This window comes from Phenylobacterium koreense (assembly GCF_040545335.1).
GTDB lineage: Bacteria > Pseudomonadota > Alphaproteobacteria > Caulobacterales > Caulobacteraceae > Phenylobacterium > Phenylobacterium koreense.
The window spans coordinates 501,101-556,460 of record NZ_JBEPLU010000002.1 but is presented as its reverse complement, the minus strand read 5'-3'; the positions used below and the strand labels follow the sequence as shown (position 1 = coordinate 556,460).

At 68.2% G+C, this 55,360-nt stretch carries 54 protein-coding genes and 1 pseudogene (2 of these 55 cut by a window edge); 14 read left to right on the top strand and 41 right to left on the bottom strand.

The annotated features are described in order from the left end of the window. Window positions 1–16, bottom strand: the 5' portion of a protein-coding gene (locus tag ABID41_RS14500) for a DNA polymerase IV (protein WP_331931459.1). It extends 1,253 nt beyond the left edge of the window; 16 of the gene's 1,269 nt are visible here — the first part of the coding sequence; its start codon is at window positions 14–16; its stop codon lies beyond the left edge, outside the window. Further along, entirely contained in the window at window positions 13–906 is an 894-nt protein-coding gene (locus ABID41_RS14495; RefSeq protein WP_354297900.1) for an ROK family protein, read from the bottom strand. Before ABID41_RS14495 ends, ABID41_RS14500 begins: the two co-directional genes overlap by 4 nt. 118 nt (window positions 907–1,024) lie before the next feature. Between ABID41_RS14495 and ABID41_RS14490 the strand changes: the two genes are divergently transcribed. Next, complete coding sequence (locus tag ABID41_RS14490; RefSeq protein ID WP_331931311.1) at window positions 1,025–1,738, top strand: YceI family protein; 714 nt, start codon at window positions 1,025–1,027, stop codon at window positions 1,736–1,738. On the opposite strand, the gene ABID41_RS14485 is transcribed toward ABID41_RS14490, so the two are convergent. Further along, complete coding sequence (locus ABID41_RS14485) at window positions 1,735–2,400, bottom strand: hypothetical protein (protein ID WP_331931313.1); 666 nt, start codon at window positions 2,398–2,400, stop codon at window positions 1,735–1,737. The genes ABID41_RS14490 and ABID41_RS14485 overlap by 4 nt on opposite strands. Window positions 2,401–2,512: 112 nt before the next feature. Here ABID41_RS14485 and ABID41_RS14480 point away from each other — a divergent pair, with 112 nt between their 5' ends. Together ABID41_RS14480 and ABID41_RS14475 are read left to right on the top strand one after the other, a co-directional pair. Further along, the gene (locus ABID41_RS14480; protein WP_331931315.1) at window positions 2,513–2,878 is read left to right on the top strand and encodes a response regulator; all 366 of its coding nucleotides are present in this window, start codon (window positions 2,513–2,515) and stop codon (window positions 2,876–2,878) included. A 9-nt stretch (window positions 2,879–2,887) separates the two neighbouring features. Further along, on the top strand, window positions 2,888–4,252 hold the full coding sequence (locus tag ABID41_RS14475) for a PleD family two-component system response regulator (RefSeq protein ID WP_331931317.1): 1,365 nt from the start codon (window positions 2,888–2,890) through the stop codon (window positions 4,250–4,252). Window positions 4,253–4,258: 6 nt separating this feature from the next. Here ABID41_RS14475 and ABID41_RS14470 read toward each other — a convergent pair whose 3' ends face one another. The 3 genes and pseudogenes from ABID41_RS14470 to ABID41_RS19355 form a co-directional block, all read right to left on the bottom strand. Continuing rightward, on the bottom strand, window positions 4,259–6,160 hold the full coding sequence (locus ABID41_RS14470; protein WP_331931319.1) for a tetratricopeptide repeat protein: 1,902 nt from the start codon (window positions 6,158–6,160) through the stop codon (window positions 4,259–4,261). Continuing rightward, window positions 6,136–6,252: pseudogene (locus tag ABID41_RS19360) on the bottom strand (PEPxxWA-CTERM sorting domain-containing protein); the annotation flags it as partial. The gene ABID41_RS14470 and the pseudogene ABID41_RS19360, both read right to left, overlap by 25 nt. Before the next feature lie 1,147 nt (window positions 6,253–7,399). Continuing rightward, the gene (locus ABID41_RS19355) at window positions 7,400–8,119 is read right to left on the bottom strand and encodes a DUF1428 domain-containing protein (RefSeq protein WP_414695960.1); all 720 of its coding nucleotides are present in this window, start codon (window positions 8,117–8,119) and stop codon (window positions 7,400–7,402) included. A gap of 115 nt (window positions 8,120–8,234) precedes the next feature. On the opposite strand from ABID41_RS19355, the gene ABID41_RS14450 reads away from it, so the two are divergent. Next, a complete protein-coding gene (locus ABID41_RS14450; protein WP_331931323.1) occupies window positions 8,235–8,669 on the top strand; it encodes a MarR family winged helix-turn-helix transcriptional regulator in 435 nt (144 codons plus the stop codon). A gap of 162 nt (window positions 8,670–8,831) precedes the next feature. On the opposite strand, the gene rpmG is transcribed toward ABID41_RS14450, so the two are convergent. From rpmG to ABID41_RS14425, 5 genes are all read right to left on the bottom strand, one after another. Then, window positions 8,832–8,999, bottom strand: a complete 168-nt coding sequence (gene rpmG / locus ABID41_RS14445; RefSeq protein WP_056018215.1) for a 50S ribosomal protein L33 — start codon at window positions 8,997–8,999, stop codon at window positions 8,832–8,834. A 114-nt stretch (window positions 9,000–9,113) separates the two neighbouring features. Beyond that, window positions 9,114–10,106, bottom strand: coding sequence for an FAD:protein FMN transferase (locus ABID41_RS14440; protein WP_331931348.1), 993 nt, complete (start codon window positions 10,104–10,106; stop codon window positions 9,114–9,116). A gap of 2 nt (window positions 10,107–10,108) precedes the next feature. Continuing rightward, window positions 10,109–10,927, bottom strand: a complete 819-nt coding sequence (locus ABID41_RS14435) for a DUF4198 domain-containing protein (protein WP_331931331.1) — start codon at window positions 10,925–10,927, stop codon at window positions 10,109–10,111. Between the two features lie 16 nt (window positions 10,928–10,943). Next, a complete protein-coding gene (locus ABID41_RS14430) occupies window positions 10,944–11,462 on the bottom strand; it encodes a DUF2271 domain-containing protein (protein ID WP_331931332.1) in 519 nt (172 codons plus the stop codon). Window positions 11,463–11,473: 11 nt separating this feature from the next. Further along, window positions 11,474–12,151, bottom strand: a complete 678-nt coding sequence (locus tag ABID41_RS14425; protein WP_331931334.1) for a PepSY-associated TM helix domain-containing protein — start codon at window positions 12,149–12,151, stop codon at window positions 11,474–11,476. Window positions 12,152–12,306: 155 nt separating this feature from the next. Here ABID41_RS14425 and ABID41_RS14420 point away from each other — a divergent pair, with 155 nt between their 5' ends. Beyond that, the gene (locus ABID41_RS14420) at window positions 12,307–13,596 is read left to right on the top strand and encodes an acetyl-CoA C-acyltransferase (RefSeq protein WP_331931336.1); all 1,290 of its coding nucleotides are present in this window, start codon (window positions 12,307–12,309) and stop codon (window positions 13,594–13,596) included. Window positions 13,597–13,599: 3 nt separating this feature from the next. On the opposite strand, the gene ABID41_RS14415 is transcribed toward ABID41_RS14420, so the two are convergent. Continuing rightward, a complete protein-coding gene (locus ABID41_RS14415; RefSeq protein WP_331931338.1) occupies window positions 13,600–14,268 on the bottom strand; it encodes an NUDIX hydrolase in 669 nt (222 codons plus the stop codon). A 116-nt stretch (window positions 14,269–14,384) separates the two neighbouring features. Between ABID41_RS14415 and ABID41_RS14410 the strand changes: the two genes are divergently transcribed. Further along, the gene (locus ABID41_RS14410; protein WP_331931340.1) at window positions 14,385–15,083 is read left to right on the top strand and encodes a phosphatase PAP2 family protein; all 699 of its coding nucleotides are present in this window, start codon (window positions 14,385–14,387) and stop codon (window positions 15,081–15,083) included. Window positions 15,084–15,187: 104 nt separating this feature from the next. Then, window positions 15,188–17,143, top strand: coding sequence for a YbaL family putative K(+) efflux transporter (gene ybaL / locus ABID41_RS14405; protein WP_354297899.1), 1,956 nt, complete (start codon window positions 15,188–15,190; stop codon window positions 17,141–17,143). Between the two features lie 5 nt (window positions 17,144–17,148). On the opposite strand, the gene ABID41_RS14400 is transcribed toward ybaL, so the two are convergent. From ABID41_RS14400 to ruvX, 12 genes are all read right to left on the bottom strand, one after another. Continuing rightward, a complete protein-coding gene (locus ABID41_RS14400; protein ID WP_331928915.1) occupies window positions 17,149–18,351 on the bottom strand; it encodes an MFS transporter in 1,203 nt (400 codons plus the stop codon). An 83-nt stretch (window positions 18,352–18,434) separates the two neighbouring features. Then, on the bottom strand, window positions 18,435–19,748 hold the full coding sequence (locus tag ABID41_RS14395) for a metal-dependent hydrolase family protein (protein ID WP_331928914.1): 1,314 nt from the start codon (window positions 19,746–19,748) through the stop codon (window positions 18,435–18,437). 191 nt (window positions 19,749–19,939) lie between these two features. Next, window positions 19,940–20,143, bottom strand: a complete 204-nt coding sequence (locus ABID41_RS14390; protein WP_331928912.1) for a hypothetical protein — start codon at window positions 20,141–20,143, stop codon at window positions 19,940–19,942. Between the two features lie 70 nt (window positions 20,144–20,213). Beyond that, window positions 20,214–22,526, bottom strand: coding sequence for a ribonuclease R (gene rnr / locus ABID41_RS14385; RefSeq protein ID WP_354297898.1), 2,313 nt, complete (start codon window positions 22,524–22,526; stop codon window positions 20,214–20,216). Between the two features lie 55 nt (window positions 22,527–22,581). After that, window positions 22,582–25,260, bottom strand: coding sequence for a type I DNA topoisomerase (gene topA, locus ABID41_RS14380; RefSeq protein ID WP_354297897.1), 2,679 nt, complete (start codon window positions 25,258–25,260; stop codon window positions 22,582–22,584). Window positions 25,261–25,352: 92 nt separating this feature from the next. Continuing rightward, complete coding sequence (gene dprA / locus ABID41_RS14375) at window positions 25,353–26,447, bottom strand: DNA-processing protein DprA (RefSeq protein WP_354297896.1); 1,095 nt, start codon at window positions 26,445–26,447, stop codon at window positions 25,353–25,355. Further along, window positions 26,444–27,085, bottom strand: a complete 642-nt coding sequence (gene plsY / locus ABID41_RS14370; RefSeq protein WP_331929289.1) for a glycerol-3-phosphate 1-O-acyltransferase PlsY — start codon at window positions 27,083–27,085, stop codon at window positions 26,444–26,446. Before plsY ends, dprA begins: the two co-directional genes overlap by 4 nt. Before the next feature lie 73 nt (window positions 27,086–27,158). Then, complete coding sequence (locus tag ABID41_RS14365) at window positions 27,159–27,491, bottom strand: GFA family protein (RefSeq protein ID WP_331929287.1); 333 nt, start codon at window positions 27,489–27,491, stop codon at window positions 27,159–27,161. Window positions 27,492–27,565: 74 nt separating this feature from the next. Continuing rightward, complete coding sequence (gene pyrC, locus ABID41_RS14360) at window positions 27,566–28,852, bottom strand: dihydroorotase (protein ID WP_331929285.1); 1,287 nt, start codon at window positions 28,850–28,852, stop codon at window positions 27,566–27,568. Next, window positions 28,849–29,439 carry an LOG family protein gene (locus ABID41_RS14355; protein ID WP_331929283.1) on the bottom strand — a complete coding sequence of 197 codons (591 nt, stop codon included), beginning with the start codon at window positions 29,437–29,439 and terminating at the stop codon, window positions 28,849–28,851. Before ABID41_RS14355 ends, pyrC begins: the two co-directional genes overlap by 4 nt. Beyond that, window positions 29,439–30,410, bottom strand: a complete 972-nt coding sequence (locus ABID41_RS14350; protein WP_331929281.1) for an aspartate carbamoyltransferase catalytic subunit — start codon at window positions 30,408–30,410, stop codon at window positions 29,439–29,441. The genes ABID41_RS14355 and ABID41_RS14350 overlap by 1 nt, the downstream gene beginning before the upstream one ends. 164 nt (window positions 30,411–30,574) lie before the next feature. Then, on the bottom strand, window positions 30,575–31,048 hold the full coding sequence (gene ruvX / locus ABID41_RS14345; RefSeq protein WP_331929279.1) for a Holliday junction resolvase RuvX: 474 nt from the start codon (window positions 31,046–31,048) through the stop codon (window positions 30,575–30,577). Window positions 31,049–31,127: 79 nt separating this feature from the next. On the opposite strand from ruvX, the gene gatC reads away from it, so the two are divergent. Together gatC and gatA are read left to right on the top strand one after the other, a co-directional pair. Further along, window positions 31,128–31,415, top strand: a complete 288-nt coding sequence (gatC, locus tag ABID41_RS14340) for an Asp-tRNA(Asn)/Glu-tRNA(Gln) amidotransferase subunit GatC (protein ID WP_331929277.1) — start codon at window positions 31,128–31,130, stop codon at window positions 31,413–31,415. Beyond that, window positions 31,415–32,887, top strand: coding sequence for an Asp-tRNA(Asn)/Glu-tRNA(Gln) amidotransferase subunit GatA (gene gatA / locus ABID41_RS14335; protein ID WP_331929275.1), 1,473 nt, complete (start codon window positions 31,415–31,417; stop codon window positions 32,885–32,887). The genes gatC and gatA overlap by 1 nt, the downstream gene beginning before the upstream one ends. 37 nt (window positions 32,888–32,924) lie before the next feature. Here the strand turns inward: gatA and ABID41_RS14330 are convergent, their stop codons facing one another. Together ABID41_RS14330 and ABID41_RS14325 are read right to left on the bottom strand one after the other, a co-directional pair. Further along, a complete protein-coding gene (locus ABID41_RS14330; protein ID WP_331929273.1) occupies window positions 32,925–33,869 on the bottom strand; it encodes a slipin family protein in 945 nt (314 codons plus the stop codon). A 107-nt stretch (window positions 33,870–33,976) separates the two neighbouring features. Then, window positions 33,977–34,264, bottom strand: a complete 288-nt coding sequence (locus ABID41_RS14325; RefSeq protein WP_331929271.1) for a hypothetical protein — start codon at window positions 34,262–34,264, stop codon at window positions 33,977–33,979. 125 nt (window positions 34,265–34,389) lie between these two features. Between ABID41_RS14325 and gatB the strand changes: the two genes are divergently transcribed. Next, window positions 34,390–35,853 carry an Asp-tRNA(Asn)/Glu-tRNA(Gln) amidotransferase subunit GatB gene (gatB, locus tag ABID41_RS14320; RefSeq protein WP_331929270.1) on the top strand — a complete coding sequence of 488 codons (1,464 nt, stop codon included), beginning with the start codon at window positions 34,390–34,392 and terminating at the stop codon, window positions 35,851–35,853. A gap of 48 nt (window positions 35,854–35,901) precedes the next feature. Here the strand turns inward: gatB and ABID41_RS14315 are convergent, their stop codons facing one another. Further along, window positions 35,902–36,420 (bottom strand): RcnB family protein, encoded by a 519-nt coding sequence (locus ABID41_RS14315; RefSeq protein WP_331929268.1) that lies wholly within the window; start codon window positions 36,418–36,420, stop codon window positions 35,902–35,904. A 147-nt stretch (window positions 36,421–36,567) separates the two neighbouring features. On the opposite strand from ABID41_RS14315, the gene ABID41_RS14310 reads away from it, so the two are divergent. Together ABID41_RS14310 and ABID41_RS14305 are read left to right on the top strand one after the other, a co-directional pair. Next, window positions 36,568–37,293, top strand: a complete 726-nt coding sequence (locus ABID41_RS14310; protein WP_331929266.1) for a glutathione S-transferase N-terminal domain-containing protein — start codon at window positions 36,568–36,570, stop codon at window positions 37,291–37,293. A gap of 173 nt (window positions 37,294–37,466) precedes the next feature. Then, window positions 37,467–37,742, top strand: coding sequence for a sel1 repeat family protein (locus ABID41_RS14305; protein WP_331929264.1), 276 nt, complete (start codon window positions 37,467–37,469; stop codon window positions 37,740–37,742). A 13-nt stretch (window positions 37,743–37,755) separates the two neighbouring features. On the opposite strand, the gene hfsE is transcribed toward ABID41_RS14305, so the two are convergent. From hfsE to hemN, 5 genes are all read right to left on the bottom strand, one after another. Further along, window positions 37,756–39,270, bottom strand: coding sequence for a polysaccharide biosynthesis protein HfsE (gene hfsE, locus ABID41_RS14300; protein WP_331929262.1), 1,515 nt, complete (start codon window positions 39,268–39,270; stop codon window positions 37,756–37,758). A gap of 160 nt (window positions 39,271–39,430) precedes the next feature. Continuing rightward, the gene (locus tag ABID41_RS14295) at window positions 39,431–40,414 is read right to left on the bottom strand and encodes an alpha/beta fold hydrolase (protein ID WP_331929260.1); all 984 of its coding nucleotides are present in this window, start codon (window positions 40,412–40,414) and stop codon (window positions 39,431–39,433) included. A gap of 226 nt (window positions 40,415–40,640) precedes the next feature. Further along, the gene (locus tag ABID41_RS14290; protein WP_331929258.1) at window positions 40,641–41,309 is read right to left on the bottom strand and encodes a NifU family protein; all 669 of its coding nucleotides are present in this window, start codon (window positions 41,307–41,309) and stop codon (window positions 40,641–40,643) included. A 153-nt stretch (window positions 41,310–41,462) separates the two neighbouring features. Further along, window positions 41,463–43,733 (bottom strand): nitric-oxide reductase large subunit, encoded by a 2,271-nt coding sequence (locus ABID41_RS14285; RefSeq protein WP_331929256.1) that lies wholly within the window; start codon window positions 43,731–43,733, stop codon window positions 41,463–41,465. A 142-nt stretch (window positions 43,734–43,875) separates the two neighbouring features. Beyond that, entirely contained in the window at window positions 43,876–45,285 is a 1,410-nt protein-coding gene (hemN, locus tag ABID41_RS14280; RefSeq protein WP_354297895.1) for an oxygen-independent coproporphyrinogen III oxidase, read from the bottom strand. Window positions 45,286–45,471: 186 nt separating this feature from the next. On the opposite strand from hemN, the gene ABID41_RS14275 reads away from it, so the two are divergent. Beyond that, window positions 45,472–46,122, top strand: coding sequence for a Crp/Fnr family transcriptional regulator (locus ABID41_RS14275; RefSeq protein WP_354297894.1), 651 nt, complete (start codon window positions 45,472–45,474; stop codon window positions 46,120–46,122). A gap of 31 nt (window positions 46,123–46,153) precedes the next feature. Here ABID41_RS14275 and ABID41_RS14270 read toward each other — a convergent pair whose 3' ends face one another. From ABID41_RS14270 to ABID41_RS14230, 9 genes are all read right to left on the bottom strand, one after another. After that, a complete protein-coding gene (locus tag ABID41_RS14270; protein ID WP_331932473.1) occupies window positions 46,154–46,660 on the bottom strand; it encodes a hemerythrin domain-containing protein in 507 nt (168 codons plus the stop codon). A gap of 126 nt (window positions 46,661–46,786) precedes the next feature. Beyond that, complete coding sequence (virB11, locus tag ABID41_RS14265) at window positions 46,787–47,767, bottom strand: P-type DNA transfer ATPase VirB11 (RefSeq protein ID WP_331932474.1); 981 nt, start codon at window positions 47,765–47,767, stop codon at window positions 46,787–46,789. Next, window positions 47,764–48,849 carry a type IV secretion system protein VirB10 gene (gene virB10, locus ABID41_RS14260; RefSeq protein WP_354297893.1) on the bottom strand — a complete coding sequence of 362 codons (1,086 nt, stop codon included), beginning with the start codon at window positions 48,847–48,849 and terminating at the stop codon, window positions 47,764–47,766. Before virB10 ends, virB11 begins: the two co-directional genes overlap by 4 nt. Beyond that, entirely contained in the window at window positions 48,846–49,622 is a 777-nt protein-coding gene (locus tag ABID41_RS14255; protein WP_354297892.1) for a TrbG/VirB9 family P-type conjugative transfer protein, read from the bottom strand. The genes virB10 and ABID41_RS14255 overlap by 4 nt, the downstream gene beginning before the upstream one ends. After that, a complete protein-coding gene (locus ABID41_RS14250) occupies window positions 49,619–50,779 on the bottom strand; it encodes a TrbL/VirB6 family protein (RefSeq protein ID WP_354297891.1) in 1,161 nt (386 codons plus the stop codon). Before ABID41_RS14250 ends, ABID41_RS14255 begins: the two co-directional genes overlap by 4 nt. Then, window positions 50,776–53,178, bottom strand: a complete 2,403-nt coding sequence (locus tag ABID41_RS14245) for a VirB4 family type IV secretion/conjugal transfer ATPase (protein ID WP_354297890.1) — start codon at window positions 53,176–53,178, stop codon at window positions 50,776–50,778. The genes ABID41_RS14250 and ABID41_RS14245 overlap by 4 nt, the downstream gene beginning before the upstream one ends. Then, window positions 53,175–53,459: a VirB3 family type IV secretion system protein gene (locus ABID41_RS14240; RefSeq protein WP_331930327.1), complete on the bottom strand. Its 285-nt coding sequence runs from the start codon at window positions 53,457–53,459 to the stop codon at window positions 53,175–53,177. Before ABID41_RS14240 ends, ABID41_RS14245 begins: the two co-directional genes overlap by 4 nt. Before the next feature lie 3 nt (window positions 53,460–53,462). Continuing rightward, complete coding sequence (locus ABID41_RS14235; protein WP_354297889.1) at window positions 53,463–53,765, bottom strand: TrbC/VirB2 family protein; 303 nt, start codon at window positions 53,763–53,765, stop codon at window positions 53,463–53,465. Window positions 53,766–53,770: 5 nt separating this feature from the next. Further along, complete coding sequence (locus tag ABID41_RS14230) at window positions 53,771–54,439, bottom strand: lytic transglycosylase domain-containing protein (protein WP_331930403.1); 669 nt, start codon at window positions 54,437–54,439, stop codon at window positions 53,771–53,773. 202 nt (window positions 54,440–54,641) lie between these two features. On the opposite strand from ABID41_RS14230, the gene ABID41_RS14225 reads away from it, so the two are divergent. Beyond that, window positions 54,642–55,360 carry the 5' portion of a hypothetical protein gene (locus ABID41_RS14225; RefSeq protein ID WP_331930405.1) on the top strand. It continues 844 nt past the right edge of the window, so only the first 719 of its 1,563 coding nucleotides appear in the window; the start codon lies at window positions 54,642–54,644; its stop codon lies beyond the right edge, outside the window.

Here is a 55,360-nt window from a genome sequence, read left to right as displayed (position 1 = left end):
GGCAGAGCGCGCTCATGGCTCCAGCGGCCAGAGCCAGGCCGCGCCGCGCACCCCCGAGGAGTCGCCATGCTCGGCGCGGCGGATCGGGGTTTCGAAGACGTCAGAGAAGACCCGGCCGGCGATCAGGCCGGGCAGGCCTTCGTAGAGTTCGCCCACATTCGACATCCCCCCGCCCAGCACGATGACGTCAGGATCCAGCACGTTGCAGATCACGGCCAGTCCGCGCCCCAGCCGGTCGACGTAACGGTCCAGGCTGGCGACCGCCGCGGGATCTCCGGCCTGGGCCGCCGCCACGATGGCCTCCGCCGAGCGTCGGTCGCCATGGGCGCGCGCCAGGCCGGTTCCGGAAACCCACAGCTCCATGCAGCCGCTCTGGCCGCACCAGCAGGCCGGGGCCGGATACTCCTCGCCCTCCGGCCAGGGCAGGGGCATGTGGCCCCATTCGCCGGTCAGGCCGTTGTGGCCCTCGACGATGCGGCCATCGACCGTCAGGCCTGCGCCGCAACCAGTGCCGATGATCACCGCGAACACGGTCCTGGCGCCCGCGCCGGCTCCGTCCGTGGCCTCGGACAGCGCCAGGCAGTTGGCGTCGTTGGCGTAGCGCACCGGCCGCTCCAGCACCCGCGCCAGGTCCTGGGGGAACGGGCGGCCGTTGAGCTCCGTGGAATTGGCGTTGCGCATCAAGCCGTTGGCCGGCGAGGCCGAGCCCGGCCCTCCCACCCCGACGGTCGCGCCGCGGACACCGGCCTGGCGCTCGGCCTCGGCCACCAGTTCGCGCACGGTCTCCAGGCCCGCCTCGTACTGGCGAGGGGAGGGTGCGCGCACCCGCGCGCGGAACCGCCCGTCGGCGTCCAGCGCCGCGGCCTCGATCTTCGTGCCGCCGAAATCCACCCCGATCCGGATCATGGGTCATGGTTTGTTCCGTTTCGCGCCGGAGTTCAACGGCTCAGATCGCGCTGCACATCAGGGTTGTCGAACGCCGCTATCTGATGCGAGGCTCCGCGGCCCAAAGGGAGGAACGCCGATGAACAAGCTCGCCGGGGCGCTGGCCGCTCTGACGCTCGCCGCCTGCTCGCCGCAAACCGCCGAAAAGAAAGAGGCGGCGGCCCCGCCGGTCGAGAAGGCCGCCGCGTCTGGCGTCCGGAACACCGCGCCCGCCGGGGCCTACGCCATCGACCTGGCCCACACCAGCGTCACCTTCCGCGTCAGCCACTTGGGTTTGTCGCGCTACACCGCGCGCTTCACCGGCGTCGATGCCAAGCTGAACTTCGATCCCGCCAACCCCTCGGCCATGAGTGTCGAGGCGACGATCGATCCCAAGTCCATCGAGACCGACTACCCCCTGGACGAACCCGACTTCGACAAGCAGTTGACCGGCCCGGACTGGCTGGACGCCGCGCGGTTCCCGCAGATCACCTTCAGGTCCACCGCGGTCGAGACCACCGGCCCGAACACCGCCAAGGTGACAGGCGACTTCACCCTGCGTGGCGTGACCAAGCCAGTGACCCTGGATGTCACCTTCAACGGCGGCTATGCGGCCACCGATATGGACCCGGCCGGCTCACGCATCGGCTTCTCGGCGCAGGGCGCGATCAAGCGCTCCGACTTCGGCCTCACCGCGGGCATTCCCGCCCCGGGGACCAACTTCGGCGTCGGCGACGAGGTCGAGATCTTCATCGAGACTGAGTTCACCCAGCCTCGGGCAGGCGCGGCCCCGCCCGCCAAGCCGGCGGCCTAGAACACCGACGCCTCGATCGCCTCGCGCAGTTCGCGCCAGTCGTCGATGCGCCGGTGGCGGTCCGGCGCGCTCGGCGCCAGGGGGCGCAGGCGAGGGTCGGCCACCATCTGGAAGCGGCTGACCGCCGGCGCCGTCTCGGCCACCGAATCGAGGTTGGAGATGAGGTCGTCGATGAAGGCCGCCTGCGCACGCATCTGCCCCGCCATCGCCGCCGCGGAAGGGCCCTTCGGCCCGGTGTTCAGCACCAGCGGGTAGTCCATGCCGTGGCGGGCCAGCCACCGCGCCCTCGCCATCCGCGCCGGGCCCGGCGCATTGGTCAGGATCACCACATTGGCCCGCTGCGAGAGCGTGCGCAGCGCTTGCGTCGCGCCTGGAGCCGGTTCCATGTCCCCGCAACCCAGGCGGAAGAAGTCGTCGAAGTGCGAGCGCCCTTCGTCGATCGGCAGGTGCTGCGTTTCGCCCGGTCGGTAGATGTTCTGGAACAGGGCGAACCGGTCGACCCGGAACTCCAGTCCCCGATCCTCCAGGAAACGGCCGAAGCCCTGCATGAACAGGCCCAGCACCTCGTCCACATCCACCAGCAGCAGCGGCCGATCGGGATCGACGCCCATCTCCGCCAGGTTCGGCGGCCTTTGCGGAAACTCTCGGGGCGTTTGCGCCAACGGGGTTCTCCAATCTCGGCTAACGCGAGTTTAAGGATATCCGTGTGATCAAGGATCAACAGGTAGGGCCAGAGCGGCGTAGTCGTGGGCTCGAAACATCGTCGAGATCAAGATGGCCAAGAGAGTCCTCATCGTCGAGGACAACGAGCTGAACATGAAACTCTTTCATGATCTGCTCGATGCCCAAGGCTACGAGACCCTGCAGACGCGCGAGGGGCTGCAGGCGCTCGCGCTGGCGCGGGAGCACCGCCCCGACCTCATCCTCATGGACATCCAGCTCCCCGAGATTTCCGGCCTGGAGGTCACCAAGTGGCTGAAGGAGGACGACGAACTGGCCTCTATCCCGGTCGTCGCGGTGACCGCCTTCGCCATGAAGGGTGACGAGGAACGGATTCGGGAGGGCGGCTGCGAGGCCTATATCTCCAAGCCGATCTCGGTGTCGCATTTCCTCGACACCATACGGCGGTTGCTGAACTGACGCCGCCGCATGACCGCACGCATCCTTGTCGTCGACGATATCGAGGCCAACGTCCGTCTGCTGGAAGCCAAGCTGACGGCCGAGTACTACGAGGTCCTCACCGCGCATGACGGGCCGACGGCGCTCGCCCTTGCCGCCAAGGAGAAGCCGGACATCGTCCTGCTCGACGTGATGATGCCGGGCATGGACGGCTTCCAGGTTTGCCGTCGCCTGAAGAACGATCCCGAGACGCGCCACCTGCCGGTGGTCCTGGTCACCGCCCTCGACGGACGCGGCGACCGCATCGCCGGCCTGGAGGCGGGCGCCGACGAGTTTCTGACCAAGCCGATCGACGACATGATGCTGTTCGCTCGCGTGCGCAGCCTCACCCGCCTGAAGATGGTCATCGACGAGCTGCGCGACCGCGAGGCGTCCGGCCGCCGCATGGGCGTCATCGCCGGTTCCGCCTCGCGCCTGGGCGGGGCAGGGGGGCGCGTCCTCATCGTCGACGACCACGAGCGCCAGGCCCAGCGCGTCGCCGCCGAACTCGCCATAGAGCATCGGCCCGTGATCGAGGGGGACGTCGAGAAGGCCCTGCTCAGCGCCAGGGGCATGGCCGACCTCATCATCGTCAACGCCACCGCCCGTTCGTTCGACGGCCTGCGGTTCGCGGCCCAGATCCGTTCGGACGAGGCCACTCGCCACCTGCCGATCCTCGCGGTGGTGGATTACGACGAGCGTTCGCGGGTCGTGAAGGCGCTGGAGATCGGCGTCAACGACATCCTGCCCAAGCCGATCGACCCGCAAGAGCTGGCCGCCCGCGCCCGCACCCAGATCCGGCGCAAGCGCTATACTGACTATCTGCGCGACAACCTCGACCATTCGCTGGAGCTCGCCGTCACCGACCAGCTCACCGGCCTGCACAACCGGCGCTACATGGTCAGCCAGCTCGAGGCCCTGGTCCGCCGAGCCGGCCACGGCGGCGACCCGGTCGCCAGCCTGCTGATCGACATCGACCACTTCAAGAAGATCAACGACGGCTACGGCCACGACGTCGGCGACGAGGTGCTGCGCGAGTTCGCCGTGCGGCTGGCCTCCAACGTCCGGGCCGTGGACCTGCCTTGCCGCTACGGCGGCGAGGAGTTCGTGGTGGTCATGCCCGACACCAGCATCGTCGACGCCCAGCGCATCGCCGAGCGTATCCGCCTGCACGTGGCCGGTTCGCCGTTCCGGGTGATGGGCGGCGCTGAACTGCTCAGCGTCACCATCTCAATCGGCGTCGCCGCCACCAATGGCGGCGCCGACAAGCCCGAGGCCTTGCTCAAGCGCGCCGACGAGGCCGTCTACGAGGCCAAGGCCACCGGTCGCAACCGGGTCGTGGCGCGGGCGGCCTGATCGCCCTCACAGTTTCGCGCAAACCTCGCCGAGCTGCTTGGTGAAGGCGGCCTCGGCCCCAAGCGTCTGCCCCAGGATCTTCATGCCCTTGGCGCAGTCGGCCAGGGCCTCCGGGCGCCGCCCGGCCCGGGCCAGGATCGTCGCCCGGTTGACCAGCAGGTCGCCATGGTTGGCGTGCAGGCCGCCATAGCTGGCGTCGTAGTTCGTCTTGGCGTCGTCCAGGATGGCCAGGGCCTTGGCCGTCCGCCCCCGCTCGGACTCCACCAGCGCCAGATAGATTTCCGCGATCCCGATCAGATAGTGCGGCCCGCCGAACGCCTTCCGATAGATCGCGATCGCCTCCTCCAGCGACTTCTCCGCCTGCGGTAGCCGCCCCTGGCCCTGAAGGATCTGGCCCTGCATCGACAGCGAGTCCGCAATGATCGGATTGTCGTCGTCGAGCATCTGGCGCTCGATCGTCAGGGCCGTGTTGATCCGCGCCTCGGCGATCGGCAGGTTGCCCTCCAGGAAGGCGTTCTGCGCCAGCATGAACCAGGTCTGGCCGGTCGACAGGTGCTGCTGCCCCAGCACGCGCTGGTGGATTTCCAGGGCCTCGATCAGCGCCGTCTCGGCCTTCTCGAACTGACCGCTGTCGGAGAGCACGCTGCCTTGCGACACCAGCACCGCGGCGATCTTGCGATCGTCGGGCCGCGGCATGGAGCGGTAGAGCTTCAGGCTGCGGGCGAAGGCGTCGAGGCTTTCGGTCAGCTCGCCATTGGCCGTGTAGATCATCCCGCGGGTGAACTCGGCGCTGGCGCGAATGTCCGCAAACTGGTCGGCGTCCGAGCCGAGCAGGGCCTCGGCCTTGCGGACGCTGGCGGCGGACTTGTCCAGCAAGCCGAGCTGCAGATAGGTCATGGCCAGCGCCAGCTCGGCGTTGGCGCCTTCCGGCCCGGCCCGACCTATGGCGCCGGACGAGGTCTCCAGCAGTCGGCGCGCCTCGCTGAACAGGCCAAGATTGTTGTAGGCCCGCCCGATCGTCCCGATCAGCCTGGCCTGGATCTGCGGCTGCTCGGCCAATTCTTCCCGTGCGCGTTCTGCGCCTCGTTCGAGCACTGTGAGCGCGGTGATCTCCCGTGGGTTTTCCGTGGCCGGATTGGTCAGGACGAAGGTGCCGATCAGAAAGTCCGACGCCGTCTTGGCTGCGCGGGCTTCGCGCTCGGCGATCTCGCGCTGCTCGTTCGCCTCGATCCGGCGGGCGTTCGCATAGGCCGCGAGCGCACCGGCGGCCAGCATGCCGACGCTGGCGGCTCCGGCGACCAGTCCGGCGTTCCGCAGCCGCCGTTGGGTCTCGCGCTGGATGAGATCGTCCAGGCGCAGTCCCGTCAGGCCGGCGACCAGCTTGAGCTTGGCCAGGCGCTTGCCGTCCGCCTCGGGGCGAATGTCGGCCGCCACCGGCTCGGCGGGGCGTTCGGACAGCCGGCCGTCGGGGGCGATCTGGTAGCGAAGGCTGGCCGGGAAGCACTCCTCGTCGGCCTTGGCGGGCGGTGAAAACGGCTCGCCGCCGGCGATCAGGGCCAGCACGCGATGCTCGCCGTGCATCTGCTTGAAGTTCAGGATCTCCTGGTTCACCCACTTCGAAGCGGCCGCTGCAGGGGAGCAGATGACGATCAGGAACTCCGACGCCGCCAGTGCCGCGCTGATCTCGCTTCCCAGGTCATGGGAGGCGGACAATTCCTCCCGGTCGCGGAAGATCGGCCTGATACGCGCCGGAACCTTCCCGATCCCGGTGGCCGAGCCGACCAGCTTCGAGGGCAGGCGATAGGATTCCAGCGCGCGATGCAGCCACACTGCCGTCGCCTTGTCCCGATGACTATAGCTCAGGAAGGCCTTGTAGCGCGGCGTTACAGTATGCGGGGAACCATCCATCGCCGTTGCCGTCGGAAGGCGGCGCCCAGAGCACCGAAGCCGACGATCATCAGCGCCCAGCTATCGGGTTCGGGGACCGCCGAAGCGGAGACGGGCTTGAAGGTCAGCACGCCCTTGCTGAAGGTCGGATAGGCGAAGTCGAACTGATCGACCTGGAAGCTGGAGCTCTCGTTCGACGCGACCTTCAACAGTGATGGCTTGATGCCTCCGCCGCGCCCGATCGGGTCGCCGAACGAGGAATAGGCGACCAGGCACGAACCGGTCTGCAGCTTGAAGCAGTCGGCGTAGCTGTAGCTCTCGACGATCGTCTCGTAGGTCAGGGTCGAGGATTCGCCGGGCAGCAGCAGGGAGCCCTTGGGGAAGGCGACCTCGATGTCCGTGGCGTCCCAGACGAAGCCGAACTCCTTCTGGCTGCCGTCGTCGGCGACCGGACGGAAGCCCGCCAAGGCCGCCTGGGCGGCGTTCATGTCGCTGACGATAACGTTCGAATTGGACGCGGCGTCGTACAGCAGGGCGATATTGCCCTTCAGCTCATAGACAACCTCATCGCCGCCGGTGATCCGGAAGGTGAAGGACGCGCCGGCCAGTCGGCCGGCCGGATCGTTCGTCGTGAAGTCCTGAAAATCGTGGAAATCGCCGGGATAGGTCGCGCCGGCGGTGCATCCGGTAATGACGTTGAGGCACTCGCGGGCGGCGAAGAAGCCCATGCCCGCCGGGGTGATCGTGGAGTGCAGGGTCGGGATGACGGCCGTGTCCCCGTCGTTGGTGAAGCTGATGTCGACCACCGTCCGCGAGGTGAGGTGGGCCAGCGCTCCGCCGGCGATGTTGCCGTTCTGGAACTCGACGACCTGGTCGCTGATGTCCGAGGTGGAGGTGAAGCTGCCCGCCGATCCGAAGGCGTTGCCGCCAGCCATCAGGTTGAGCTGCTCCCCCTGGAAGATTGCGATGCCGGTGTCGTCGGGGTCCGCACCCGGCTGGAACTGTGTCTTTCCACTGGTGTGCGTCACCACGCCGGTGACTTGCGCGTGGGCGACGCCGCCCATCAGCGCGATCGCGCCCGCCAAGCAGGCCACCGCCCGTCGCATGATCGCCTCCCAATCAGCGGCTTGTCCGCATGATTAACGAAAAACGACGTTACGCGATTTTACGATCAAGCAAAGCGAAAGCTTCACGCTTGCAACCAGTCGCTGCTTTTCACAGCGGAGGCGGGCGGCGCCCGGGTCGCCCGCGCTACGCCTTCTACATGTCGACCAAGGGCGAGAAGCCGCCATAGATCTGGCGCTTGCCGTCATAGGGCGCATGGCTCATGGCCTCGTTCATCCGCGGATCGGCCATGATCTTGGCCCAGCCCTCGTCGCGCGCGGCCTTGGAGGCCCACTCGATCCAACTGAAGACCACCACCTCGTCGCCGCCGGCCTTGACCGCGCCCTGGAAGTCCGTGACCTTGCCCTCGGGAACGTCATCGCCCCAGGCCTCGACCACCCGAGTCGCGCCATGCTCCTTGATGACCGCATTGGTCTTTGCGGTCAGCTCGCGGTAGGCGTCGCGCGCATTGGCCGGAACCGCCAGGACCATGCCGTCCACATAGCCGGCCTTGGCGCCGGTCTTCTCGTCGCTCAGCACCTCGAAGCCGCCATAGATCATTCGCTGGCCGTCGAAGGGCATGTCGGCCCCCATCGCCTCCATCCGCGGGTCGCTGCGCATCTTCTCGTTGGCGGCCTGGCGCGTCGCCTTGTCCGGGAACTCGAACCACGAGAACACCACCACTTCGTCCGGCTTGGCTTTCACCGCGCCCTTGAAGTCGGTGACCCTGCCATCCGGCACATCGTCGCCCCAGGTCTCGACCATCCGGGCGACGCCGAGTTCGTGGAAGAGCGGCGCCGCATCGGCCGCATGTTTGCGATAGGCGTCCTTCTTGTCGGCGGGGACGGCGCAGACGAAGCCTTCGATATAGGCCATGGTTTCCTCCGTTGATCGGTTTGCGCTGTTGCGCTCAGCGCCGCTTCGGGCGCGTGCGGCCCTAAGAGGGAGAGGCCGTCTTGACGTTATAGGTTGATATCAACACAATTGTGTCATGTCAAAAGCCGCTTCCTTCGACATGACCGTGCATGTTCGCGACCATTGCTTGTGCCTGGCGGCCCAGCGCGCCGCCCGCAGCCTGGCTCGGCGCTTCGACGAAGCCCTGCGCCCGGTCGGCCTGACCAGCGGCCAATTCTCTCTGCTGACCTCCCTGAACCGGCCGGAGCCGCCGTCGGTGGGGGAGGTGGCGGATGTGCTCGGGATGGACCGGACCACGCTCACAGCCAACCTCAAGCCGCTGGAGCGGCGCGGGCTGGTCGAGATCCTGGTCGATCCGGTCGACCGCCGCAGCCGCCTGGTGAAGCTCTCCGCCGCCGGGTTGGAGGCGCTGGAGGCGGCGACGCCGATCTGGGTGCAGATCCATGCTGAGGTGGAAGGCCTGCTAGATCGTCCTGAAGACATCCGCGGCGGCCTTCGCGCCCTGGCTTAGGAGGGCGGGGCTCACCGCCCTGCTGCGCAGACCCCGTCCAGATCGGACTCCCGGTCTTGCTTCGCAAACCAGGGATGACACTCGCCTTTGCAGGGACCCCGAAACGCAAAACGCCCGACCTTGCGGCCGGGCGTTTTCACAGACTGGAGATCTGTGGGAGGCTTATTTGATCTTGCCTTCCTTGAACTCGACATGCTTCCGCACGACGGGGTCGTACTTCATCATGACCAGCTTTTCGGTCTTGGTGCGAGCGTTCTTCTTCGTGACGTAGAAGTAGCCGGTGTCCGCAGACGAGTTCAGGCGGATCTTGATGGAGGCGGGCTTCGCCATGGTCGGTCCTCGCGGGGCCGGCGAGGCCGGCAGATGTTCGAAAGAGCCGCGGACAATACGAATCTCGAACCCAAAGTCAATGCGACTGGGGGAAATTCCTGTGCGGCTGCCTCATCAGCCTAGCATTGCCGTGAGGGCAGGCGACGAAAACTCTTCCAGTCGGCCCGCCCGCTCCACAAGAAAGTGCGCGGCGACGTCGTTTCGGGTCGCGAAATCCAGGCCCTCCTGCGCGCCCAGCACGGTCAGGGCGGTGCACAGGGCGTCGGCGTCGATGCAATCGGGCGCGATCACGCTGACCGAGCGCAGCCCGTTCACCACCGGCCGTCCGGTCCGCGGGTCGATGCTGTGGGAATAGATTCGGCCCGCATGCTCGAATCGGCGCCGGTAGTCGCCGGATGTGGCGACGGACAGGCCATGCAGCGCCACCAGAATTCGGCCGCCGGGCAGGGCGGCGCCTGGCGGCGGCGCGATCTCCACCCACCAGGGCGAGCCGTCAGTCTTCACGCCGGCGCCGCGCAACTCGCCGCCGATCTCCACCAGATGATCGGTCAGGCCCATGAGGCTGAGCGCGCGCGACACTTCGTCCACGCCGAAACCCTTGGCGATTCCGGAGAAATCGAGCTGCAGCCCCCCAGGCTGGTGGACCCGCGCGCCATCGACCGCCAGCCGGTCCCAACCGCTTGCGGCCAGCGCCGCCTTGATCTGCGCATCATTGGGCGGCGCGTCCACGGCCCCGGCCGCGCCAAATCCCCAGAGATCGACAAGCGCCCCCGCGGTCGGGTCGAACGCTCCGCCGCTCTCCTGAGCCCAATACAGCCCACGCTCCAGCACATGCCGGAAGGCGGCGGGCGCCTCCATCCACCCGCCCGCGGGCAGGCGGTTGAAGCGGCTGATGTCCGCCTCCGGCTCCCAGGTGCTCATCTGCCGGACGATACGGTCGAGCAAGCCCTGGATCTGCGACTGCGCGCCGGACGCGTCGAGCTCGGCCGGGGCCAGCGCCCTGACCGACCAGGAAACGCCCATGGTCGGTCCGCCGAACTCGACGGCCGTCCCGCCTCGCGGCTGGATCGCCCGCGGCGAAAGCCCGAGCGGTACGGCGACCCGCACCGTCAATCGGGCAGAACTTCCAGGGTCGCCACGTAGGAAGCGTTGCGCTCGCTGTTCGGCAGCGAGCCCGGGCCGCCGCGAGCCGAAGCCTCGAGCCAGTACATGCCCGCTTCCGGCCACTTCACGGTGAAGGCGCCGTCGGCGCCCGTCTTCACCTTCAGTTCGGCGCTGGAGGCGCGGTAGCGGCCGTCGCCCTCGATGATGTCCACCTCGACGCCGGAGGCCGGCTTGCCGTCCAGCATCAGCCGGAAGGTGGCTTCTTCGCTCGCGACTAGATCGTTCGGGTGCGTGACCGGCTCGAGCTCCAGGCCCTTGCCGGTGAGCTTCAGGGCCTCCATGGTCGGCGCCCCACGCGTCGCGAAGACTTCGGCCCGGCGCTGGTTCTCGATGATGCGCACCTCGGTGGCGTCCTTCGGGATCGCCGTCGCCAGCCCCTCGGCCGAGCCGCGCCAGCGCTTGGTCTCGCCGCCCTGCTTGTAGGACGCCATCAGCCCTTCGCCGGCGTTGACGATCTTGTAGGTGCCAGGCTTGTCGAGTTGGACGTCGAAGGTGCTGCGGTACTTGCCGGTCGCGCCATTCTTGATCTCGGCCTTGGACCCGTCCGGCGCGATCACCGCAATGCCGTCCAGCCGCATCGGCACGTGGTCGAAATAGAAGAGGTCGTTGGAGACCGCTGCGTCGACTGTGATCCAGGGATCGGAACCGGAGAGCACCGTCGCCGACGGCAGCATCCATTGGCGGTGCGCGCTAGCCGCGGCGGGAACCGCCAGGGCGGCGGCGATGGAGAGGGCGGCCAGGGCGCCGCGGCGGGCGGAGATCATCGAGGTCCTCACTGTCTTAGGGCTTCACGGTCACGGTCAGGGCGCCCAGTTCGCTTGCGCCCTTGGCCGAAGAGGTCGCGGCTGCTTTCGGTGGCCACTGGAATGGCGCGCGCAGCACTTCGACGCCGCCGACTTCACGGGCCGCCTCGACCACCAGGTTGTATTGTCCGGCCGGCAGGTTCCCCAGCGGCGCTGCGCCGCCCTTGAACACCACCTGATGCTTGCCCGGCGCACGGGTTGCGGCGCTGACCCCGTCTGCGGGCAGGGTCATGGCGCGGCCCGCCTTGCGCCACCACTGGCGCATGTCCTTCAGCCACTTCTGGCCTTCCTGGTTCTTCAGCTTGACGTCGTACCAGACCGCCAGGGTCTTCACGGCGGTCTTGTCCGGGGTCTCGACCCAGATCGCCACATAGGGGCGATGATACTCGGCCACCGTCAGGCGCGGGATTTCCAGCCCGACCTGCAGGTCGGCGGCCAGGGCCGGGCCGGCCATCAGGCCCGAGGCGGCGGCTGTATAGATCGGCAGACGGCGCATGCGCACTCCGGTCAGTGGATGAAGATGAGGGCGAGGATCAGCGGAACGGCCAGGCCCAGCCCGACCAGCGGCCAGGTGATCTTCCGGCCATGCGCGTGCAGTTGCAGCAGGATGAGGCCCGTCACGCAGAACACCACGCAACCCACGGCGAAGATGTCGATGAACAGGCTCCAGGCCAGGCCGGTATTGCGGCCCTTGTGCAGGTCGTTGAGATAGGCCAGCGCCCCGCGATTGGTGTTCTCGTGCGCCACCTCGCCGGTCGCCGCATCGAAGGTCACCCAGCCGTCACCGCCGGGCCGGGGCAGGGCGACATAGGCCTCATCGTCGCTCCACTCGATCGGCGCGCCCTTGGGCGCGCGGACGTCCATCTCCTTGGCCAGCCAGGCGCGGATCGGCTCGGGCAGCGCGCGTTGCGAGGTCTGGGCCGTCTTGGCGGCGGCGATCAACGGCTCAGGCATTTGGCCCCGGCGTTCGACGGTCTTCGGGCTCGCCTCGATGGCGCCCGCATGGTTCAGGGTGATCCCGGTCACCGCGAACAGCAGCATCCCGATCAGGCAGACGGCCGCGCTGATCCAGTGCCACTTGAGCATCAGGCGCAGGAAGCCGGCGCGGCGCTGGGCCTTGCGCTTGGCCTGGGCCTTGGCCTCATCGACCGCAGGCTTGCCCCCGGCGAGCTCGGTAACCGCCAACTCTTCGTCCCCTGCCAACGCTGATATCAATTCGCACTAGCAAGCGTTGTGGTTGGGCGCAAGTTAGTTGAGAGTGGTTCGCATTTTTAGGTGTCGTGACTTATCCCCCGCCGATCACCATGTCCCAACCTCAACCAGGGAAATGAGGGACGACGATGAACGACACGGCGGCGAAACAGGCGCCTCGGGACATCTGGCTCGTGGCTGGCAAGCGGACGCCCTTCGCGCGGGTGAACGGGGCGCTCGCCCGCTACGACGCGCTCGAGCTGTCCGTGCCCGTGGTGAGGGCGATGCTGGCGGACGGCGTCAGGCCTGACCTCGCCATATGGGGCGCCGTGGTTCCGACCCTGATGTGGAGCAACATCGCCCGCGAGGTGCTGCTGGACGCCGGCGCGGATGCTTCGATCCCGGCCTTTTCGACGGTCATGGCCTGTTCCACCAGCATGGCGGCGGCCTTCCAGGCGGCGGGCATGCTGGATGATCGCGGCCGCAGTCTCGCCCTGGTCGGCGGCGCCGAGAGCATGAGCCGGGTGCAGGTCGGCCTGACCCCCGCGCTTTCGGATGACCTGCGTGCGGTCATGGCCGCCAAGGGCTTGAAAGCGCAGTTGGCGGCGATCGCCGCCACCAAGCCCTCCGACATCCGCCTGCACATTCCCCGCGTCGCCAACCGCGTGACCGGCAAGAGCATGGGCGAGCACACCGAGGAGATGGCCAAGGGCTGGTCGATCAGCCGCGCCGAGCAGGACGAACTGGCGCTGGCCAGCCATATGCGCGCCGACGCCGCCTGGAAGGCCGGGTTCTTCGACGATCTGGTCTTGCGGATGCCCGATATCGGCCGCGACACCACCGTGCGCGGCGACACCAGCCTGGAGAAGCTCGCCAAGCTCCAGCCGTCCTTCGACCGCACGAGCGGCAAGGGAACGCTGACCGCAGGCAATTCCAGCCCGCTCACCGACGGCGCCGCCGGCCTGTGGGTCGCCACGGAGGCGGGCCTGGGCCGGCTGCCGGCCGAACTGCCGCGAGCCCGCCTCGTCGACTACGAGATCAACGCCATCGACCTGCGCAGCGAGTATCTGCTGATGGCGCCGGCCTATGGCATTCCGCGCCTGCTGGCCCGCCATGGCCTGACCTATGAGGACATCGGCCTCTGGGAGATCCACGAGGCCTTCACCGCCCAGGTGGCCACCCACATCAAGGCGTTGCAGGACGACGGCTTCCTTCGCGAGAAGGCCGGCGTCACCGCGAACCTCGGCCGATTCCCGGTCGAGCGGATGAACCCCAACGGCGGCTCAACCGCCCTGGGCCATCCGTTCGGCGCCACCGGCGCCCGGATCCTCTCGCAGGCGATCAAGGAACTGGCCGCAATGCCCGCGGGGACCTGGGCGGTGGTCTCGATCTGCGCCGACGGCGGCCAGGGAACGATGGCGCTGCTGCGGAACGATTGAGCTCTAGAGGTGGGTCGTCTTCGTCTTGCCCACGCCGAAGCGGATGAACGGGCGGGGGCGGTCGGGAGCGTCCAGCCGCGCCACCGCCTCGCCGATCACCATCCGGGTGACGGCGGGAAGGGGCAGGGCGATGGCCTCGTCGAAGTCGACCCAGGCCACCTCTTCCAGCTCGCCGCAGTCCGGCTGGCGTTCCAGGCTGGTCAGGCGCTCGGCGTCGGCCATCAGGAACCAGGTGTCGAAGCGCTTGGCCAGCATCGGCGGGGTCACCGCCCGGGCCACGATCTCCAGAGCCTCCAGGTCCGGGGCGACCCCTTGTTCCAGGAACTCCCGCCAGGGCCCGACCGCCGGACGCGAGGGCGCCGGCTTGGCCAGCAGCAGCCCGGCCTCCTCGAAAGTCTCGCGCACGGCGGTCAGGGCCAGGGCCCGCCCGCGATTCATCGGGATGTGGCTTTCGAACCGGGCCGCCACGTCCGGCTTCAGGTCGGTGGCGAACGGCGCGCGGAAGTCGCTGCGGTCGATCCGCCCGCCCGGAAACACCCAGAGGTTCGGCATGAAGTCATGCCCGCTGTTGCGCTTGCCCATCAGCACCTGCGGCTTGGCGCGGTCGCGGCGGACGATGATCAGTGTGGCGGCGTTGCGCGGCCGGACGGCGCGGGTCCCAGGAACCCTCATCCGCCCACCCTCGGGCGGACGTTTGTTTTCGACGGTGCTCATGAAACAACTGTATGAGCCTCAGCGAGTCATGGAAACGACCAACGTTGCGTGAATCCGCATCGCAAGAGAGTTCGATGATCAGGCGCCTCAAGGCGATCCGCGAACGGCTGGAAACCAGGACCCTCGTCGCCCTGCTGGCGTTGGCCGGGGTTCCCTGGCTCTTCCTCAGCATCGCCGACGAGGTTTCCGAAGGTGAGACCCAAGCCCTGGACCGCCGCCTGCTCCTGGCTATGCGCGCGCCGGGCGATCCCTCCGACCCCATCGGCCCGCGCGGGTTCGAGGAGGCGGTGCGCGATATCACCGCCCTGGGCGGCTTCACCGTCCTGACCATCGTGACCGTCGCTGCGACCCTGCTGTTGATCTTCAAGCGCCGGCGGCTGGAGGCCCTGGTCTTCGCCGGGACGGTCCTCCTGGCGCAGTTTTCGAACTCGTTCCTGAAGGCTTTCTACGAGAGGCCGCGCCCCGAGCTCGTGACCCATGGCAGCTACGTCTACACCCACAGCTTCCCGTCGGGGCACGCCGCCATGGCCGCGGTGGTGTTCCTCGTGCTGGCCACGGTTTTCGCCAGCGTCGAGACCCGGCGGCGGACCAAGGCGCTGATCTACGGGCTGGCGGTGGCGATGGTCGTCGCCGTGGGGCTCAGCCGCATCTATCTCGGCGTCCATTGGCCGACCGACGTGCTCGGCGGCTGGTGCCTGGGGACAAGCTGGGCCATCGCCGCCTGGATCGTCCTCGCCTTCGCCCGGCGAAGGCTCCCGCCGGAGGTCGGATGACGCGGTTGTGTCCGGGCTAAGCCGTCATTTTCAGTTGATATGAAGCTTCGCCGCCGCATGTTCGGAGCTGGCTCGACCACCCCAGTTCCAGACCGCGGAGGCCCATGCCCCATCACACGCCGCTGATCGCCACCATCGTCGCCGGCCTTGTGGTCGCCTTCTTCTTCGGCGCGCTCGCCCAGCGCCTGCGGCTCTCGCCCCTGGTGGGATACCTGCTGGCCGGCGTGCTGGTCGGCCCGTTCACGCCCGGCTACGTCGCCGATCAGCGGATGGCCAACGAACTGGCCGAGATCGGCGTCATTCTGCTGATGTTCGGGGTGGGGCTGCATTTCTCGCTGAAGGACCTGCTGGCCGTCCGGCGCATCGCCGTGCCCGGGGCCCTCGCCCAGATGGCGGCGGCGACGCTCCTGGGCATCGGCCTGGCCTTGCTGCTCGGCTGGCCGCTGATCTCGGGCCTGGTCTTCGGCCTGGCCCTGTCGGTCGCCTCCACGGTGGTCCTGCTCCGGGCGTTGCAGGAAAAGCGCATCGTCCAGACCGAGCGCGGCAAGATCGCCATCGGCTGGCTGATCGTCGAGGACCTGGCCATGGTCCTGGCGCTCGTGCTCCTGCCGCCCCTGGCCGAGGCCGCGAAAGCAGGCGCTGGCGCGGTTAATCCGCTGGTCGCCTGGGGGGCGCCCCTTGGCATCACCTTCCTGAAGGTCGGCGCATTTGTCGCCTTCATGCTGCTGATCGCCCGCCGCGCCGTCCCCTGGATGCTGCACTATGTGGCCCACACCGGCTCGCGTGAGCTCTTCCGCCTGGCGGTCTTCGCCATCGCCCTGGGCGTGGCCTTCGGCGCGGCCACCCTGTTCGGGGTCTCCTTCGCGCTGGGCGCCTTCTTCGCCGGCATGATCCTGGCCGATTCCGAACTCAGCCATCGCGCGGCCGAGGAGACCTTGCCCCTGCGCGACGCCTTCGCCGTGCTGTTCTTCGTCTCGGTGGGGATGCTGTTCAACCCGTTCGTGGTGCTGGCCCATCCGCTCACCGTCCTGGCGGTGCTGGCCATCGTCATCTTCGGCAAGTCGCTGGCCGCCTATGCGATCCTCAAGCTCTTCCGGCGCTCGAACGTCACCGCGCTGACCGTCGCCGCGAGCCTCGCCCAGATCGGCGAGTTCTCCTTCATCCTCGCCGGCCTCGGGGTCGAGCTGGAGATACTGCCCCGCGAAGGGCGCGACCTGATCCTGGCCGTGGCGATCATCTCGATCATGCTCAATCCCCTGGTCTTCGCCCTCGCGACCCGATCCTGGGGCGTTCCTGCGCCGGAGCCGGCCGCCGTGCCCACGCCCGAGCCCGCCAACGACCTCGTCGCCACGACGCTCTCGGGCCACACCATCCTCGTCGGCTACGGCCGGGTGGGGCGAGCGCTCGCCGCCGGCATGCAGGCCAAGGGCTCGCCCTTCGTCCTCGTCGAGATGGAGCGGGAGTTCGGCGAACAGGCAGCCGAGCGCGGCTATGAGGTCGTCATCGGCTCGGCCGCGGACAGCGCCGTGCTCGAGGCCGCCGGCGTCGCCCGGGCCGCGCGGCTGTTCGTGGCCGTGGCCGACGGCTTCGAGGGCGGCATCGTGGTCGACAAGGCGCGCAAGGCCAATCCGGCCCTGGAGATCGTCGCCCGCGCCCACTCCGACGCCGAGGCCGAGCACCTCACCGCCCACGGCGCGAACCGGGTCGTCATGGGCGAGGCCGAGATCGCACGTGGCATGCTGGACCTCCCACCCGCCCCGGCGCCTTCGCAGGCCGAGGCGATGCTGCAGAGCCCCGCCGCTCCCGTGATGCCCGCCGCCGAGCCGACCGGCCTGATCCTCGCCGACGCCGAACGCGGCGTGCTCGCGGCCATGCGCGGCTTCGACCTCTGGCCGGGGGAGGCGATCTCCTGGGCCGCGGTGGAGGAGGCGGCGATCCTCCGTGGCTTCGATGAGGAGGGCGTGCGCCGAGCGCTCGCCTCCCTGCGCGCCAAGGACTGCGTGCGCGACCTCGACGCCCAGCGCATCACCTTGACCCGAACCGGCTTCCTGGCGGCCTGAGGGTCTCAGTCTTCCTCGTGCGGCCTGGCCAGGAAGCTCAGGCCCAGCACTGCCGCGGCTGCGACGAACACCGCCGGAGTCATGGAGGCGAACACCTCGCCCGGGCCCAACCCCGCCTGCCGGAACTGACCGGCGACCAGAGGCCCCGCGATGGAGCCGAATCTCCCCACCGCCACCGCCGAACCCGCCCCGAACGCCCGCACCTGCGGCGGATAGAGCACGGGCGCCAGGGCATAGAGCGCATACTGCGCGCCCAGCACCATGAACCCGGTCACTCCGGCCAGCGCCAGGATCGGTCCGCGCCCTTGCGCCGCCGCCAGGGCCAGCATTCCCGCCGCCAGCAGCAGGTAGGTCGCCGTCAGCGGCCAGCGGAATCCCACTCGATCGACCAGGAAGCCGACGAAGAGGGCGCCGACGATGCTGGTCAGGTTGAAGGAAAGTGAGGCCATCGCCCCATCGGCCGCGCTCAGGCCCTTCTCGACCACCAGTGTCGGCAGCCAGTTCAGCATCAGGTAGAGCACCGCCAGGGTCAGCATCACCACCAGCCAGAGCATCAGGCTCGCCGGACCGCGGCCCTCGCCGAACAGCGCAAATCCGACCCGTCGATCCGCCGCCGGATCATGCTGGGGCCGGGTTTCCGGCAGTACGAAGAAGATCACCGGCACGAGCAACAGCGGCAGCAGGCCGCCGAGATAGAAGATCGCCCGCCAGTCCAACGCCTCGCCGGCCATGCCGGCGATCAGCGCCACCGCCGATCCGCCGGCCGGCATGCCGCAGAACATGGTGGTCACCGCCGCGGCCCGCCGCCTTGGCGGGCTGATCTCGGTGGCGATGGCGATCAGGTTGGGCATGGCCCCGCCAAAGCCCAGGCCCGTCGCCAGCCGCGCCAGCACCAGGGCGTCGTAACTCGGGCTCAGCGCCGTGATCGCCGAGAAGACCCCGAACATGGTCGTGGAGACCAGCAGCACCGGCTTGCGGCCGATCCGGTCGGCCAGCCAGCCGCCGATGAATGCCCCGATCACCAACCCCAGCATGGCGACGCTCGCAGCCCAGCCCATCTGCCCGGCGTTCAGCGAGAGTTCGGCCACGATCTTTGGCGCGGCCACCCCAAAGGCCTGGATGTCGTAGCCCTCCAGCGCCGCCACGGCGAAACAGATCGCCACCACGACGGCCGGGCTCGTCCTGCCCGTCGCCTTTCCCAAAGCCATGCCGTCCGCCCCCGATCACCGCAAAGGACGATGCTTACCCGCGGACTCCGGTTACGCCAACCAAGGCGGCTAGCCGCGGGCTTTCAGGAGAGCGTGTTCTTGTAGATCACCCCGTCCTTCATGATCAGGGCCAGGCTCTGCTCGGGCCGGGCGAGCAACGAGATGTCCTGCAAGGGGCTTCCGTTCACCACCAGCAGGTCGGCCCACGCCCCATCCTCGATCGTTCCCAGCTTTCCAGGGTAGGGATTTCGAGGCCCCGACAGCGCCATCAGCTCCCCGTTCACTGAGGTCGCCATGCGCAGGATGTCGGCCGGCTCGTACCAGCGGGTCAGGTGGGTCAGCATCAGGCCCTGGCGGCGGGTCATCTCGGCGGAGAACAGGATGTCGGTCCCGAACGCGGTCTTGATCCTGTGGGCCTTGGCCAGCTCATAGAGCCGGTTTGTGCCGCCGATCACCTGCAACAGGTTGGTATGGCTCTGGCCGGTCAGCGGCAGGGAGTCTTCCTCGCTGACGAACGGCTGCGTGCTGAGCCAGATTCCGTTGTCGGCCATCAGTCTGGCGGTCGCCTCGTCCATCAGGTGGCCGTGCTCGATGCACTGGGCGCCGGCCGCCATGGCCCGCCGGATCACCGGCGACGGATAGGCGTGGACCGTTGCATAGGTGTTGCGGTCCTTGGTCGCCTCGATGGCGGCGCGAAGTTCGGCCTCGCTGAAGGTCAGCATGTCCAGGGTGGTGCGGGGGGAGGAGACGCCGCCCCCGCCTACCAGCTTGATCTGCGAGGCGCCCTGCATGAACTGCTCGCGCACCCGCAGCCGGATTTCGTCGGCGCTGTCGGCGATGGCGATCCCGCCGGTCTTTTCCGCCTGGCTCACCGGGCCGCCGGGCGATCTCGGAATATCCGACAGTGGCCGCAGGTCGCCGTGGCCGCCGCTCGTGGTGATCATCGGGCCGCTGGGATAGATGCGCGGGCCTTTCGCCGCCCCGGCGTCGATCGCGTGCTTCAGGACGAAGGAGGGGCCTCCGAGGTCGCGGATCGTGGTGAAGCCCCGCATCAGGGTCTGCTCGGCCTCGCCCTTGGCGGAAGCCAGGATGTCTTCGATGCTGGCCTGCAGCAGCGTCTCGACCGACATGGCCGCGAACATGGTGTGCCAGTGGGCGTCGATCAGACCCGGCATCAGCACCCGGCCGCCGCAGTCGATCGTCTTCGCCCCGCCGGGCGCCGAGGTCTCTCCGCCGCCCAGCTTCAACCGGCCATCCTGGATCAGCAGCCGCACCCCGCCGCGCAGCGCCGCGCCCTTGCCGTCGAACAGTTGGAAGTTCGTCAGCACCACCGGAGGCGTGGAGGCCGGAGCCGCCAGCCCCGACCCTGGCCGTCCCACGGCGAAGGCCGCAGACACGGCTCCGGCGCCTGCTAGCATCCCGCGTCGCGACAGGGCCTGTGTGATCTGCGCCGAGGCCAGTTGCAGGCCTGGGCTGCAACACCGGCACGAAGGGCAAGCGTTCGGCTCGTCGGCCGGCGTACAGGAAAGCATGGGGCATCCCCCTGTTCCTGCCGGGCCTGGACGTAGCCCGGCCAAGCGCTCCCCGCCTAATGCAGCGGTCGGTTGCGCGCGATGATCTTCAGGACGATCAGCAGCATGCCCACGGCGGCGATCGCCAGTCCGACAAGCGTAAGGTTGTGAGCGCCGTTGAAAACGCCCACCAGGGTGAGCGCCAAACCGATGACCAGGAGCAGCAATCCCACGAGATACTTGGTGAGCAAGACGTTCGCACTGGGGCGCGTATCGGCCATGCTGAACTCCTCGTCCCTGATGTATCCTCAGGTTGCGGAACGGTGTTACGGTCGCGAAGGTTCCATTCGCTTAGCGCCGCTTGCCCCGTTTCGGCGCCGCCGCGCGGCCGGCGCCGCCGCCGCGCTTGGGTCCGGAGAAGCCGCCGCCGCGGGCCCGCATCCCCAGCCGCGGACGCGGCGCGTTGGGATCGGCCGGCAGGGGATCGCTCAGGATGTCGAACAGCAGGCCGCCGGTGATTGGCGTCGCCTCCTTCAGCTCCACCTGCACCCGCAGGCCCAGCGGCCAGCGCCGGCCCGTGCGCTCGCCCACCAGGGCGTGAGCCTTGTCATCGTGGATGAAGAACTCCCCGCCCAGGCTGGAGGCAGGCACGAGGCCGTCGGCCCCGGTCTCGTCCAGGCGGATGAAGAGGCCGAACCTGGTCACCCCTGTGATCCGCCCGGCGAACTCCGCGCCCACCCGGTCGGCCAGGAAGGCGGCGACATAGCGGTCGGTGGCGTCGCGCTCGGCGGCCATGGAGCGCCGCTCGGCATAGGTGATCCGCTCGGAGGTGTCCTTCATCTGGGCGATGTCGCGGTCGGTCAGGCCGTCTTCGCCCAAGCCCAGGGCCCGGATCAGCGCCCGGTGCACGATCAGGTCGGCATAGCGCCGGATCGGCGAGGTGAAGTGCGCATAGCGGTCGAGGTTCAGCCCGAAGTGGCCGATGTTCTCGGTCGCATAGACCGCCTGCATCTGGGTCCGCAGCACAACCTCGTTGACGATCTCGGCGTGCGGGCCTTCGCGGGTCTGGTCGAGCAGGCCGTTGAAGCGCTCGGTCCGCGGCGCCTCGCCCTTGTTCCAGGCGATTCCCAGGGTCTGGAGGAACTCGGCCAGGGACTGCACCTTCTCCTGGGTCGGCGCGTCGTGGATCCGGTAGATCAGCGGGCTCTTCTTCTGCTCCAGGGTCTCGGCGGCGCAGACATTGGCCTGGACCATCATTTCCTCGATCAGCCGGTGCGCTTCCAGCGAGGCCCGCGGCGTGATCGAGGTGACCTCGCCCTCGGCGTTGAGCACGATCTTCCGCTCCTGACTCTGGATCGCCAGCGGCGAGCGCGCGCGGCGGCCCTTCATCATGGTCTCGTAGGCCGCCCACAGCGGCTTGAGGATCGGCTCCAGAAGCGGATTGGTGTGGTCGTCCGGGAAGCCGTCGATGGCCCGCTGGGCCTGCTCGTAGGAGAGCTTGGCGGCGGACCGCATCAGGCCACGGACGAATTTGTGCGAGCGCTTGCGCCCGTTCCTGTCGAACACCATCCGCACCGCCAGGCAGGCGCGGTTCTCGCCCTGGCGCAGCGAGCAGAGCCCCGCCGACAGGCGCTCAGGCAGCATCGGTTCCACCCGGTCGGGGAAGTAGGTGGAATTGCCCTTGTCCCGGGCTTCGCGGTCCAGGGCCGAGCCCGGGCGCACATAGGCGGCCACGTCGGCGATCGCGACCCAGACGATCCAGCCGCCCTCGTTCTTGGGGTCGGTGTCCGGCTCGGCATAGACCGCGTCGTCGTGGTCGCGGGCGTCCGGGGGATCGATGGTGACCAGTGGGACCTCGCGCAGGTCCTCGCGGCCCTTCAGGGTCGGAGGCTCGGCGGCTTCGGCCTCGGCTTCCGCCGCCTGGCTGAAGCCGGTCGGGATGCCATGGCTGTAGATCGCGATCAGCGAGGCCGCACGCGGCTGGTCCTCGCGGCCGACGACTTCGAGCACCTTGCCGCGCTTGGGGCCGTATCGGGCCTCGAGGGTGACCTGGGCCAGGACCAGGTCGCCGTCGTGCAGATCGACCGCGTCCGCCGGCAGCAGCGACAGGCTCTCCTTGGAGCGTCTATCGACAGGCTCGACGCGAACCTGCCGATTGGCTCTACGAATCACACCAAGGATGCGGTGGGCGCTCTGGCCCAGCCGCTTGATCATCCGCGCTTCGGTCTCGCCGTTCTCCAGCGTCTCGAACCGCACCAGCAGCCGGTCGCCCAGGCCCGGCGCGCCGCCGGTCGCCTCGCGGCGGTCGGGGGCCAGCCGCACCACCGGCGCGTCCTCGCCCTTGGTCAGCTTGACCAGCAGGTCGCCGTCCGGGTCGCGCTCGACCACGTCCACGACGCCGACCGGGGGCAGGGCGCCTGCTTCGGAGAATCCCTTGCGGCCGCGCTTGCCCAGCGCGCCCTCGGCCTCGAGCGCTTTCAGCATGTCGCGCAGGGCGCGGCGGTCATTGCCCTTGAGCCCGAAGGCCTTGGCCATGTCCGCCTTGTCGGTCTCGCCCGCCTCGCGGATGAATTTCAGCAGTGTCTCGCGGTCGGGCAGGCCCTGGGGGACCCTGACGGACTTCGAGGTGAACCGGGCGGATTTCGGTATGCGCGCTTTGGCCATCCCTGCCTTGTAGCGCAGGAATCACGCGGCGGTGGCGGGGATTTGCGTCCCCGCCTTACTCGTCGTCGTCCCAGGGCGCGGGGCCGCCCGCGGGCGCCGGTTCGGCCTTGGCCGTCTTCTTGGCGGCGGGCTTCTTCGCAGCCGGCTTCTTGGCCGCGGGCGACTTGGCCGCCGCCTTCTTGGCGGGCGCCTTCTCGGCCTTCGGCTTGGCGGCCGCCTTGGCCTTGGTCGCCTTCTTCTTGCCGCCGCCCTTGGCCTCGCGTTCGGCGATCAGCAGCACCGCCTCTTCGAGGGTGATTTCCTGCGGATCCTTGCCTTTTGGAATGTTGGCGTTTGTGGAGCCGTGTTTGATGTAGGGGCCATAGCGACCCGACAGCACCTTCACCGGCGCGCCGTCGGCCGGGTGCGCGCCCAAGTCCTTGAGCGCCGTGGCTTCCGTGCGCCCGCGACCGCCGCCGGCCCGCTTCTCGGCCAGCAGGGCGACCGCCCGATTCAGCCCGACCTCGAAGACTTCGTCCGCATTCGGCAGGTTCGCATAGACACCTTTGTGGAGGACAAAGGGCCCAAACCTGCCGATACCGGCCGTAATCGGCTCTCCATCTTCCGGATGAAGACCCACTTCGCGGGGCAATCTGAGCAGCCTCAGCGCCTTCTCCAGGTCCATGGCGCCGGCCGACCAGCCCTTGGGCAGGCTGGAGCGTTTGGGCTTCTCGCCCTCGCCGAGCTGGACGTAGGGGCCAAAGCGCCCGGCCTTGAGGAAGACCGTCTCGCCGGTGACCGGATCGACGCCGAGTTCGCGGTCGCCGTTTTCCTGCGCCGCCTCGTCGTCCGACTGGGCGAGCTGGCGGGTGAAACGGCACTCCGGATAGTTCGAGCAGCCGATGAAAGCCCCGAATTTTCCGGTCTTTAGCGACAGGCGGCCGGTGCCGCAGGTCGGGCAGGCGCGCGGGTCCGAGCCGTCTTCCTTGGCCGGGAAGATGTGCGGGCCGAGCGCCTCGTTCAGGGCGTCCAGGACGTTGGTGACGCGCAGTTCGGCGATCTCGCCGACCGCGGCGTGGAAGTCCTGCCAGAACTCGCGGAGCAGGGCCTTCCAGTCCATATCCCCGGCCGACACCAGGTCGAGCTTCTCCTCCAGCGCCGCGGTGAAGTCGTACTCCACGTAGCGCGAGAAGAATTGTTCAAGAAAAGCAGTGACTAAGCGCCCCTTGTCCTCGGGGACGAAGCGGTTCTTGTCCATGCGGACATACTCGCGGTCCCGCAGCACCGTGAGGATCGAAGCGTAGGTGGAGGGCCGGCCTATGCCCAATTCCTCCATCTTCTTAACCAGGCTGGCTTCGGAATAGCGCGGCGGCGGCTCGGTGAAGTGCTGGTCGGCCCGGGCTGCTACCACGCGGCCGTCGGCGCCCTCGCGCACCGGCGGCAGGCGCCCGCCTTCCTCGTCGTCCGCGTCGTCGCGGCCTTCCTCGTAGACCGCGAGGTAGCCATCGAAGAGCACCACCTGGCCGGTGGCGCGCAGGCCGGTCTTGCCGTCGGCGCTGTCGAGCTCGATGGTCGTCCGCTCGATCCGCGCAGCCTCCATCTGCGAGGCGATCATCCGCTTCCAGATCAGCTCGTAGAGCCGGCCGAGGTCGCTATCCAGGCGCAGGGAGCCGGGGTTGCGGGTCAAGCTGGTCGGCCGGATCGCCTCGTGGGCCTCCTGGGCGTTCTTGGCCTTGGTCTTGTAAATCCGGGCGCTCTCGGGGACGTATTCCTTGCCGTAGACGTTGCCGATCACCTTGCGTGCTTCATCCAGCGCCTCGGGCGCAGCCTGCACCCCATCGGTCCGCATGTAGGTGATCAGGCCGACCGTCTCGCCGCCGATGTCGACGCCTTCGTACAGCTTCTGCGCGGCCTGCATGGTCCGCTGCGCCGAGAAGCCAAGCTTGCGGGCGGCCTCCTGCTGCAGGGTCGAGGTGGTGAAGGGCGGGGGCGGGGAGCGCCGGCCCGGCTTCTTCTCGACGGCGGCGACCTTGAAGCTCGCACTCTCGACCGCGGCCTTGGCGGCGTTGGCGCTGGCCTCGTTCCCCAGGTCGAACTTCGAGAGCCGCTTGCCCTCGTGTTTGACCATCCGGGCCAGGAACGGCTCGGCGCCGGCCGAGACGTCGGCCTCGACGGTCCAGTACTCCTGGGTCTTGAAGCGCTCGATCTCGATCTCGCGGTCGACCACCAGACGCAGGGCCACCGACTGCACGCGGCCTGCCGAGCGCGAGCCCGGCAGCTTGCGCCAGAGCACCGGCGAAAGGGTGAACCCGACCAGGTAGTCCAGGGCGCGGCGGGCCAGATAGGCCTCGACCAGCTCCATGTCGATGGCCCGCGGCGACTTCATCGCCTCGGTCACGGCTGACTTGGTGATGGCGTTGAACACCACCCGCTCGACCTTCTTGTCCTTGAGGACCTTCTTCTTCTGCAGGACCTCCAGCACGTGCCAGGAGATCGCCTCGCCCTCACGGTCGGGGTCGGTGGCCAGAATGATGCGGTCGGACTTCTTGGCCGCCTCGGCGATGTCGCTCAGCCGCTTGGCGGCCTTGGCGTCGACGTCCCAGGACATGGCGAAGTCCTCGTCGGGCTTCACCGATCCGTCCTTGGCCGGAAGATCGCGCACATGCCCGTACGAGGCCAGGACCGTATAGTCCGAGCCGAGGTACTTGTTGATGGTCTTGGCCTTTGCCGGGCTCTCGACGACGAGGAGGTTCATGGGCGCTCTATGTGGGGCGTCGTGGACGGATCGCCCAGAAATCAAGGGCGCGAAAGTTGCGGGCGGGGCCCGGGCGCTGTCAACTAGGCTCGTCAGGCCAGCGCCACAAGGCCCCCGGGAAGCAATTCGGCGCGGCCGGCCAGGGCGAGTTCGGTCAGCGCGGCCAGGACAACCGGCGCCGGCGCGCCTGCGGCGCGCACCAGTTCGTCCCGAGAAACCGGCGTTGGCGACAGCAGGGCGGCGACCTTTTCACGCACGCCGTCGATGGCCGCGTCGGACACCGGAGCCGGCGCGAACGGACATTCAGGCTCGCGCAGGCCGCGGACGCCCTCCAGCGCCCGCAGGACGTCATCAACGCCTTCGCACAGCGCTGCGCCCTGGCGGATCAGGTCGTTGGTACCGCGGGCGCGCGGATCGAGCGGGGAACCTGGGACCGCCAGCACTTCACGGCCCTGTTCGGCGGCAAGCCTTGCGGTGATCAGCGAGCCCGACCGGAGTTCGGCCTCGACCACCACGACCGCCCGGGAAAGGCCCGAGATGATCCGGTTGCGACGGGGGAAGTCCTTGGCCGTGGCCGTGCGGCCTGGGGCGCTTTCGGAGACGACGCAGCCCTCTTCGACGAGGCGTTCGTAGAGGCTCCGATGCTCGCTCGGATAAATGTCGTCGATCCCGCCGCCGAGCACGGCGACGGTTCCGGTCGGCAACGCGCCCTCGTGGGCCGCGCCGTCGATGCCGCGCGCCATGCCGGAGACAATGACGAAGCCTTGTGCGCCGAGGTCCGAGGCCAGGCCGCGGGCGAACCTCTGGCCGCCGGCCGAGGCGATCCGCGCCCCGACCAAGGCGACGCTAGGACGATTGAGCAGGGAGACGTCGCCGCGAGCCCAGATCGCCGGCGGCGGCGGGTCGAGCGCCGCGAGCGCGGCCGGGTACGCGGCGTCACAGGAAAGGAGCAGACGAGCGCCCAGCGCGGCGCCGGCCTCCAATTCGCGCCGCACGTCGTCGTGCGATGGGATGCCCAGCGGAGAGACGCGACCGCCGCGCCGAGTAAGGTCGGGAATCGCCGCGAGCGCCAGCGAGGCCTCGCCATAGCGGGCGATGAGCTGGGCGAAGGTGACGGGGCCTACGTTCTCCGTTCGCGCCAGGCGCAGCCAGTCGCGGCGGGCGGCGTCGGTGAGCTGGCGGATCACGCGGCTTCTTTTTTCTTTCCGATCCTAGGCTCCTGGCCCTTCAGCAGCCGGGAGATGTTCTCCTTGTGCCGGATGTAGATCAGCACGGCCATGAAGGCGGCCATCAGCGCGATTGGATAGGGGCGGCCCAGCAGGATCACGTAGATCGGCGCCAGGATCGCAGCCGCTAGCGCGGCGAGGGACGAGATTCGGAAGACCAGGGCCATGAGGATCCAGGTTGCGCCCGCCGCCATGCCCACCGGCCAGGCGGCCGCCAGCAAGGTCCCGAAGAAGGTCGCCACGCCCTTGCCGCCTTTGAACTTCAGCCAGACCGGGAAGAGATGGCCCAGGAAGGCCGCGCCGCCCGCGAGCGAGGTGAGGCTGGCCTGAGCCTGGACGCCGCCGCCGCGGGTCAGCAGCCAGGCGATGAACACCGCCACCGCGCCCTTGCCGCCGTCGCCCAGCAGGGTGATCAGAGCCAGATCCTTGCGGCCGGTGCGCAGAACGTTGGTCGCGCCGATGTTGCCCGAGCCGATCGAGCGCACGTCGCCGGCGCCGCCTAGGCGCGTGGCGATCACTCCGAACGGGATCGAGCCGAGCAGGTAGCCGCCCACCACGGCGGCGGCGATCAGGACAGGGCTGAGCGAGTCGGCCGGCATATTTTCCCCCCAGGTCTGGCCAGAGTCCTAGCGTCCGCATCGGCCGCCGTCATCCGTCGCCATAGGCCGATGCTCAACGCGAGGCCCCGTCGAAGGCCTGGATCGGCACGCTCTTGACGTCGAAATCCTTCAAGGTCCTGGCGTTGACCGCATACATGCCCGGCCCGTGACCAAAGGTCGAAACCCCGCAGGTCGAGCAGAACTGGTGGGCGATCTTGTGGGTGTTGAATCGGTATTCGCTGAGCGCGGATTCGTCGGTCGTCAGCCGGAAATCCGCCTCGGGCACGAACCACAACAGATAGCCCTTGGGTTTGCAGATCGAACAGTTGCATTCGACCAACTGGGTGATTTCCCCATCGGCCTCGAACGCCACCGCGCCGCACTGGCAGCCACCATGATAGGTCATGTCGGTTCTCGCTTTGTTCGCGACTACCTATAGGCGCTCCGAGATCGGCGTTCAATCTCGGACTGGCTGACGCGTCAGGCCTGGTAGACGGTCCGACCGTCGATCAGCGTCATCTTCACCTCGCCGAACAGCCGACGGCCGTCGAACGGAGAGTTGTGAGATTTGGACTTCAGCTTGTCGAGATCGATCACGATCGGCGCATTCAGGTCGCACAGCACCAGGTCGGCCGGCGCGCCCTTGGCCAGCTTGCCGGCCGGCAGGCCAAGCAACTCGGCGGGACGGCTGGTCACCGTCCGCATCAGGTCGATGAGCGGGATCTGGTCCTGGAAGGCGAGCAAGGCCGGCAGAAGGGTCTGCAGGCCGACCGCGCCGGGCGCGGCCTCGTCATAGGGCAAGCGCTTGTCCTCGGCCGGCGCCGGACAGTGGGCTGAGACCACGATGTCGATGAGGCCGGAGGCGAGCGCGTCGATCGTCGCCTGACGGTCGTCCTCGCCGCGCACCGGCGGGTCGAACTTCAGGAACGTGCGATAGTCGCCGATATCCACCTCGTTGAACGAGAGGTGGTTGATCGAGGTGGTGGCGGAGACCGGCAGGCCCTTGTCCTTGCCACGCTTCAGGCTCTCCAGGGCGCAGGCGGTGGTCACCTGGTCCACGAGGAACGGCGCGCCGGTGAGCTCCACGAGCGCCAGGTCGCGCTCCAGCATGATCTTCTCTGCGATCGGCGGAACGCTGGGCAGGCCCATGCGGCCGGCGAACTCGCCGGCGGTGGCCGCGGCGCCGGTCGAGAGCCAGGGATCGGCGGGGCGATGAGCCACCAGGACGCCGAAGCTCTTGGCGTAGGCCAGCACCCGCTGGAGCACCTTGGAATTGACGATCGGGCGGTCGGCGTCGGTGACGTAGACGCAGCCGGCCTCGCGCATCAGGCCGATCTCGGCCATTCGCTCGCCCTGCGCCCCCTTGGTGGCCGCGCCGGCCGGATAGACGTGGACCAACTCGATGTCGCGCGTGCGACGCAGGATGAAGTCCACGACCGAGGCCTCATCCACGACCGGGTTCGTGTCCGGTTGCAGGACGATGGAGGTCACCCCGCCGGCGGCCGCGGCCAGGCTGGCCGACTTCAGGGTCTCCTTGGTCTCCGCGCCGGGCTCGCCGGTCTTGACCCGCAGGTCCACGAGGCCGGGCGCGAGCATCGCGCCGCCGGCGTCGATCACCTCGATATCGGCGGCGAGCGCACCGAGGTCGCCGCCCTGGACGACGTCGGCGATCTTGCCGTCGCGGACCAGCAGGGCGCCGGGACCGTCCCAGCCGCTGGCGGGATCGACGAGGCGGGCGTTGACGAAGGCGGTCGCGCGTTGGGTCATAGTTCGGGGCGTCCGATCCATTTCTCGACGATGGGGGGGACGTAGGCGGCCAGGGCGTCCAACACCTGGCCCGCGTCCTCGCGGAAGATCACCATGTCGCGGTGAGGCGCGCGCAGGAACGCTTCGCCCACCGAGTGATCGAGGAAATTGCGCAGGCCGTCGTAATAGCCGCGTACGTTCAGAAAGGCGGCCGGTTTGGCGTGGAAGCCCAGCTGGCCCCAGGTCCAGATCTCGAAGATCTCTTCCAGCGTGCCGACGCCGCCGGGCAGGGCGACGAAGCCGTCGGACAGTTCGGCCATTCGCGCCTTGCGCTCGTGCATGGAGCCGACGACTTCCAGCCTGGTGAGGCCGTGGTGACCGATCTCCTTGTCGGCCAGGGCGTGGGGCATGACGCCGATCACCTCCCCGCCGGAGGCCATGGCCGCGTCGGCCAGAGCGCCCATCAGCCCGACCTTCGCGCCGCCATAGACCAGCCGCAAGCCCCGCTCGGCGATGGCGCGTCCCATGGCGCGGGCGGCCGCGGCATAGGCAGGATCCGCCCCCGGGCTGGACCCGCAGAACACGCACACCGAGGCGATGGCGTTCATCAGTCGTTGTCCAACCGCGCGGCGAGCGACGTCAGCACGGCCATACGCGCGGCCACGCCCATCTCCACCTGATCCTGGATCAGCGAGACGGCCAGGTCGTCGGCGACCTCGGAGTCGATCTCGACGCCCCGGTTCATCGGGCCTGGGTGCATGACGCGGACATGCGGCGCAGCGTGGGCCAGCTTCTCGCGGTCCAGGCCGTAGAAGCGGAAGTATTCACGTTTCGACGGGGCCATCACCCCGTCCATGCGTTCGAGCTGGAGGCGCAGCATCATGACCACGTCGCAGCCTTCGATGCCCTTGCGCATGTCGTGATAGACGGCCGAGCCCCAACGGTCGGCCTGGGTCGGCATCAGGGTCGGCGGCCCGACCAAACGCACCTCCGCCCCCATCATCTGCAGGAGGCCGACGTTCGAACGGGCCACGCGGCTGTGCAGGATGTCGCCGCAGATGGCGATCTTCAGCCCCGCGATGCGGCCGAAGGCCCGGCGCAGGGAGAGCATGTCGAGCAGGGCCTGGGTCGGGTGCTCGTGCTGGCCGTCGCCCGCATTGACCACCGAGCAGGTGACCTTCTGAGAAAGCAGCGAAGCCGCCCCCGACGACGAGTGCCGCACCACCAGCAGGTCCGGTTGCATGGCGTTGAGGGTGACGGCCGTGTCGATCAGGGTCTCGCCCTTGGAGATCGAGGAGGACCGCGGGCTCATATTCACGACGTCGGCGCCCAGCCGCTTGCCGGCCAGTTCGAAGGAGCTCTGGGTCCGGGTCGAGTTCTCGAAGAAGAGATTCATCAGCGTTCGACCCTTGAGCAGATCGAGCTTCTTCGAATGTTGGCGGTTCAGGACGACGAAACTGTCGGCCAGGTCCAGCAGGCCGGCGACTTCCACGGGGTTGAGATCCACCACCGATAGGAAGTGGCGCTTCGGGAAAGGGAAGGTCCGGCCGAGGACCTCGTTGAGGGGTGCTGCGCTCATTAAAGCCGCCTCATAGAGCGCGTTCCGCAAAAGTGGAACCCGGTTTTGCGGTCAGAACGCGCTCTAACATTAGGGAAATAGAGCCTTTTTCAACGGGCCAGATGATTTTCATCTGGCCCTAAAAGGCTCTAGGCGAGGGAGGGAAGGGCGCCAAGCGCGACGGCTCATTCGCCCACAGTCCGGAGGCGATCGAGCGCCCCCTGCAGGATCCAGGCTGCGGCCATCTTGTCCACCAGTTCGGCGCGACGGTTGCGGGTGACGTCGGCCTCGTCGATCAGCAGGCGGTTAACCGCCATGGTCGACATCCGTTCGTCCCAGAAGGCGATCGGCAACTCGCGCAGGCGCAGGAGATTGCGCGCGAAGGCGCGGTTCGACTGGCAGCGCGCGCCCTCGGTTCCGTCCATATTGACCGGCAGGCCGATGACCACCGCGCCGATTTGCCGCTCGTCGATCAGGGCGAACAGGCGGTTCGCTTCGGCCGTGAACTTGGTCTTGCGGATCAGCTCCAGCGGCGAGGCCACCATGCGAGTCACGTCGGAGACGGCGACGCCGATGGTCTTTTCCCCGAGATCCAGCCCGATCAGGGCCGAATAGCGGGGTAAAAGGGCGGGAAGATCGGTCAGTTCGACAACGGCCATGCCGCTTCTTAGCGGTCATCGCTTGTCAAAGGGAGGCCTGCGCGGCTAACCCCCTGGCTTGGACATCAGGAGGGCCCCCATGGCCATCGACGCCGCGACCGTTCGAAAGGTCGCGAGGCTCGCGCGGATCGCCGAGCCCGAGGAGAAGCTTGAAGCGCTCGCCAAGGAACTGACCGGGATCATGACCTGGATCGAGCAGCTCAACGAGGTGAACACCGACGGGGTCGAGCCGATGACCTCGGCCGTGGCCGCGACCCTGCCCATGCGCGAGGACGTGGTCACCGACGGCGGAGACGCGTCCAAGGTGCTGTCCAACGCGCCGAAGACCGTCGATGGCTTCTATGTCGTGCCGAAGGTGGTGGAATAATGAGCGCCCTGACCTCCCTGACGCTCAAGGCCGCGCTGGACGGCCTGGCCGACAAGTCCTTCTCGTCGGAAGAGCTGACCAAGGCCCATGTCGAGGCGGTGGCCGCGGCCAAGCCGCTGAACGCTTACATCCTGGAGACGCCGGAAAAGGCCATCGCCATGGCCAAGGACTCCGACGCCCGCCGCGCCCGCGGCGATGCCGGAGCCCTGGACGGCGCGCCGCTGGGCATCAAGGATCTGTTCTGCACCGAAGGCGTCCGCTCGACGGCATGCTCGAACATCCTCGGCAACTTCGTCCCGACCTATGAGTCGACCGTCACCGCCAACCTGTGGCGCGACGGCGCGGTGATGCTGGGCAAGCTGAACCTCGACGAGTTCGCCATGGGCTCGTCGAACGAGACCTCGGCCTTCGGTCCGGTGGTGAATCCCTGGCGCTCGGAAGGCTCGAACTCGAAGCTGACTCCAGGCGGCTCCTCCGGCGGTTCGGCCGCGGCGGTCGCCGCCGACCTTTGCCTGGGCGCCACGGCGACCGACACCGGCGGTTCGATCCGCCAGCCGGCCGCCTTCACCGGCACCGTCGGGATCAAGCCGACCTACGGCCGCTGCTCGCGCTGGGGGGTGGTGGCCTTCGCCTCGTCCCTCGACCAGGCCGGCCCGATCGCCAAGACCGTCGAGGACGCGGCGATCCTGCTCAAGTCGATGTCGGGTCACGACGCCAAGGACTCCACCAGCCTCGATATCGAGGTTCCGGATTTCCCCAGCTTCGTCGGCAAGTCGGTGAAGGGACTGCGCATCGGCATTCCGAAGGAATACCGCGTCGACAACATGCCGCCGGAGATCGAGAAGCTCTGGGAGCAGGGTATCGCCTGGCTCAAGGAGGCCGGCTGCGAGATCGTCGAGGTGTCGCTGCCGCACACCAAGTACGCCCTGCCGGCCTACTACATCGTCGCCCCTGCCGAGGCCTCGTCGAACCTCGCCCGCTATGATGGCATGCGTTATGGCCTGCGCGAGAACGGCGGGAACCTCACCGAGACCTACGAAAACACCCGCGCGGCCGGCTTCGGCGCCGAGGTGAAGCGCCGCATCCTGATCGGCACCTACGTGCTCTCGGCCGGCTATTACGACGCCTACTACGTCAAGGCGCTGAAAGTCCGCCGTCGCATCGCCGAAGACTTCGACCAGGCCTTCGAAAAGGTCGATGCGCTGCTGACCCCGACGGCCCCGTCGGCGGCCTTCGAGCTGGGCGCCAATTCGGACGACCCGGTGGCGATGTACCTGAATGACATCTTCACCGTGACCGTGAACCTGGCGGGCCTGCCGGGCATGAGCATTCCGGCTGGCGTCGACGCCAACGGCTTGCCGCTCGGCCTGCAACTGATCGGCAAGGCGCTGGACGAGGGCACGCTGTTCTCGCTCGGCGGCGCGCTCGAAAAGGCCGCCGACTTCAAGGCCAAGCCCGCCAAGTGGTGGTGAGGGCCAAGCGCCGGTCGATCAGGCCGGCGCTACTCCCCTAGGCCGCCGGGCGCACCGGCGCGGGCTTATGCTCGCGCGGCCTGTGCTCTCGGATCTTCCCCTGGCGGCGTTCGAGCTCCATGCCCAGCGCTGTGACGCCGCTGAGGGCGCCCAGGTTCATCGAATCGACGGCGCTGGAGGGCACGACCACGATGGTCGAGTTCTGCTTCAGCCCCTCGTACAGCATGTTCATCGCCCGCAGGTGGAAGGCGGTGGGGTTGTCGGCATAGGTCCGGGCGGCTTCCTGGAACTTCTCGGCGACCTGGCGCTCGGAGTCCCCGAGGATGAGCCGGGCTTGCCGCTCGCGCTCGGCCTGGGCCTGCATCGACATGGCGTCCTCCAGGGAGGCCGGGATCAGCACGTCCTTCAGTTCGACAGAGATGACGTTGACGCCCCAGGGCTGGCTGCGCTCGTCGATGATGCGGCCAAGCTCGCGGCTGATCTTCTCGCGGCCCTCGAGCATGTCCGCCAGCATGGTCTTGCCGATGACGTCGCGCAGGGCGGTCTGCGAAGCCCAGGCGATGGCGCTGCTATAATCCTCGACATCCAGCGCCGCCCTCTGCGGATCGACGACGCGCCAGAACAGCACCGCGTCGACGTCGACCGGCACGGTGTCCTTGGTCAAGGTCTTCTCGGCCTTGAACGACGAGGTGATCACCCGGACGTCGATCAGATAGGCCACGGTGTCGACGATCGGGATGATGAAGAACAGCCCCGGGCCGCGCAGCGCCTGGAATCGGCCAAGCCGCAGGACGACGGCGCGCTCCCACTGGCTGGCGACCCTGGTCGCCGACCCCACCAGCATGGCGCAGGCCAGGACCAGGAGGCTGGCGCTCACGCCGCCGGCTGGGCCGCCTGCGCGATAGGCCAGGTACGCTGGCCACAGGCCCAGCAGGGCGACGAGGAAGAACAAGGTGGTCGGCATCGCGCTGGCCTGTCGCATCGGGCACGCCTTCTGATCGAGGCGCGGACGCCCCGGCGGCCACTCGCGTCGGGACCGGCCTTGCCTCTAAAACGCAGCGCCTCCGGCCAAGGTTGCCGGCGGAAGGCCTACTTCTTGGCCTTGTTCAGGTCCGCCTGCACGGCCTTGATCTGGTCGTCGGTGATCGCGCCTCCGGAGAGAGGCTGGACCTGCTTAAGGCTCATGCTCTTGAACTGTTCGTAGGCCCCGTGGCTCGTCAGGCCCGGCAGGTTCTTATCGAGGGCGGCCTTGCCCTCGGGCGTCGCAGCGATCTCGGCGATGGGCGTGTTCTCGGCCGAAAGCGCGCCGGCCCAGGCCGATATCGCCCCGAAGGACAGCGCAAGGCCGAGCAGGCCGGTGGTCACAAGTTTCCTCATGGCGTTTTCTCGTCCCCTAAGAATTGGCCGTTAAGGATTGGGATGACAGCGCTTGGCCGCCCGGCAACGCAAGGGAATTCAGACGGCCGCTTCCGCTCGCGCGCGAGGGGCGCTAGGAACGCCACATGACTGATACGTCGAAGCTGATCGCCGGCCGCACTGGCCAATGGGAAGTGGTTCTTGGGCTGGAGGTTCACGCCCAGGTCGCCTCGAACGCCAAGCTGTTCTCCGGCGCCGCCGTGGGTTTCGGGGCAGAGCCGAACCAGCAGGTGTCGCTGGTCGACGCGGCCATGCCCGGCATGCTGCCCGTGATCAACAAGCACTGCGTCGAGCAGGCCGTGAAGACCGGCCTTGGCCTGAAGGCCCAGATCAATCTGAAGAGCCATTTCGACCGGAAGAACTATTTCTATCCGGACCTGCCGCAGGGCTATCAGATCAGCCAGTTCAAGGATCCGATCGTCGGCGAGGGCGAGGTCATCGTCGAGCATGACGACGGCACGACCTTCAAGGTCGGAATCGAGCGCCTGCACCTTGAGCAGGACGCCGGCAAGAGCCTGCACGACCAGGACCCGAACGCCACCTACGTGGACCTGAACCGCGCCGGCACCGCTCTGATGGAGATCGTCTCGCGTCCAGACATGCGCTCGTCGGCGGAAGCGGCGGCCTATGTGAAGAAGCTGCGGACCATCCTCGTCTATCTGGGCACCTGCGACGGGGACATGGAGAAGGGCAACCTGCGCGCGGACGTGAACGTCTCGGTCCGCAAGGTGGGCGATCCGCTGGGCACGCGCTGCGAGATCAAGAACGTCAACTCGTACCGCTACATCCAGCAGGCCATCGAGTACGAGGCGCGCCGCCAGATCGAAATCCTCGAGGACGGTGGCTCGATCGACCAGGAAACCCGCCTGTTCGACCCGAACAAGGGCGAGACCCGCTCGATGCGCTCCAAGGAAGAAGCGCACGACTATCGCTATTTCCCCGATCCGGACCTGCTGCCGCTGGAGCTGGATCCAGCCTGGGTGAAGGAGATCGAGGCCAGCCTGCCCGAGTTGCCGGACGCCAAGAAGGCTCGCCTGCAATCGCAGTACGGCCTGTCGGCCTACGACGCGGGGGTGCTGATCACCGAAGCGGCGCGCGCCGACTTCTTCGAAGAGGCGGCCAAGGGACGCGACGCCAAGCTCACCGCCAACTGGGTGACCAACGACCTGGCCGCGAAGCTGACGGCAGGCGGGCTCGAAATCACCGAGAGCCCGCTGAAGCCCGATGCGATCGCCGAGCTGGTGGCGCTGATCGAGGAGGGGGTCATCTCCTCGAAGATCGCCAAGGACGTCTTCGAGCGGATGTGGGCCGGGGAGGGCCGCGCTCGCGAGATCGTCGAAAAGCAGGGCCTGCAGCAGGTCTCCGACACTGGCGCCCTGGAGAAGATCATCGAGGACCTGATCGCCGGCAACCCGGGGCAGGCCGCTTCGGTGAAGGAGAAGCCCCAGGCGATCGGCTGGTTCGTGGGCCAGGTTATGAAGGCCACCGGCGGCAAGGCCAATCCGGGAACCGTCAACCAGCTTCTGAAGTCGAAGCTCGGCGTCGAATAGCGAAAAACGCCCCGGAGGAAACTCCGGGGCGTTCCGTCTTCGTGGGTGTTAGTTGTTGGCGATGATGTCGAAGATGATCCCGCTGGCGATCGCCGCGAGCAGGTAGTCGTCGCCCACGCGGTACCAAGCGTAGCCGGCCGGCGGCCGGCGCAGGTGATAACGGCCGTAGTCGTAGACTACGTAGGAGCGGTAATAGGGCGGCAGATGCCCGCCGCGCCGCCAGCTCATATAGCCCGGGCGATAGTACGGATTGCCGTAATAGGCTTGCGGCGGCGGCCCGTAATACCAGCGGTTCTGGTAGTAGTAGCCGTTGTGTCGGCCGCGATCCCAGTTCCCGTAGTGCGGGCGGCGATCGCCACGATCCCAGTCGCGGCGGCCGTCATAGCGTCCGCGATCGCCGCGGTCCCAGTCCCCGCGGCGATGGTCGCCGCCGCGATGGTCGTTACGGTCCCAACCGCGCTCATGGCGGCCATGCCCACGGTCGTCGGCCAGGGCTGAGGTGGCGCTAAAGGCCATCGGGCCAGCCACGGCCGCCACGGCGACCAGGCTCAGGATAAGGCGCTTCACAGCAGGCCTCCTTACTCGAAAACTCGTGTCCCTGGAGGAAACCTTGACTCTAGCCGCCTGAACTCGAGCTGAACGGCATCGTCAGCTTGACGGTTGCGCCCGCCGTCGATGCGCCCACTTATGGCTCCGGACAGTAAGGAGCAGCCGATGACCGCGCCGATCGAACTTTACTTCTGGCCCACCCCGAACGGTTTCAAGCTCACGATCGCCCTGGAGGAAATGGGGCTGCCCTACACCGTGATCCCGGTGAACATCGGCGCCGGCGACCAGTTCAAGCCGGAGTTCCTCGCGATCAGCCCGAACAACCGGATGCCGGCGATCGTCGATCCGGAAGGCCCGGACGGCCAGCCGATCTCAATCTTCGAATCCGCGGCGATCCTCCAATACTTGGGCCGCAAGAGCGGCAAGTTCTACGGCGCCAACGAGCGCGAGCGGGCCGAGGTCGAGTCGTGGCTCATGTGGCAGATGGGCGGGCTGGGGCCGATGGCCGGCCAGACCCACCACTTCCGCCAGTACGCGCCCGCCATGATCAGCGACCAGCGCCAGATCGCCTACGGCGCCATCCGCTACACCAACGAAACCAACCGGCTCTATGGCGTGCTGAACAAGCGCCTGGCCGATCGGGAATATGTGGCCGGCGATTACTCGATCGCTGACATGGCGAGTTGGCCGTGGGTTACGCCTTGGCGACTGCAGGGGATCAACATCGAGGAGTTCCCCCACCTCAAGGCCTGGTACGACCGCATCGCCGCCCGCGAGGCTGTTCAGCGCAGCGCCCAGGTGGGCAAGGACCTGACCAGCCGCAATCTCGGCGGCTCAAGCGCCGACGCGGCGGCTGCACGCAATGTTCTCTTCGGGCAACGCGCCCGGTAGCTTTCCGGATACGGAGCTTTCCAGAAAGTAAAGTCGACCAGTAGTGGCGAGCTTCCAGCCTGTAAGCGCGCCATCTATTGCCATTAACCCTATCTTTATTCGGGGTGGACTTTTCTGTTCACTCAAGAGCTGGTCCGGAACCCAGAATGGGGACCCGGTCGGCGGGGTTAGGGATGATCGACATGCTTACGGGCGTGGAACACCAAGGTCTGCCGCTGCCGAGCGCGAACGCTTCGGGCGACGAACTCTTTCAGATGGGGCTGCTCTATTCTACGGGGCAGGGCGGGGCGCCGCTCGATTATGTGTCGGCGCACATGCTCTTCAATCTCGCGGCCATGCGCGGCTCGGTCGAGGCGAAGGTCTACCGCAAGGAGCTGAGCCAGGAGATGGCGACGGAAGATGTCGCCGAAGCCCAGCGCCAGGCGCGTGAATGGCTCGCGCACGGCTGACGAGGACCTCCGTTTAGCGGACCGTCTCGGAGTCCCCCAGCAGGCAGGGGACGGTCATGAACATGATGTAGAGGTCGAGCCAGAACGACTGGCGCTCGATGTACTCGATGTCCAGCGCCACGCGCTGGCGCACCAGTTCGGGCGTGTCGACCGCGCCGCGCGAGCCGTTGATCGCGGCCCAGCCGGTCATGCCGGGCTTCATGCGATGGCGGTGGGCGTATTCGGCGATCAATCGCGAGCTCTCGACGTCGCCGGTCTTCATGCCGATGGCGTGCGGTCGCGGCCCCACCAGCGACATCTCTCCGGCCAGGACGTTGATGAGCTGCGGCAACTCGTCGAGGCTGGTCTTGCGGATGAACTTGCCGACCCGGGTCACGCGGTCGTCGTCGGCGCTGATCTGCCGCGCGGCCTTGGCGTCGGCCGCTTCGTTCCGCATCGAGCGGAATTTCCAGACCACGATCTCCTCGTTGTTGAAGCCGTGCCGGCGCTGGCGGAAGAAAATCGGGCCAGGACTGTCAAGTTTCACCGCCAGCGCCACCATCAACATGATGGGCGCCGTCAGGACGAGAGCGATCGAGCCGACGATCAGATCCTGGGCGCGCTTGGTCAGGGCCTTGCCCTGGTTGATCTCCGCGCCTGAAATCCGGGTCAGCGGGATGTTGGCGATCCGGTCGATGGCCTCGGCTTCCGGCGCTTCGCCCTCACGGTCGAGCAGCAGGGTGATCTCGTTGGGGAGGACCTTGAGCCGCTCGAGCAGGGCGTTGATCCGCTCGCGGGCCTCCGGCGGCACCGTGATGACGATGCGGTCGACGAACGGCATGATCCGGTGGGCCAGCAGCTTGTCCGTCCCACCCAGCAACGGCACGCGATGCAGGGCCTCCGGCCCGCGTTCGGCCCGGTCGTCGAAGACCCCGAGCACGTTCGCCTCGCGGGTTTCTAGAATGGCGGCGATCAGACGCTCAGCGGCGCCAGTGGCGCCGACGATGACCAGGTTGGGCGTCAGCCGTCCATTGGCCCGCCAGCGCTTGACGTTCACCCACCAGAGCCCATGAGCGGCGGCGACGCAGAGGAATGCGAGCGGCGTCCAGACGCCCAGCGAGGCGGCCAGCTTGATGACGCCGACGAAGTGGGTCAGCACGGCGAAGCACATGGCCACCGCCACGGCGAAGGCGACCGTGACCCGCATCAGGTGCATGGCGAGATCTTCCCGCCGCCCGAACTTGTAGCAGTCGAAGAGGCGCAGGCTGGCGAAGGTAGCGAGGGCGGCGCCGCCATAGATCAGCAGGACGTCGGCGCCATGGGTGAGCGCGGAGGCGATCAGGCCTCCGAGCACCAGCGCCAGGCCGTCGCCGGCCTGGAAAAAGCGGGTCAGCAGCCGGCCCGATATCCGCAGGCGGGTCGGCGTCAGCTTTTCGGGGCGAAGCGGGCCGCGGCGGTCCCGTCCAGGCTCGGCCCAACCTGCGGCGACGGCGGGTTCCGCGTCGGTCCGTCGCCGGCCACGGCGCTCATGCGCGACGTTCGACGTCAAGGAACCGGTCAAAGACATAAAGGACCACGAATATCGGTGTGACGATGGTCAGACTGCCACGCGGCCTCTGTGCGAGCGGTTAACATATACGGAGCCGATCGCGACATCTGTAAACTCTTCGCAGCTAATCTTATTCGGCGCGGCGACTTGGAGGCCTCGTTCATTTCGCCTCCTTGGCGCGGCGAGCGACTTCCGACACCGCCTGGGCGACCAACTCCGGTTCTTCCGTGATCATCATGTGCGAAGCCTCGGCGATGCGCCGGCTCTCGCCTCGGGTCGAGCGCCGGGCAAGTTCCCGGTGCAGCCCCCACCACAGGTTCCGCGCGGCCGTCTGGGCCTCTTCGGACGAGCTTTCGTAGGTCTGGCCGGCGGTGAGCACGAGCAGGGGCAGGTCGCCGTAGCTCTGCGGCCCCGCTTCGATCTGCTCCGAGGTGGCCGCGAACAGGGTGTCGAGCTCCGAGACCTTGGCCTGCCAACTGGCGGCGCTGAGGTTGCTGGCCTTCTGCGCGGCGTATGCGGCCTCGGACTGATTGGCCCTGGGCTTGGGGACGCAGCGGGCAAGCTTGGGATCGGTCGAGGGCAGTTCCTTCTGCTCGGCCGCCGCCGCGCATCTTGCGGCCTGATCGCGGATCGAGGCGATGCCGCCCGCGCCCGGACCGAACATGGCCGCGAAGCGCTGGTCCTGATGCTCGATCGAAGGGTCGATCAACGCCATGCCGACCACGTCCTGAGGTCGGCGATTGTAGAAGAGCCGCATGTAGAGGGCGCCGGCGGAGTGTCCCACCAGGACGAATGGCCCGCGGATCTTGGCCGTCCGCAGGCCGCGGTCGAGATCGTATGCGATCGAGGCGCCGTCGCGGGGCAGGGGGCCGGGATCGGAGAAGCCCGCGCCGGCGCGGTCGTAGGCGCAGACCCGATAGGAGGCGTCGAGGTGACGGCGAACGCCGCCCCAGGCCAGGGAGGTCGCGCCATAGCCGCCTTCGAGGAGGATGGTCGGCGTTCCGTGGCCGGAGCATCGGAAGTTGAGGTGACGTCCGCCCGGCAGCCGCACCAACTGCCCAGGGCCTGCCGCCTCGTCCCGAATGCTCGCGGCCGCAGGCGCGGCGGACAGCATCGAGACGGCGATGGTGATTAGCAACCGCATTATCTCGCTCTCCCGAAGCGCCTTTTGGAGAACGCCGGTCGATATGGCAACCGCTAGAGTTGCGAACGAGCAGAGGGAGCGCACCGCTGAGCACGCTCCCTCCTCACCGGTGCTTTCCGCGCCGGCTGCGCGCGCCAGGGCGATGGGCTCGTTTTGACGCGCGAGTGTCCTGCTGCGGGACGAGGCAGCAAGCCCTGTGCCGGAGCCGCGGAGGTGGTCGGGACCATCAATCCCGGATGGCTCGCCCGTTGTGACGAAAGACTGTGCGCGAAGGCTTGGTCGCCGCGTTCCCGCTGCTGAGCCAGCGCTTCCAGGCCGGCGCGCGGCTTTCGCCGACCGCCGCGGCCTCCGCCACGGCCGTCACCTCAGGGACATAGCGGCGTACGATCTGCTCCACCGCGTCTTTCAGGGTGCGCCGCGAAGATGGGCAACCGCCGCAGGCGCCTTCCATCCGGACCCAGAGCACCCTGCTGGTCGGATCGAACCGATCGAAGACGATGTCGCCTCCGTCGCGGGCCACGCCGGGGCGGACATAGTGCGCCAGCACGTCCTGGATCTCGGCTTCGATCTGACTTGCGGCGACGGTGGCGGCCGTGAGTTCCGAAGTCCGCACCGCAGGCTGACCATCGCCGAGCACATCGGCGATCGCCGCCAGGATCTGGATGCGCAGCGTGGTCCAGGCCTCGCCGTCCGGCGTCCTGGTGACGGTGACGAAATCCTCGCCCACATACACGCCCGCCACGCTGTCCAGGCCAAACAGCGCCTGGGCGAGAGGCGAGGCCCCGACGTCCTCGCTCTCCCGCGTGAAGTTCCAGCCGCGCCCGTCGATCAGCCGCATCTGCGGCAGGAACTTCAGCGCGTCGGGATTGGGCGTGCGTTCGAAGAGGATCAGCATCTGGGGGCGAGCCGGTCTTGGGCCCTTGAGTTTGGTCTGGCCGTTGGCGGACGGTCGTTGCGCGGGCGCAAGCTGGAAGCGGCGAAGGGCCGGGCGTCGCCGCCCGGCCCCCCCGAAGGCTCGCCTCCTGAGAGGCGAGCGGCGTGGGCAGGTCTACTCTGCCGCAACCGGCAGCGGGGCCTCCGCGGTCGCCCGGCGCTTGCCGCCGAGCACCAGGCGCGCAGCGAAGATCGCCAGGGTGAAGGCTCCGAAGCTGAAGACGATGTCTCCGGGGACGCGCATCCAGACCAGGGTCTCCACCAGCGGCGAGTGGATGACTTCGGGCGACCGGGCGTACCAGTAGCCGTGCTCGATGCTCGCCAGCGCCTGCACCACCCCGGTGGGAAGCAGCGACATGAACACCATCATGGCCAGGCCTCCGTTGAGCAGCCAGAACGTCCAGGCCAGCAGCTTGTCGCTCCACGCCTCCCTGCGGGCGAGGCCGCGGAAGCAGAACAGCAACAGGCCGATGCCCAGCATTCCGTAGACCCCGAACAGGGCGGCGTGCCCGTGGGTGGCCGTCGTGTTCAGCCCTTGGATGAAGTAGAGGCTGATGGGCGGGTTGATCATGAACCCGAAGACGCCGGCCCCCAGCAGGTTCCAGAAGGCCACGGCCACGAAGAACAGGATCGGCCAGCGATAGGTGGCCACCCAGGGCGCTTCTTTGGTGTGGCGCCAGTTCTCGTAGGCCTCGGCGCCGACCAGGGCGAGCGGCACGACCTCCAGGGCCGAAATCACCGCGCCGATGGCGATCACCGACACTGGGGTGCCGGAGAAGTACCAGTGGTGGGCGGTGCCCAGGACGCCGCCGACCATGAAGACGATGGTCCCGAACAGCACGGCGAGGTTGGCGCTCTTGGCGCGCACCAGGCCGAGATTCACCAGCAGGAGGCTGATCACCGAGGTCGCGAAGACTTCGAAGAAGCCTTCCACCCACAGGTGAACGATCCACCAACGCCAGTATTCCACCATGCTCACGTGAGTATGCTTGCCCCACATGAAGCCGGCTCCGTAGAACAGGCCGATCGCGATGGCTGACATGAAGAGGATGGCCAGGACGGGCTTGCTCTCCGATGGGCGCCGCAAAGCGGGCCAGAGGGCGCGGCCGACAAGCAGCAGCCACAGCATCAGGCCGACGAAGAGCAGGGTCTGCCAGAAGCGGCCGAGATCGACGTACTCCCAGCCCTGGTGGCCGAACCACCAGTTCATGTCGAGGTCGAAGAACTGCTGGACGCCAAGCCACTCGCCGGCCATGGAGCCCAGGACGACGAACACCAGCGCGCCCCAAAGGACGTTCACGCCCAGACGCTGGAAACGCGGCTCGTGACCCGAGATCAGCGGCGCGACGTAGAGGCCCGTGGCGAGCCAGGCCGTGGCGATCCAGAACACCGCGAGCTGCGTATGCCAGGTGCGGGTCACCGCGTACGGAATGAGATCGGAAATCTGCACGCCGTAGAATTCGTGACCCTCGACGGCGTAATGCGCGGTGAGGGCGCCAAGCCCGACCTGGAGCAGGAAGAGGCCGATCACCGTCAGGAAGTACTTGCCCGTGGCCTTCATCGAGGGCGTGGGCTTGAAGCCTGACAGGGGATCCTTGGTCGGCGGGCGGAGGTGATCCTCCTCCTTGACGCGGGCGTGCCAGAACACCAGGGAGCCGACCCCGAAGATCAGGATCAGGACCGAGGCCACGGACCAGACAAGGTTCGCGGAGGTCGGCGTATTGCCGATCAGCGGCTCATGCGGCCAGTTCGAAGTGTAGCTGACCGTGTCTCCGGGCCGGTTCGTGCCGGTCGCCCAGGCGGTCCACCAGTAGTAATCGGCGATCACCTCGCGGCGCGCCGGGTCAGGCACAGCGTTGTTCTTGATAGCGTACTGCTCGCGCAGCTTCTCCAGCTCGGCGCTATCGCTGTACAGCGAAACGTAGTGCGCCTTGACCTGCTTCAGCGCCGCCGCCCGATCGGCCGAGATCGTGATCGTCTCGGTGCGCGGGTCGTAGGTGTTGGTGCGCATCTCTCGCGTCAGGCGCGCCTTCAGCGCGGCCTGCGCTTCCGGGTTCAGCGCGGCATAGGCGACGCCATGGTCCCGTTGGGCCCAGAGATCCAGGAGGATCGTGGCCTCCCGGTGAAGCTGGTCGGCGGACCAGTCGGGCGCGACATAGCCGCCATGGCCCCAGATGGAGCCGTTCTGTTGGCCGCCCATGGACTGCCATGCCAGTTGGCCGGTCTGGATGTCCTCACGCGTCATCAGGACGACGCCGGACGGATCGACGACACGGGCTGGTATGGGCGGCGCTTGCCGGTAGATTTCTCGCCCCATCAGCCCAAGAACGGTGAACGACACCGCCATGACGAGGGCGAGGACGAACCAAAGTCTTCGCATGTTCATCTCGCTTTCCCCTGCGGCCGCGGGAGATTCCTTCGGCCTAGGACCCAGCCATGCCCGCTGCGAGGGCAAGCAACGTTGCTGCAGCGCAAGCTCAGGCGGCGAAGAAGCGGGAATGTGGATTTGGGCGTGGCCCTTCCGCCCGTCAGACGGCCTTGGCGTGGCGGGTCTGGGCGATCGGCAGGCGCTCGTCGAAGGCCGAGGCCACGACGCGCATGAGCCGGCGCGCGTCCTCCGCGATCTCCACCTGACGTCCCGAGATCCGGCAGAGGCCGTCGCGAACGGCCTCGTCCAGCTTCTCCAGGCTCGCGTCCAGGGCGTCGGCCGGGGCGCCGTGGGTCTCGCAGATCGCCCCCACATCGGCCGCCATGTCGCACATCAGCCGCTCAATGACCGCGGCCCGCAGCCGGTCGCCGCGCGAGAGCGGCAACTTGCGCGCCAACGGCAGCTCGTCGGCGGCGATCGCGCGGCTCCAGGCGTCTGTGGCGATGGCGTTCTGGACGAATCCCTCGCGGAAATGGCCGATGGAAGATGGTCCGACCGGGATCAGCACCGGGGCGGGGTCGTCGGTGTAGCCTTGGAAGTTGCGACGCAGGCGGCCCTCGGCGGCGGCCCTGGCGAGCGGATCGTCCGGGCGGGCGTAATGGTCCAGTCCGATCCGGATGTAACCGCCCGCCACCAGCGCCTGGTCGGCGGCCTCGGCCTGTTCCCAGCGGCCGGCCACGTCGGCGAGGTCGGCGTCCTTGATCATCACTTGATGCTTCTTCATCCAGGGGACGTGGGCATAGCCGAAGACCGCGACGCGGTCGGGCCGCAGGCGCAGGGCAAGCTCCACGCTCTTGGCGACGTTCTCGGGCGATTGCGCCGGCAGGCCGTACATCAGGTCGAAGTTCAGCGCTGCCACGCCGCGGGCGCGGAGGCGCTCGGCCGCGGCGGCGACGCGCTCGAAGGGCTGGATGCGGTTTACCTTCTCCTGCACGATGGGATCGAAGGTCTGCACGCCCAGGCTCGCTCGGGTCACGCCCCCCTCGCCGAGGGCGTCGACGAAGGCGTCGCTGAGCAGCGCCGGGTCCAGTTCCACGGCGACCTCGGCGTCGGGCCGCAGGCGCAGGCGATCCCCCAGCCGGCGTAGGAGCTTCAGGAAATGCTCCGGCGACAGGGCGTTCGGGCTGCCGCCGCCGAAGTGCAGGTGCGCCGCCCCGGCGTGCGAGCCCAGTGCGCGGCCAAGGAGGTCGATCTCTCGCTCAAGGACCCGCTGGAAGGTGTCGATCCGATCGTACTCGTGGGCGACGGTGGTGTGGCAACCGCAGTACCAGCATAGCCGCCGGCAGAACGGGACGTGGACATAGGCCGAGATCACGTCCTCCGGGCGGGTTCCGGCGAACCAGTCCAGCGGCGCAGCCTCGCCCTCGCCAGGTTGGAAGGCCAGCGCGGTGGGATAGCTCGTGTAACGCGGCAGGTTGCGGTCGGCGTGGCGCAGTTGCACCGCCGTCGCAGGCCGGGCGGCGCGCGGCGCGGCGGCCGCGGGGAGGTAGCGTTCGATGATGGGGGACATGGTGCAGACCGTTCGAGGCAGGCGCTAAGGCCGGGGGTGACATTCAGGGCTAAGTAGTGGCCCCGGGTGGACGGGGACGGCCGGACGGCTTACGTCCATGCTGGACGTCCCCATTCGGGATGGCTGAATCAGATGATGACCGTCGAGCTCGACCCATCCGTTCTCACAGGTGCAGACCTGTTCGATGTGCTTGATGCGCAAGACCGCGCCGAGGTGCTGCGCGTGGGCGTCGTGCGCCGTCTGCCGCAGGGCAAGCGCATCTTCGCGCAGGGCGACCCTGGGATCACTTGCCATAGCTTGCTGGAGGGCAGGGTGAAGATCGTCCAGACTCGTCCCGACGGGGCGCAGTCGGTGATCCGCTTCATCGGCCCGGGTGAGATGTACGGTACGGTCGCCGCCCTGATGGACATGCCGTTCCCGGCCGATTCCGTGGCCGTGCTCGACAGTCTCGAGATCTACTGGCCTGTGAAGGTCATGCGCGAACTGATGACCCGGTTCCCCCAGGTCGCCATCCGGTCGGCCGCATCGGCGGGACACCGCCTGTTCGAATTGCAGAACCGCGTGGGCGAACTCTCGGGCGAGCGGGTGGAGCAGCGGATCGCACACGCTCTGGTGCGTCTGGTCCGTCAGGCCGGACGCCGGACCGACGAGGGGATCGAGATCGATTTCCCGATCACCCGCCAGGAGTTGGCCGAGATGGCCGGCTCGACGCTGCATACGGTGAGCCGCACCCTCGCTTCGTGGGACGATCGCGGGATCACCGCCAGTTCCCGCCGGCATATCGTGGTGCGCAAGCTTCATGTGCTGCTGGACATGGCCGACCATGGCGCTTCCTGAGGGCTCCCGGCTTCTTTGAGCGGCCCGCGATCTACTTGATCGCCGCGAAGCTGCTTTCGGTAACCCGAGGAAAAAGCACGCGTTCTTCGAACTGAATGTGCGTCCTGAAGTCCTGGTCGAACTTGCGGCATAGATCGTAGAGCCGTCGCCAGGAGGCGCTGGCTTCGGCTGGGGGTGTGAAGTCCTCGGTAAGTCGCACCAGCCGCTCAAGCCGGTCCTGCACATCGTCATGTTCGGACGTCATCGTCGAGACGGGCGCGAGCAAGCGGGGGCCTCGCCCTTTCAGGATCGCCGGGAAGAGCGCCAGCTCCTCCCTGGCCTGGTGCTCCTGCAGTTCGTCCAGCATGTCCCGCAACTCGCCTGGTAACCGTTCAGGGAACGCGGCGGAGGCGTGTGCAGACGCGATCTCTTCGGCGAGTTCGGCAGCCGCAGCGAGATCGCGGAGATGGGCTGAGTGGTAGTCGAGTATCCGCCGGATCAGGGCCGAGTCGTCCAGGCTCTCGGCCTCGGCGAGGCTCGGCGACACGGTGGCGGTCATGTGGGTCGGGGGCTCGGCATGGGGCATCAAAAGGCTCCTTGATGCCTGGAAACTACCCCTCACCGCCGTGGTCGTTCTTTGCCCCCCGACAACTTGCCGGCAAATCTTGGCTAAGTCGGCGCTCGCCTATCTGCGGCGGAACTGGACTTCGGTCACGCGTCGCGCGCCGTCACGGCGATCCAGTTGGACGACGATGTCGATGACCCGGCTGACATAGGTCTGCACCTTGTCCCACCCGAGGTCGACGCCGGAGGTCAGCGCCAGGAGCGCGATCTGGTCCAGCGCCCCGGTCGGACTGTCGGCGTGGATCGTGGTCAGCGAGCCCGGATGGCCCGAGTTCACTGCCCGGAGGAAGGCGAAGGCCTCCTTGCCGCGCAGTTCGCCCAGCAGGATGCGGTCGGGCCGCAGGCGCAGGCAGGCCGCCAGCAGGGCGTCCGCATCGACCTTGGCTTCGCCCAGTTCGCCGCGCACGGCCACCAGGCCAACGCTGTTGGGATGATCCAGCCGCACCTCCGGCGCATCCTCGATCACCACCAGGCGCTCGGAGCGATCGATCTCCTTGACCAGGGCGTTGAGAAGCGTGGTCTTGCCGCTGCCCGTCCCGCCGGAGATGACGATGGTCTTGCGGCGCCGGACGGCGGTCTTCAGGAAGCCGCCGACGTCGCCGGACGCCAGCATCGCCTCCAGTTCGGCGTCCGCCTGGTCGGAGATCGCCGGGTTCGAACGGGTGGCGCTTTCGAACAGGCCGTCCCGCGCCAGGTCCTCCACCGACATGTCCGAGATCAGGTGCTTGCGCACCGCCAGGGCCAGGTCGCCGCGGGTGGCGGGCGGGGCCACGACCTGAACGCGGGAGCCATCGGGGAGGGTGGCCGACAGCAGCGGCTGCTCGCGGTTGACTCCCTGGTGGCTGGCGGCGGCGATCTGCCGGGCCAGGCGCTGCAGGGCCGTCTCGGTCAGCTCGTCGGCGGGCTCGCGGGTGATGCCTCCGCCGGTGGTCTCGACCCAGACTTCGCCCGGGCGGTTGATGAGCACGTCGGTCACGTCGGGCCGCGAAAGCCACGGCGACAAGGGCGCGAGATAGGCCGAGAGATAGACGTTCGCGCTCATCGCACCACGGCGGAGAAGTCGAGGTCGCGGGCCACGAAGACCTGTACGGGCGCGCCTTGGTCGACCTTGATGGTGTCGGGGATGTTGAGCTGCTGCTCCAGCGCCTGGTTTGCCACCTGAGTGGCCTGGGCGGGGGAGGCGATCACCACGGTGGTGTTGCCGCTGCTGGCCGCGGCGTTGGCGAGCGCGGTGGCGCCGGCATTGACCACCGACAGCAGGATCGAGCCGCCGAAGCGTTGGAAGAAATGGCGGTCCACCTCGCCGGCGAGGCCGCCGCGACCCACGCGGTCGGCGGCCGGCGAACCGACATCGACCGTGACGCCGGTGGGGGTGATGATCCGCTCCCAGACCACGAAGGCCCGGGTCTGGCCGATGGCGGCGGCGCTCTTGTACTGGCCGACCAGGCGCGAGCCGCGCGGGATCAGGACCCGGCTGCCATCGAAGCTGCGCACGTCGCGGCTGACCACGCCGCGCACCGAGCCCGGCAGGTCCGAGTTGATGGCGGTTTCCAGCACCGCGGCGATCACCGTGCCTTGCGGCACCACGCGGCCAAGGTCGCGCATCTGGCCGGCCCGGGCTACGCCGCCGAGGCCGCCGGTGATCCGGGCCGAGAACCGTTCGTCCGCCGACTGTTGGCGCCCTTCGCCGCCCGCGTCGGGCGAGGCCGGCGCTCCAGGGCCGGTCGTCGTCGCTTGGGCAAGCTGCATCGGCGCGGCCTCGCCCTGGGACAGGTCCACCACCATGGTGGGCGCGCGCCAGTGGGCGGACTCCGGATCGGGTTGCGGCGCCAGCGGCTGGAGGATCGGCGCGGGGGCAGGGGGCGGTGCGGGAGCCGGCGGTGGCTGCGCAGGCGTAGGGGCTGGCGCCTGCGCAGCCTTCGGCGGGGCTGCGGCTGGCGTCTGGGCCTTGGCTTCCCGTCCGGACGAAAGACCGTTGAACACCACGAGGCCCAGCACCACGGCTCCGCCCATGCCGGCCCACAGCGTCAGGGGCGAATCCGACTGACGCACCTGCGGACGTGCGGCGTCGGCGCGGGCGAATACCGAGCTGAGCTCCTGAGGAACTTGGTTCTTGCGCTTCATCGCCGCCACCACGGGTCTTTCTCGCGCTGCTTCAGCGCGCTGGCTTCCTCGACCTGGAGGCCGTCGTTGTAGATGCGGGTCACCTCGCTGCCGCGCCGCAGGACGAAGCCGCGGGCCACCCGGTCGATGACGACGTAGCCGTCGCGCTGGCGCGTGTTCACCACCGCCTCGCCGCCGTCGGGATCGACCGCGAAGATCGCCGGCATGTCCTCGCCGGCGCGGAAGGCGAAATAGGTGTCCTGGCCGTCGTCGAACACCTTCACCGGCAGGGTCTTGGTCGAGCCCTGGTAGCTGTAGGCCGTATTCCGCTCCACCGGCGGCGGCGGCGGAGGAGGCGGCGCCACGAAGGCGATAGCCGGCGGCGCATAGAGAAAGCGGACGGTGAACGGCGCGGTGCGCGCGGCCGCCCGCGGGCGCAAGCCGAGTTCGAAATTATAGCGCCGCAGGTTGGTGATCACCGTCATGTTCGTCGCCGGCCGCTGCGCCATCGGCTTGAGGAACAGCAGATTGGCGCGCCGGTTCGGGGTGACCTGCCATCCGAGGGAGTCGCCGATGGCGACGTTCTCGATGCGCTCGCCCTGGTCGAACTCGACCGTGAGCTGGTAGCCCAGGCCCACATGCAGTTCGACCACCGCCTCGGGGTCATAGTCCACGACATGGATGCGCGGGTCGCCGGGGCCGGGCCTCGGGGTGACGGCGAGCGCGGGCGTGGCCGCCAGCACGGCGGAGACGGCGGCGAGCGCCAGGGTACGCTTCATGGAATTGCGGATCATCGGGCGGCCCCCGCGCGGCGGGAGTAAAAGGCGTTGCGGCGGTAGGAGTCGCCGAGCCGGCGGGTCTCATCCAGGGTGACGTTCACCGACCGGCCTGGGGCCGGACGGGTGGAGGCGGCCATGGCGGCGGCGCGGCTGCGCTCGGTGGCCTGAGCCTGGTCGCGCTGGAGGTTCAGCGCCAGGCGCTCGGCGCGCGAGGGCATGGCGTTGACGTTCACCGCCTGCCCGGCGGCGTTCGCCCGCGCGCCCAGGCCTCGACGATCGCGGTCGCGGTCAAGAGTTGGCAGCTTGAAGCTGAGGGCCATGATCCACGCTCCGAGCACCAGGCCCGCCTGGCCGCCGGCGAACACGAAGATCAGCGCCGAGGCGCTCATCGCCGTCTGGGGGGCGAGGCGCTGGCCGAGGCGTTGGGCGTTGAGCGTCCCGATCCAGGGCTCGATCACCGAAAGCATGAGCACGATCAGAAGCCAGGCCACGAGCGGCGTCGCGGTGGCGGCCACCATGGCCCGCACCCATCCGACGAACAGCCCGCGGGTCACGGGGAACAGCGCCAGGACGATGAAGATCGGCCCGACGGCGGTAAGCACGCCGATGGCCAGGGTCGCGGCAGAGATCACCCCGGCGCTGGACAGGAAGAGCAGGCCGGAGGCTCCGGCGGCGGATTCGGCGGCTGCGGCCTGCGGGCTGGAATATCCCTTGGCTTGCGGACCGGCGACCTTGCCATAGGCCGACGCCGTGGCGCTGAACTCGTCATAGGCGGCCTGCAGCCCGTCAATCGGACTCGCGGCTAGATCGGAGGCCTCGGCCATGGGCGCCGATACGATCGCGGCGATCTCCTCGGGGGCGCGGTCGGCGACGTCGAACACCAGCGTCTGGAAGGTGGACCAGCTTGTCACCAGGGCCAGGATCAGGCCGATCTTCAGCGCGATCCCCGGCGCGTCAGAAAGCTGCGCGGCTCCTCGGGCGAACAGCATCCGATAGCCGATGAGCGCCACATAGATCGTCAGGATCGCGGTCAGCGCGTACTGGAACACCGACGAACCGGAGGTCAGCGCCTGGAAGCCGCCCTCGGCATAGGCCCTGGTCTGGCATTCCACCGTGGCGAGCACGCCGCGGATGACACCGTCGTCGACCATCGCGGCGCAGGCGGCGCTCATGCCGCGCTCCGGCCGGCTTCGGGCGAACCGGACATGAAGCTGGGCAGCCACGCGGCCGGCGCATCGCCCACCTGCTCGCGCAGGGCGTCCAGCCGCCGCACGGCCCGCTCGGTGCCGGCCAGCACCTTGAGCTCGCCCGACAGCCCGGTCAGGTCCAGGCGCGCCACCACGCTGTGGTCGCCGCGCTTGATCAGGAAGCAGCGCGAGGTGTCGGGCAGCGACCGCACCAGCTCGAACTCATGCTCGGTGAGGCCGAAGCCGTCGACATAGTCCCGGGCCTTGGCGCGGGCGTTGGGGAAGAATATTTGGGTCGCTGCCTGCTCGATGATCGCCGAGGCGATGCGGCTGTCCAGCGCGTCGGCGGCGCTCTGGGTGCAGAAGCCGACCACCCCGTTCCGCTTACGGATGGTTTTTTCCCAGTCCTTGATCCGGCGGACGAAGACCGGGTCGTCCAGCACCTTCCAGCCCTCGTCGACGACGATCAGGGCCGGATTGCCGTCCAGCCGCTGCTCCAGACGATGGAACAGGTACATCATCGTCGGGATACGGATGGTGGGCGCGTCCAGCAGCCGGGTCATGTCGAAGCCCAGGATGCGTGTGTCGATATCAAGAAGGTCGTCCGGGTTGTCGAACAGCCAGGCGTGCTCGCCCCCTTCGCACCACGCCGACAGCCGCGCGGCCATGTCGCCAGCGTGCGGACGCCGCGCGCCGCGGAACAGCTCGCGCAGGTAGCGCAGGCGGCGATGGCCCGGCGGCTGGTCGAAATTGGCGTCGATCGCATCGGCGATCATCAGCCGGTCTTCCGAATCCAGCGTCTCGCCCTCCGAGGTCAACAATTGCGCCACCCATTCGGCCAGGAAGGCGCGGTTGCCGGGGGTGTCGGGCAGGGCCAGGGGGTTGAAGCCAGAGGGCTCTCCCGGACTGATCACCTCGTAGCGGCCCCCGATGGCGCGGATGAACGGCTCGGCCCCGCGGTCCTTGTCGAAGTAGGCGATCTTCGGCTTCAGCCGCTCGGCCTGGGCGAGCAGGAAGGTCAGCAGCACGGTCTTGCCGGACCCGGACGGCCCGATGACGGTGAAGTTGCCCAGGTCGGCGTTGTGGAAATTGAAGTGGTAGGGGCCGAACGCCGTCGTCTCAAGCACGGCGATCGACGGGCCCCAATGGTTGCCCTCGGCCTGGCCGGTCGGATGGTTGTGGAAGCTGGCCAGCCCCGCGAAATTGCCGGCGGAGATGAGCGCGCGGCGCGAGATGTACTTGAAATTGCCGGGGAACTGAGCCCAGAAGCCGGGCTCGAGATTGACGTCCTCGCGCACCGCGATGGCCCCGGTTTCGGCCAGGACCGACTGGACGTCGGCGACGTTGGAGGCCAGCTCGTCGAGCGTTTCGGCCTTGGCCAGGATCGTCAGGTGGTGTTCGCCATAGGCGGCGCGGCCCGCGCCCACGTCGTCGCGGGCCTGGGCCAGTTCGCCGCGCAGGCTGAAGGCGTCGTCCTCGGCCGCCTTCAGGCGCCGCAGCGCCAGGCCCATGCGGTCCAGGGCCGCCTGCCGGTCGACGAAGGCGAAGCTCTCGGTCAGCACCAGCTCCATGGGCAACCGCAGCACGCCGTCCAGCAGGCCGGGCGCGGTCTGGGCCGGATAGTCCTTGACCGACACCACCGCCCCGAAGGTGGAAGCGCCGCCCTGGCCGGGGCCGAACTCCATGGCGTCGAGGCCGAAGCTCAGCCGGCGCGAGGCGATCGCCTGGGCGAAGTCGCCGCTGGGCGCCAGAACCGGCCGCAGTTCGCCGTTCAGGATCAACCCGAGGAACTCCGCCGGCTCGGATCTTTGCGCGCCGCCGGCCGCGGCGTAGAGGCCGATCGTGCGGGCGCCGTAGGGGGCGAGCGCGGCGGCGAAGGTCTCACGGATCGCGTGCAGTTCGCGCAGGTCGCGGCTGATGTCGGCGTTGCGGTTCCGGGGGCCTTTGAGCAGCCGTTCGACCAGGCCCGCCGACCCCTGGGTGGGGCGCAGGACCAGGGTCAGGAAGATGTCGTTCACATAGAGCCGGCGGCTGGCCAGTTGCTCGCGCCAGTGTTCGTCGAGGCCGGCGCAGAACGGCTCCTCGGGCCCGGGCGGGAAGGCGGGGTTCACGCGCCGGCGGACCACATGGTGGTAGAGCGCCAGGCGGGAACTCGCCGAGCCGCGCAGCACCGTCTCGCGGACCGTCTTGCGATAGTTGAGCTCCTCGTCCGGCGCGGTTTCGAACGGGAAGCCGGCCAGATGCAGGGTCTGGATCAGCAGGCCGTCCTTGGTGCGCAGGGTCACGTCGTCGGCGTGCGCAAGATAGGGCAGCCGGTCACCCACCGAGGCCTCGCGCGGCGCGAGCACCTTCGAGGCGCCGGTGGTCACGTAGGTCGTGCTCATGGCCGATACGAGTTCCCGCGCCAGAAGCTGAAGTTCTTCACGCGCGGGCAGGTGGAGAGCTTCGTGACCCACAGGTCGAAGAAGCGCGGTTCACGCAGGGAGCCGACATAGCCCACGGCGTGAACTCCCACGGCGATCAGCAAGGCCCAAAACGAGCGCGTTATGAGGAAGGCCTCGGCGGTGATCACCAGGTTCAGCACCATGTAGGGATAGGTCACCCCCGCGATCATCTGAGGTCGCGTCAGGGCTGCGAACACAGGATCGGAGGCCAGCCGGCTCATCGTCTACATCCCGCCGGCGAGCGAGCGGAGGCCGGCGACGATGGTCACGGCGCCGAAGATGACGAAGATGCCCACGAGCGTGACGACGCCGCGCCGCCAGTCGAAGCGGCCCACCAGCATCATGTAACCAATGATCGCCACCGCGATGACCGCGGCGGTGGTCGCCAGGTTGCCGAGCAGGGTGCCCTGCACCCAGTTGAGGGCCGCCAGCAGCGGCGACGAGCCGGCGGGATCTCCGGCGGCCTGGGCGTGAGCGGGCCCGCCGACGAGCGCGGCCGCTGTGATCAAGGAGGCGAGTTTTTTCATCGGCTTCACTCGGCGCGAGCGCCCAGGTTTGAGGCGCTTGCCAGACGCGCCATGATGGCGCGCACATAGGTTTGCGTTTCGGCGTAGGGCGGGATCCCGCCATACCGGTCTACAGCGCCGGGCCCGGCGTTGTAGGCCGCGAGCGCCAGGCGCAGGTCTCCGTAACGGGCAAGCTGCTGCGCCAGATAGGCGACGCCGCCATCGATATTGCTCTTCAGGTCCCGCGGATCCACGCCGAGGTCGGTAGCTGTCTTGGGTGACAGTTGCATGACGCCTTGCGCACCCTTTCTTGACACTGCCGCGTGATTGAAGCGCGACTCCTGCCAGGCCACGGCCTCGACCACCGCCGTGGGAACGGCGTGGCGGACGGATGATTCGCGTATGAGGCGGATCACTTCCTCGGGGGGCGCGGCGAAGCTCGGAATCGGCTCCGGCGGCGCGATGGCTGTGGCCCCATCCTGCGTGAAGACCATTGGGCCCGAATAGGTTGTGACAGCCCCGTCATCGCCGATGGAGAGCACCTGCGCGTACGCTTGCGATGACAGCATGGTCAGGCCGAGCATCGCCCCGACAACCGCGAGGCCGGCCGTTTTCGCCCCCAATTTCGCCCCCATATCCGATGACGCGACACCCGCTTCGCCGCGCGGCGACGTAGTCGCCTCGCCGCCGCTCAAGGTCGTCGCAAGTTCAGTTTCTCGATAGGCCCGCCTCACGAAGGGCGGCCGGAGTACTGAAATAGATACGTCATATATGTGTCAGTCGGATGTCACGGCCCATCCTTAAGAACACCCCTCAGCAGCGGGGGCGGGTCTGGGGGATAGCTTCGTACGACCTTCCCGCATGCATGCATTAGCGCATCGGCGGGAGATCGAACGTATGACCGGTAAGAAGTTCAAGGTGCTCGTGATGGCCTCGATGAGCGCGCTGGCGCTCGCGGGCTGTGGTGCGGACGACATTTCGTCGCCCGGCGCCGGCGGGGACGTCATCATCAATCCGCCGGCGAACGGCGGCAATGGCGGCACCCCTGGCACCCCTGGCGGCGGCGGCGCTCTCGTCACGCCGGCTTCCGGCTGCCCCACCATCAGCGATCCGCAGGGCCTGAAGGACGACGGCACGATCACCGGTCCGACCGGCACGTACCGGGTCTGCACGCTCCCCTCGCGTTTCAACACTTCGAGCCGCCTGACCAAGGTCGCCGGCCTGCTCTACCAACTTTCGGGCCGCGTGGATGTGGGTAAGGACGGTGGCTTCACCGCCTCGGCGGCCGACACCAACGTCACCCTGACCATCGATCCGGGCGTCATCATCTTCGGCGGCGCTGGCCAATCGTGGCTGGCCGTGAACCGCGGCAACAAGATCAGCGCTGTCGGCACCGCCACCCAGCCGATCATCTTCACCAGCCGGGATAACGTCCTGGGCCTCAACACCGACTCCTCGCAAGGCCAGTGGGGCGGCGTGGTGCTCATGGGCCGCGGCCGGGTGACTGACTGCACCACCGGCTCGGTCGCCGCGGGCACGTGCGAGCGTCAGACCGAAGGCTCGGCTGACCCGGCGGTCTACGGCGGCGCCAACGACGCCGACAGCAGCGGCCGGAT

What these genes read in the sequence shown, in the direction of transcription:
- ABID41_RS14495 (WP_354297900.1), bottom strand. Translation starts at nt 906, where the DNA reads ATGATCCGGATCGGGGTGGATTTCGGCGGCACGAAGATCGAGGCCGCG.
- ABID41_RS14490 (WP_331931311.1), top strand. Translation starts at nt 1,025, where the DNA reads ATGAACAAGCTCGCCGGGGCGCTGGCCGCTCTGACGCTCGCCGCCTGC.
- ABID41_RS14480 (WP_331931315.1), top strand. Translation starts at nt 2,513, where the DNA reads ATGGCCAAGAGAGTCCTCATCGTCGAGGACAACGAGCTGAACATGAAA.
- ABID41_RS14475 (WP_331931317.1), top strand. Translation starts at nt 2,888, where the DNA reads ATGACCGCACGCATCCTTGTCGTCGACGATATCGAGGCCAACGTCCGT.
- ABID41_RS14470 (WP_331931319.1), bottom strand. Translation starts at nt 6,160, where the DNA reads ATGGATGGTTCCCCGCATACTGTAACGCCGCGCTACAAGGCCTTCCTG.
- ABID41_RS19355 (WP_414695960.1), bottom strand. Translation starts at nt 8,119, where the DNA reads ATGGCCTATATCGAAGGCTTCGTCTGCGCCGTCCCCGCCGACAAGAAG.
- ABID41_RS14450 (WP_331931323.1), top strand. Translation starts at nt 8,235, where the DNA reads ATGTCAAAAGCCGCTTCCTTCGACATGACCGTGCATGTTCGCGACCAT.
- rpmG (WP_056018215.1), bottom strand. Translation starts at nt 8,999, where the DNA reads ATGGCGAAGCCCGCCTCCATCAAGATCCGCCTGAACTCGTCTGCGGAC.
- ABID41_RS14435 (WP_331931331.1), bottom strand. Translation starts at nt 10,927, where the DNA reads ATGATCTCCGCCCGCCGCGGCGCCCTGGCCGCCCTCTCCATCGCCGCC.
- ABID41_RS14430 (WP_331931332.1), bottom strand. Translation starts at nt 11,462, where the DNA reads ATGCGCCGTCTGCCGATCTATACAGCCGCCGCCTCGGGCCTGATGGCC.
- ABID41_RS14420 (WP_331931336.1), top strand. Translation starts at nt 12,307, where the DNA reads ATGAACGACACGGCGGCGAAACAGGCGCCTCGGGACATCTGGCTCGTG.
- ABID41_RS14415 (WP_331931338.1), bottom strand. Translation starts at nt 14,268, where the DNA reads ATGAGGGTTCCTGGGACCCGCGCCGTCCGGCCGCGCAACGCCGCCACA.
- ABID41_RS14410 (WP_331931340.1), top strand. Translation starts at nt 14,385, where the DNA reads ATGATCAGGCGCCTCAAGGCGATCCGCGAACGGCTGGAAACCAGGACC.
- ybaL (WP_354297899.1), top strand. Translation starts at nt 15,188, where the DNA reads ATGCCCCATCACACGCCGCTGATCGCCACCATCGTCGCCGGCCTTGTG.
- ABID41_RS14400 (WP_331928915.1), bottom strand. Translation starts at nt 18,351, where the DNA reads ATGGCTTTGGGAAAGGCGACGGGCAGGACGAGCCCGGCCGTCGTGGTG.
- ABID41_RS14390 (WP_331928912.1), bottom strand. Translation starts at nt 20,143, where the DNA reads ATGGCCGATACGCGCCCCAGTGCGAACGTCTTGCTCACCAAGTATCTC.
- rnr (WP_354297898.1), bottom strand. Translation starts at nt 22,526, where the DNA reads ATGGCCAAAGCGCGCATACCGAAATCCGCCCGGTTCACCTCGAAGTCC.
- topA (WP_354297897.1), bottom strand. Translation starts at nt 25,260, where the DNA reads ATGAACCTCCTCGTCGTCGAGAGCCCGGCAAAGGCCAAGACCATCAAC.
- plsY (WP_331929289.1), bottom strand. Translation starts at nt 27,085, where the DNA reads ATGCCGGCCGACTCGCTCAGCCCTGTCCTGATCGCCGCCGCCGTGGTG.
- ABID41_RS14365 (WP_331929287.1), bottom strand. Translation starts at nt 27,491, where the DNA reads ATGACCTATCATGGTGGCTGCCAGTGCGGCGCGGTGGCGTTCGAGGCC.
- pyrC (WP_331929285.1), bottom strand. Translation starts at nt 28,852, where the DNA reads ATGACCCAACGCGCGACCGCCTTCGTCAACGCCCGCCTCGTCGATCCC.
- ABID41_RS14355 (WP_331929283.1), bottom strand. Translation starts at nt 29,439, where the DNA reads ATGAACGCCATCGCCTCGGTGTGCGTGTTCTGCGGGTCCAGCCCGGGG.
- ABID41_RS14350 (WP_331929281.1), bottom strand. Translation starts at nt 30,410, where the DNA reads ATGAGCGCAGCACCCCTCAACGAGGTCCTCGGCCGGACCTTCCCTTTC.
- ruvX (WP_331929279.1), bottom strand. Translation starts at nt 31,048, where the DNA reads ATGGCCGTTGTCGAACTGACCGATCTTCCCGCCCTTTTACCCCGCTAT.
- gatC (WP_331929277.1), top strand. Translation starts at nt 31,128, where the DNA reads ATGGCCATCGACGCCGCGACCGTTCGAAAGGTCGCGAGGCTCGCGCGG.
- gatA (WP_331929275.1), top strand. Translation starts at nt 31,415, where the DNA reads ATGAGCGCCCTGACCTCCCTGACGCTCAAGGCCGCGCTGGACGGCCTG.
- ABID41_RS14330 (WP_331929273.1), bottom strand. Translation starts at nt 33,869, where the DNA reads ATGCGACAGGCCAGCGCGATGCCGACCACCTTGTTCTTCCTCGTCGCC.
- ABID41_RS14325 (WP_331929271.1), bottom strand. Translation starts at nt 34,264, where the DNA reads ATGAGGAAACTTGTGACCACCGGCCTGCTCGGCCTTGCGCTGTCCTTC.
- gatB (WP_331929270.1), top strand. Translation starts at nt 34,390, where the DNA reads ATGACTGATACGTCGAAGCTGATCGCCGGCCGCACTGGCCAATGGGAA.
- ABID41_RS14310 (WP_331929266.1), top strand. Translation starts at nt 36,568, where the DNA reads ATGACCGCGCCGATCGAACTTTACTTCTGGCCCACCCCGAACGGTTTC.
- ABID41_RS14305 (WP_331929264.1), top strand. Translation starts at nt 37,467, where the DNA reads ATGATCGACATGCTTACGGGCGTGGAACACCAAGGTCTGCCGCTGCCG.
- ABID41_RS14295 (WP_331929260.1), bottom strand. Translation starts at nt 40,414, where the DNA reads ATGCGGTTGCTAATCACCATCGCCGTCTCGATGCTGTCCGCCGCGCCT.
- ABID41_RS14290 (WP_331929258.1), bottom strand. Translation starts at nt 41,309, where the DNA reads ATGCTGATCCTCTTCGAACGCACGCCCAATCCCGACGCGCTGAAGTTC.
- ABID41_RS14285 (WP_331929256.1), bottom strand. Translation starts at nt 43,733, where the DNA reads ATGAACATGCGAAGACTTTGGTTCGTCCTCGCCCTCGTCATGGCGGTG.
- hemN (WP_354297895.1), bottom strand. Translation starts at nt 45,285, where the DNA reads ATGTCCCCCATCATCGAACGCTACCTCCCCGCGGCCGCCGCGCCGCGC.
- ABID41_RS14270 (WP_331932473.1), bottom strand. Translation starts at nt 46,660, where the DNA reads ATGACCGCCACCGTGTCGCCGAGCCTCGCCGAGGCCGAGAGCCTGGAC.
- virB11 (WP_331932474.1), bottom strand. Translation starts at nt 47,767, where the DNA reads ATGAGCGCGAACGTCTATCTCTCGGCCTATCTCGCGCCCTTGTCGCCG.
- virB10 (WP_354297893.1), bottom strand. Translation starts at nt 48,849, where the DNA reads ATGAAGCGCAAGAACCAAGTTCCTCAGGAGCTCAGCTCGGTATTCGCC.
- ABID41_RS14255 (WP_354297892.1), bottom strand. Translation starts at nt 49,622, where the DNA reads ATGATCCGCAATTCCATGAAGCGTACCCTGGCGCTCGCCGCCGTCTCC.
- ABID41_RS14250 (WP_354297891.1), bottom strand. Translation starts at nt 50,779, where the DNA reads ATGAGCGCCGCCTGCGCCGCGATGGTCGACGACGGTGTCATCCGCGGC.
- ABID41_RS14245 (WP_354297890.1), bottom strand. Translation starts at nt 53,178, where the DNA reads ATGAGCACGACCTACGTGACCACCGGCGCCTCGAAGGTGCTCGCGCCG.
- ABID41_RS14240 (WP_331930327.1), bottom strand. Translation starts at nt 53,459, where the DNA reads ATGAGCCGGCTGGCCTCCGATCCTGTGTTCGCAGCCCTGACGCGACCT.
- ABID41_RS14235 (WP_354297889.1), bottom strand. Translation starts at nt 53,765, where the DNA reads ATGAAAAAACTCGCCTCCTTGATCACAGCGGCCGCGCTCGTCGGCGGG.